General features: G+C 38.0%; 60 protein-coding genes (1 of these 60 cut by a window edge). 29 read left to right on the top strand and 31 right to left on the bottom strand.

Annotated elements, in window-relative coordinates; all coding sequences use genetic code 11:
* On the top strand, positions 1-555 hold the 3' portion of the coding sequence (gene mnmH, locus ACLPIE_RS03300) for a tRNA 2-selenouridine(34) synthase MnmH (RefSeq protein WP_430259625.1). It extends 534 nt beyond the left edge of the window; 555 of the gene's 1,089 nt are visible here — the last part of the coding sequence; its start codon lies beyond the left edge, outside the window; it ends in the stop codon at positions 553-555.
* Between the two features lie 57 nt (positions 556-612).
* Here the strand turns inward: mnmH and ACLPIE_RS03305 are convergent, their stop codons facing one another.
* The 3 genes from ACLPIE_RS03305 to ACLPIE_RS03315 all read right to left on the bottom strand — a co-directional run bounded on the left by ACLPIE_RS03305 (position 613) and on the right by ACLPIE_RS03315 (position 3,012).
* Positions 613-1,074, bottom strand: coding sequence for a YaiI/YqxD family protein (locus ACLPIE_RS03305; RefSeq protein WP_430259627.1), 462 nt, complete (start codon positions 1,072-1,074; stop codon positions 613-615).
* A gap of 161 nt (positions 1,075-1,235) precedes the next feature.
* A complete protein-coding gene (locus tag ACLPIE_RS03310; protein ID WP_430259629.1) occupies positions 1,236-1,730 on the bottom strand; it encodes a GNAT family N-acetyltransferase in 495 nt (164 codons plus the stop codon).
* Positions 1,731-1,794: 64 nt separating this feature from the next.
* The gene (locus tag ACLPIE_RS03315) at positions 1,795-3,012 is read right to left on the bottom strand and encodes an MFS transporter (protein WP_430259631.1); all 1,218 of its coding nucleotides are present in this window, start codon (positions 3,010-3,012) and stop codon (positions 1,795-1,797) included.
* Positions 3,013-3,121: 109 nt separating this feature from the next.
* On the opposite strand from ACLPIE_RS03315, the gene ACLPIE_RS03320 reads away from it, so the two are divergent.
* A complete protein-coding gene (locus ACLPIE_RS03320; RefSeq protein ID WP_430259632.1) occupies positions 3,122-3,703 on the top strand; it encodes a TetR/AcrR family transcriptional regulator in 582 nt (193 codons plus the stop codon).
* 148 nt (positions 3,704-3,851) lie between these two features.
* Here ACLPIE_RS03320 and ACLPIE_RS03325 read toward each other — a convergent pair whose 3' ends face one another.
* From ACLPIE_RS03325 to ACLPIE_RS03340, 4 genes are all read right to left on the bottom strand, one after another.
* Positions 3,852-4,451 carry a DUF4184 family protein gene (locus tag ACLPIE_RS03325; RefSeq protein WP_430259634.1) on the bottom strand — a complete coding sequence of 200 codons (600 nt, stop codon included), beginning with the start codon at positions 4,449-4,451 and terminating at the stop codon, positions 3,852-3,854.
* A 183-nt stretch (positions 4,452-4,634) separates the two neighbouring features.
* The gene (locus tag ACLPIE_RS03330; protein WP_430259636.1) at positions 4,635-5,660 is read right to left on the bottom strand and encodes a threonine aldolase family protein; all 1,026 of its coding nucleotides are present in this window, start codon (positions 5,658-5,660) and stop codon (positions 4,635-4,637) included.
* A gap of 173 nt (positions 5,661-5,833) precedes the next feature.
* Positions 5,834-6,469 carry a DNA oxidative demethylase AlkB gene (gene alkB, locus ACLPIE_RS03335; RefSeq protein WP_430259637.1) on the bottom strand — a complete coding sequence of 212 codons (636 nt, stop codon included), beginning with the start codon at positions 6,467-6,469 and terminating at the stop codon, positions 5,834-5,836.
* A 196-nt stretch (positions 6,470-6,665) separates the two neighbouring features.
* Complete coding sequence (locus ACLPIE_RS03340; protein ID WP_430259639.1) at positions 6,666-7,538, bottom strand: EamA family transporter; 873 nt, start codon at positions 7,536-7,538, stop codon at positions 6,666-6,668.
* Between the two features lie 84 nt (positions 7,539-7,622).
* Between ACLPIE_RS03340 and ACLPIE_RS03345 the strand changes: the two genes are divergently transcribed.
* On the top strand, positions 7,623-8,108 hold the full coding sequence (locus ACLPIE_RS03345) for a MarR family winged helix-turn-helix transcriptional regulator (protein ID WP_430259641.1): 486 nt from the start codon (positions 7,623-7,625) through the stop codon (positions 8,106-8,108).
* A gap of 190 nt (positions 8,109-8,298) precedes the next feature.
* Positions 8,299-8,418 carry a hypothetical protein gene (locus ACLPIE_RS03350; protein ID WP_430259643.1) on the top strand — a complete coding sequence of 40 codons (120 nt, stop codon included), beginning with the start codon at positions 8,299-8,301 and terminating at the stop codon, positions 8,416-8,418.
* On the opposite strand, the gene ACLPIE_RS03355 is transcribed toward ACLPIE_RS03350, so the two are convergent.
* Entirely contained in the window at positions 8,415-8,951 is a 537-nt protein-coding gene (locus tag ACLPIE_RS03355; protein WP_430259645.1) for a metallophosphoesterase, read from the bottom strand. The two genes, ACLPIE_RS03350 and ACLPIE_RS03355, sit on opposite strands and share 4 nt — an antisense overlap.
* Positions 8,952-9,079: 128 nt before the next feature.
* Positions 9,080-10,006 (bottom strand): LysR family transcriptional regulator, encoded by a 927-nt coding sequence (locus ACLPIE_RS03360; RefSeq protein ID WP_430259647.1) that lies wholly within the window; start codon positions 10,004-10,006, stop codon positions 9,080-9,082.
* Between the two features lie 94 nt (positions 10,007-10,100).
* On the opposite strand from ACLPIE_RS03360, the gene ACLPIE_RS03365 reads away from it, so the two are divergent.
* Together ACLPIE_RS03365 and ACLPIE_RS03370 are read left to right on the top strand one after the other, a co-directional pair.
* A complete protein-coding gene (locus ACLPIE_RS03365) occupies positions 10,101-11,309 on the top strand; it encodes an MFS transporter (RefSeq protein ID WP_430259649.1) in 1,209 nt (402 codons plus the stop codon).
* Positions 11,310-11,431: 122 nt separating this feature from the next.
* The gene (locus ACLPIE_RS03370) at positions 11,432-12,331 is read left to right on the top strand and encodes an alpha/beta fold hydrolase (RefSeq protein ID WP_430259651.1); all 900 of its coding nucleotides are present in this window, start codon (positions 11,432-11,434) and stop codon (positions 12,329-12,331) included.
* Between the two features lie 58 nt (positions 12,332-12,389).
* Here ACLPIE_RS03370 and ACLPIE_RS03375 read toward each other — a convergent pair whose 3' ends face one another.
* Positions 12,390-13,274 carry a 4Fe-4S binding protein gene (locus ACLPIE_RS03375; RefSeq protein ID WP_430259875.1) on the bottom strand — a complete coding sequence of 295 codons (885 nt, stop codon included), beginning with the start codon at positions 13,272-13,274 and terminating at the stop codon, positions 12,390-12,392.
* Positions 13,275-13,795: 521 nt separating this feature from the next.
* Here ACLPIE_RS03375 and ACLPIE_RS03380 point away from each other — a divergent pair.
* Together ACLPIE_RS03380 and ydeE are read left to right on the top strand one after the other, a co-directional pair.
* Positions 13,796-14,953, top strand: coding sequence for an iron-containing alcohol dehydrogenase (locus ACLPIE_RS03380; protein ID WP_430259653.1), 1,158 nt, complete (start codon positions 13,796-13,798; stop codon positions 14,951-14,953).
* 310 nt (positions 14,954-15,263) lie between these two features.
* Positions 15,264-16,454 carry an efflux MFS transporter YdeE gene (gene ydeE, locus ACLPIE_RS03385; protein ID WP_430259655.1) on the top strand — a complete coding sequence of 397 codons (1,191 nt, stop codon included), beginning with the start codon at positions 15,264-15,266 and terminating at the stop codon, positions 16,452-16,454.
* Positions 16,455-16,499: 45 nt separating this feature from the next.
* Here ydeE and ACLPIE_RS03390 read toward each other — a convergent pair whose 3' ends face one another.
* The gene (locus ACLPIE_RS03390) at positions 16,500-17,648 is read right to left on the bottom strand and encodes an MFS transporter (protein ID WP_430259657.1); all 1,149 of its coding nucleotides are present in this window, start codon (positions 17,646-17,648) and stop codon (positions 16,500-16,502) included.
* Positions 17,649-18,144: 496 nt separating this feature from the next.
* Between ACLPIE_RS03390 and ACLPIE_RS03395 the strand changes: the two genes are divergently transcribed.
* The gene (locus ACLPIE_RS03395) at positions 18,145-19,395 is read left to right on the top strand and encodes an MFS transporter (RefSeq protein WP_430259659.1); all 1,251 of its coding nucleotides are present in this window, start codon (positions 18,145-18,147) and stop codon (positions 19,393-19,395) included.
* Positions 19,396-19,454: 59 nt separating this feature from the next.
* Here ACLPIE_RS03395 and ada read toward each other — a convergent pair whose 3' ends face one another.
* Together ada and ACLPIE_RS03405 are read right to left on the bottom strand one after the other, a co-directional pair.
* Positions 19,455-20,519, bottom strand: coding sequence for a bifunctional DNA-binding transcriptional regulator/O6-methylguanine-DNA methyltransferase Ada (gene ada / locus ACLPIE_RS03400; RefSeq protein WP_430259661.1), 1,065 nt, complete (start codon positions 20,517-20,519; stop codon positions 19,455-19,457).
* Positions 20,520-20,662: 143 nt separating this feature from the next.
* Positions 20,663-20,833 carry a hypothetical protein gene (locus tag ACLPIE_RS03405; RefSeq protein ID WP_430259663.1) on the bottom strand — a complete coding sequence of 57 codons (171 nt, stop codon included), beginning with the start codon at positions 20,831-20,833 and terminating at the stop codon, positions 20,663-20,665.
* A 136-nt stretch (positions 20,834-20,969) separates the two neighbouring features.
* On the opposite strand from ACLPIE_RS03405, the gene ACLPIE_RS03410 reads away from it, so the two are divergent.
* The 3 genes from ACLPIE_RS03410 (at position 20,970) to ACLPIE_RS03420 (ending at position 24,789) form a co-directional block, all read left to right on the top strand.
* Positions 20,970-21,869, top strand: coding sequence for a LysR substrate-binding domain-containing protein (locus ACLPIE_RS03410; RefSeq protein ID WP_430259664.1), 900 nt, complete (start codon positions 20,970-20,972; stop codon positions 21,867-21,869).
* A gap of 488 nt (positions 21,870-22,357) precedes the next feature.
* Entirely contained in the window at positions 22,358-23,785 is a 1,428-nt protein-coding gene (locus ACLPIE_RS03415) for a Na+/H+ antiporter NhaC family protein (protein WP_430259666.1), read from the top strand.
* 14 nt (positions 23,786-23,799) lie between these two features.
* Positions 23,800-24,789: a D-cysteine desulfhydrase gene (locus ACLPIE_RS03420; protein ID WP_430259668.1), complete on the top strand. Its 990-nt coding sequence runs from the start codon at positions 23,800-23,802 to the stop codon at positions 24,787-24,789.
* Between the two features lie 109 nt (positions 24,790-24,898).
* On the opposite strand, the gene yqfB is transcribed toward ACLPIE_RS03420, so the two are convergent.
* A complete protein-coding gene (yqfB, locus tag ACLPIE_RS03425; RefSeq protein WP_430259670.1) occupies positions 24,899-25,228 on the bottom strand; it encodes a N(4)-acetylcytidine aminohydrolase in 330 nt (109 codons plus the stop codon).
* A gap of 184 nt (positions 25,229-25,412) precedes the next feature.
* Between yqfB and ACLPIE_RS03430 the strand changes: the two genes are divergently transcribed.
* Complete coding sequence (locus ACLPIE_RS03430; RefSeq protein ID WP_430259672.1) at positions 25,413-26,195, top strand: GNAT family N-acetyltransferase; 783 nt, start codon at positions 25,413-25,415, stop codon at positions 26,193-26,195.
* Positions 26,196-26,382: 187 nt separating this feature from the next.
* Here ACLPIE_RS03430 and ACLPIE_RS03435 read toward each other — a convergent pair whose 3' ends face one another.
* Positions 26,383-27,153: a DeoR/GlpR family DNA-binding transcription regulator gene (locus tag ACLPIE_RS03435; RefSeq protein ID WP_430259674.1), complete on the bottom strand. Its 771-nt coding sequence runs from the start codon at positions 27,151-27,153 to the stop codon at positions 26,383-26,385.
* An 89-nt stretch (positions 27,154-27,242) separates the two neighbouring features.
* Between ACLPIE_RS03435 and ACLPIE_RS03440 the strand changes: the two genes are divergently transcribed.
* Positions 27,243-28,040, top strand: a complete 798-nt coding sequence (locus ACLPIE_RS03440; protein WP_430259676.1) for an inositol monophosphatase family protein — start codon at positions 27,243-27,245, stop codon at positions 28,038-28,040.
* Between the two features lie 31 nt (positions 28,041-28,071).
* Positions 28,072-29,232, top strand: coding sequence for an MFS transporter (locus tag ACLPIE_RS03445; RefSeq protein ID WP_430259678.1), 1,161 nt, complete (start codon positions 28,072-28,074; stop codon positions 29,230-29,232).
* 49 nt (positions 29,233-29,281) lie between these two features.
* On the opposite strand, the gene ACLPIE_RS03450 is transcribed toward ACLPIE_RS03445, so the two are convergent.
* Entirely contained in the window at positions 29,282-30,106 is an 825-nt protein-coding gene (locus tag ACLPIE_RS03450; RefSeq protein WP_430259680.1) for a PhzF family phenazine biosynthesis protein, read from the bottom strand.
* Between the two features lie 157 nt (positions 30,107-30,263).
* Here ACLPIE_RS03450 and ACLPIE_RS03455 point away from each other — a divergent pair, with 157 nt between their 5' ends.
* From ACLPIE_RS03455 to ACLPIE_RS03465, 3 genes are all read left to right on the top strand, one after another.
* Positions 30,264-31,364: an NAD(P)/FAD-dependent oxidoreductase gene (locus ACLPIE_RS03455; RefSeq protein ID WP_430259682.1), complete on the top strand. Its 1,101-nt coding sequence runs from the start codon at positions 30,264-30,266 to the stop codon at positions 31,362-31,364.
* A 3-nt stretch (positions 31,365-31,367) separates the two neighbouring features.
* Entirely contained in the window at positions 31,368-32,141 is a 774-nt protein-coding gene (locus ACLPIE_RS03460) for a GNAT family N-acetyltransferase (protein ID WP_430259684.1), read from the top strand.
* Between the two features lie 255 nt (positions 32,142-32,396).
* Positions 32,397-32,948: an AAA family ATPase gene (locus ACLPIE_RS03465; protein WP_430259686.1), complete on the top strand. Its 552-nt coding sequence runs from the start codon at positions 32,397-32,399 to the stop codon at positions 32,946-32,948.
* Positions 32,949-33,014: 66 nt separating this feature from the next.
* Here ACLPIE_RS03465 and ddlA read toward each other — a convergent pair whose 3' ends face one another.
* The 3 genes from ddlA to leuE all read right to left on the bottom strand — a co-directional run bounded on the left by ddlA (position 33,015) and on the right by leuE (position 35,701).
* On the bottom strand, positions 33,015-34,118 hold the full coding sequence (ddlA, locus tag ACLPIE_RS03470; RefSeq protein WP_430259688.1) for a D-alanine--D-alanine ligase: 1,104 nt from the start codon (positions 34,116-34,118) through the stop codon (positions 33,015-33,017).
* A 243-nt stretch (positions 34,119-34,361) separates the two neighbouring features.
* Positions 34,362-34,847: an NUDIX hydrolase gene (locus tag ACLPIE_RS03475; protein ID WP_430259690.1), complete on the bottom strand. Its 486-nt coding sequence runs from the start codon at positions 34,845-34,847 to the stop codon at positions 34,362-34,364.
* A gap of 212 nt (positions 34,848-35,059) precedes the next feature.
* Positions 35,060-35,701 carry a leucine efflux protein LeuE gene (gene leuE, locus ACLPIE_RS03480; protein WP_430259692.1) on the bottom strand — a complete coding sequence of 214 codons (642 nt, stop codon included), beginning with the start codon at positions 35,699-35,701 and terminating at the stop codon, positions 35,060-35,062.
* A gap of 685 nt (positions 35,702-36,386) precedes the next feature.
* Here leuE and ACLPIE_RS03485 point away from each other — a divergent pair.
* The 5 genes from ACLPIE_RS03485 to ACLPIE_RS03505 all read left to right on the top strand — a co-directional run bounded on the left by ACLPIE_RS03485 (position 36,387) and on the right by ACLPIE_RS03505 (position 39,067).
* On the top strand, positions 36,387-37,088 hold the full coding sequence (locus tag ACLPIE_RS03485; RefSeq protein ID WP_430259694.1) for an AzlC family ABC transporter permease: 702 nt from the start codon (positions 36,387-36,389) through the stop codon (positions 37,086-37,088).
* Positions 37,085-37,399: an AzlD domain-containing protein gene (locus tag ACLPIE_RS03490; protein ID WP_430259696.1), complete on the top strand. Its 315-nt coding sequence runs from the start codon at positions 37,085-37,087 to the stop codon at positions 37,397-37,399. Before ACLPIE_RS03485 ends, ACLPIE_RS03490 begins: the two co-directional genes overlap by 4 nt.
* Positions 37,400-37,584: 185 nt before the next feature.
* The gene (locus tag ACLPIE_RS03495) at positions 37,585-38,052 is read left to right on the top strand and encodes a YehS family protein (RefSeq protein ID WP_430259698.1); all 468 of its coding nucleotides are present in this window, start codon (positions 37,585-37,587) and stop codon (positions 38,050-38,052) included.
* An 89-nt stretch (positions 38,053-38,141) separates the two neighbouring features.
* Entirely contained in the window at positions 38,142-38,609 is a 468-nt protein-coding gene (parS, locus tag ACLPIE_RS03500; protein WP_430259700.1) for a type II RES/Xre toxin-antitoxin system antitoxin, read from the top strand.
* Entirely contained in the window at positions 38,606-39,067 is a 462-nt protein-coding gene (locus ACLPIE_RS03505; RefSeq protein ID WP_430259702.1) for an RES family NAD+ phosphorylase, read from the top strand. The genes parS and ACLPIE_RS03505 overlap by 4 nt, the downstream gene beginning before the upstream one ends.
* An 8-nt stretch (positions 39,068-39,075) precedes the next feature.
* On the opposite strand, the gene ACLPIE_RS03510 is transcribed toward ACLPIE_RS03505, so the two are convergent.
* The 5 genes from ACLPIE_RS03510 to ACLPIE_RS03530 all read right to left on the bottom strand — a co-directional run bounded on the left by ACLPIE_RS03510 (position 39,076) and on the right by ACLPIE_RS03530 (position 44,179).
* Positions 39,076-39,966, bottom strand: coding sequence for a LysR family transcriptional regulator (locus tag ACLPIE_RS03510; protein ID WP_430259704.1), 891 nt, complete (start codon positions 39,964-39,966; stop codon positions 39,076-39,078).
* Between the two features lie 42 nt (positions 39,967-40,008).
* The gene (gene accA / locus ACLPIE_RS03515; RefSeq protein WP_430259706.1) at positions 40,009-40,968 is read right to left on the bottom strand and encodes an acetyl-CoA carboxylase carboxyl transferase subunit alpha; all 960 of its coding nucleotides are present in this window, start codon (positions 40,966-40,968) and stop codon (positions 40,009-40,011) included.
* 203 nt (positions 40,969-41,171) lie between these two features.
* Positions 41,172-41,705 carry a GNAT family N-acetyltransferase gene (locus ACLPIE_RS03520; RefSeq protein WP_430259708.1) on the bottom strand — a complete coding sequence of 178 codons (534 nt, stop codon included), beginning with the start codon at positions 41,703-41,705 and terminating at the stop codon, positions 41,172-41,174.
* 16 nt (positions 41,706-41,721) lie between these two features.
* Complete coding sequence (locus ACLPIE_RS03525; RefSeq protein WP_430259876.1) at positions 41,722-43,182, bottom strand: AMP nucleosidase; 1,461 nt, start codon at positions 43,180-43,182, stop codon at positions 41,722-41,724.
* Positions 43,183-43,273: 91 nt separating this feature from the next.
* Positions 43,274-44,179: an AEC family transporter gene (locus ACLPIE_RS03530; protein WP_430259710.1), complete on the bottom strand. Its 906-nt coding sequence runs from the start codon at positions 44,177-44,179 to the stop codon at positions 43,274-43,276.
* 321 nt (positions 44,180-44,500) lie between these two features.
* On the opposite strand from ACLPIE_RS03530, the gene ACLPIE_RS03535 reads away from it, so the two are divergent.
* From ACLPIE_RS03535 to ACLPIE_RS03550, 4 genes are all read left to right on the top strand, one after another.
* A complete protein-coding gene (locus tag ACLPIE_RS03535) occupies positions 44,501-45,268 on the top strand; it encodes a basic amino acid ABC transporter substrate-binding protein (RefSeq protein ID WP_430259712.1) in 768 nt (255 codons plus the stop codon).
* Between the two features lie 66 nt (positions 45,269-45,334).
* On the top strand, positions 45,335-46,099 hold the full coding sequence (locus ACLPIE_RS03540; RefSeq protein ID WP_430259714.1) for an amino acid ABC transporter permease: 765 nt from the start codon (positions 45,335-45,337) through the stop codon (positions 46,097-46,099).
* Positions 46,086-46,808: an amino acid ABC transporter ATP-binding protein gene (locus ACLPIE_RS03545; protein WP_430259716.1), complete on the top strand. Its 723-nt coding sequence runs from the start codon at positions 46,086-46,088 to the stop codon at positions 46,806-46,808. The genes ACLPIE_RS03540 and ACLPIE_RS03545 overlap by 14 nt, the downstream gene beginning before the upstream one ends.
* Positions 46,809-46,909: 101 nt before the next feature.
* Positions 46,910-47,446 (top strand): NADAR family protein, encoded by a 537-nt coding sequence (locus ACLPIE_RS03550; RefSeq protein ID WP_430259718.1) that lies wholly within the window; start codon positions 46,910-46,912, stop codon positions 47,444-47,446.
* Positions 47,447-47,542: 96 nt separating this feature from the next.
* On the opposite strand, the gene ACLPIE_RS03555 is transcribed toward ACLPIE_RS03550, so the two are convergent.
* Positions 47,543-48,001, bottom strand: a complete 459-nt coding sequence (locus ACLPIE_RS03555) for a GNAT family N-acetyltransferase (RefSeq protein ID WP_430259720.1) — start codon at positions 47,999-48,001, stop codon at positions 47,543-47,545.
* A 103-nt stretch (positions 48,002-48,104) separates the two neighbouring features.
* On the opposite strand from ACLPIE_RS03555, the gene pdxR reads away from it, so the two are divergent.
* The gene (gene pdxR, locus ACLPIE_RS03560; RefSeq protein WP_430259722.1) at positions 48,105-49,592 is read left to right on the top strand and encodes a MocR-like pyridoxine biosynthesis transcription factor PdxR; all 1,488 of its coding nucleotides are present in this window, start codon (positions 48,105-48,107) and stop codon (positions 49,590-49,592) included.
* 93 nt (positions 49,593-49,685) lie between these two features.
* A complete protein-coding gene (locus ACLPIE_RS03565; protein WP_430259724.1) occupies positions 49,686-50,267 on the top strand; it encodes a YebB family permuted papain-like enzyme in 582 nt (193 codons plus the stop codon).
* A gap of 3 nt (positions 50,268-50,270) precedes the next feature.
* Here the strand turns inward: ACLPIE_RS03565 and ACLPIE_RS03570 are convergent, their stop codons facing one another.
* The 6 genes from ACLPIE_RS03570 to ACLPIE_RS03595 form a co-directional block, all read right to left on the bottom strand.
* On the bottom strand, positions 50,271-50,936 hold the full coding sequence (locus tag ACLPIE_RS03570; RefSeq protein WP_430259878.1) for a CerR family C-terminal domain-containing protein: 666 nt from the start codon (positions 50,934-50,936) through the stop codon (positions 50,271-50,273).
* Positions 50,937-50,957: 21 nt separating this feature from the next.
* Positions 50,958-52,223, bottom strand: coding sequence for a M24 family metallopeptidase (locus ACLPIE_RS03575; RefSeq protein ID WP_430259726.1), 1,266 nt, complete (start codon positions 52,221-52,223; stop codon positions 50,958-50,960).
* Between the two features lie 283 nt (positions 52,224-52,506).
* On the bottom strand, positions 52,507-52,854 hold the full coding sequence (yajD, locus tag ACLPIE_RS03580) for an HNH nuclease YajD (protein ID WP_430259728.1): 348 nt from the start codon (positions 52,852-52,854) through the stop codon (positions 52,507-52,509).
* Positions 52,855-53,329: 475 nt separating this feature from the next.
* Positions 53,330-55,006, bottom strand: coding sequence for a ShlB/FhaC/HecB family hemolysin secretion/activation protein (locus ACLPIE_RS03585; protein ID WP_430259730.1), 1,677 nt, complete (start codon positions 55,004-55,006; stop codon positions 53,330-53,332).
* Between the two features lie 62 nt (positions 55,007-55,068).
* On the bottom strand, positions 55,069-56,100 hold the full coding sequence (locus ACLPIE_RS03590; protein WP_430259732.1) for a hypothetical protein: 1,032 nt from the start codon (positions 56,098-56,100) through the stop codon (positions 55,069-55,071).
* A 15-nt stretch (positions 56,101-56,115) separates the two neighbouring features.
* Positions 56,116-57,249 carry a filamentous hemagglutinin N-terminal domain-containing protein gene (locus ACLPIE_RS03595; protein ID WP_430259734.1) on the bottom strand — a complete coding sequence of 378 codons (1,134 nt, stop codon included), beginning with the start codon at positions 57,247-57,249 and terminating at the stop codon, positions 56,116-56,118.
* Positions 57,250-57,671: the final 422 nt, after the last annotated feature.

Here is a 57,671-nt window from a genome sequence, read left to right on the forward strand (position 1 = left end):
TTTGGTCGAACATTACAACCACAATTTCCCCAAGCCACGTTTGAAAACCACCTTGCAGTTACATTGTTAAAAAAAGCGGAAAATCACCACCGCTGGGTATTAGAGGATGAAGGGCGAGCCATTGGTACTAATAGCCTGCCGAGTGTATTACGAGCTCAAATGGAAAACGCCGCTATTGTCGTTATTGAAGATCCATTTGATTTACGACTTGAGAGGCTAAAATCCGAGTATTTTGACCGTATGATACAAGAGTTTGTCGGTTATTTTGGCGAAGAAAAAGGTTGGCTAGAATATAAGGAATATTTGCATCATGGGCTTTTTGCGATCCGTAAACGATTAGGTTCACAACGTACTATTGAACTGACTCGTTTACTCGATGTTGCACTTACTGAACAAGAAAAAACTGGGGAAACGCGCGTACACTATTCTTGGCTATGCCCATTATTAAACGAGTATTATGACCCCATGTATCGTTATCAATTAGCCAAAAAACAACAACGCATCCTATTTCAAGGTACTTATCAAGAAATTGAACATTGGCTGGTGAATTATTAACTCTTTTTTCCTCGATGGCCTAACGCTCTTGTGTTAAGGCCATTATGTTGTCGAGGATTAAGACATTAGGTTTTTCTTACGCTGCAATAGCCATTTGTCTAACTCATTGGCAAATTGCTGCCTATCACGTTGGCTTAGACTAGCAGGGCCCCCGGTTTGCACGCCACTTGCCCTCATCGTATCCATAAAATCACGGATGTTTAGGCGCTCACGGATAGTCGCCTCACTATAACGCTCACCTCGTGGGTTTAAGGCATTTGCGCCCTTCTCCATGACTTCTGCAGCTAATGGAATATCCGCAGTGATCACCAAATCATTGGTTTGCGCACGTAATACAATTTCGTTATCAGCAACATCAAACCCCGCAGGAACTTGTAGCGTCTTTATAAACCGTGATGGGGGGACTGTTAAACGCTGATTGGCAACAAAAGTGACTTGCACATTTTCTCTCTCTGCCGCACGGTATAAAACTTCTTTAATCACTTTAGGACATGCATCCGCATCAACCCAGATCACCATTATTGTATCCAAAATAATAAAAATATCATGTTAACTATCATAACAGACAAAGGCAAAAAGCCGTGTAGATAGTTTTATAGACATATTCTTAACGTTTAAAATAAGTAACCCAAGCTGGTTTACAAATACAAGAAAATACCTTTTCCAGATAAACATCCATTTTATGCTAATTCCATCACCATTTCATGCCAGACCATTCCACCGTGATCTGATTCTGATGGTTTAACATACTGATAGCCAAAATGTTTATATAAATCAATATGACGTTCCTTGCACATTAAATGAATAGTTTTCTTATTCATTTTCCGCATTGAGTCAATGAATGCTTTCATCAATAAAGAAGAATAGCCTTTTCCTTGGTATTTAGGGTGTACCACGACAGACATAATCACAACGTTAGGGGCCTCTGCATCATGACCAATTAATTCTTTAAACGCTTCATCGGACATCACAACATCCCAAGCGCACCCTGCGTTAATGAAGCCAATCACTTCACCCGCTATTTCCATACAGAGAAAGCCTTCTGGATACTGAGCGATCCGCGTAGCAATTTTTTCTCTTGTCGCTGCCTCATCCCCTTCATAGGAGCCGATTTCAATGGCATAGCAATGGTCAACATCATGAAGTGTTGCCGTTCGAAAAATAGGAGAATTCATTTTACATCCTTATTATGCTTGTTTTGCTTATTTTAACATTGTCTTTGCCTATTTTACGTGGGTTTTAAGGGTATTCTTCCCATTCTACTGAAGCATTGTGTCGCTTACCTGCTTGCAAATGGCTTAATGTGGTAGAAATCACCACCCAAATCCCGCCCCCAATCGCAACCATATAGCCTGCATGAACCCCATAAGTATCAACCATTTTCCCAGTCAACATGGCGCCAATGGCGACCCCAATATTTAACCCTGCCAACAACCATGTCATTCCTTCCGTTAATCTATTTTCTGGTACTATTTTTTCCACCAATGACATGGCAATAATCATTGTCGGCGCAAAGAACAAGCCTGAAATAAACACCACTAAAGATAACGAATAAACGCCAGCAACCCACCAAATAGGAATAATGGATAAAAACGTCATTAACCCGCTCACAAACAGCAAGCGTGATAATGATGCTTTAAAGGTTAACGTCCCAAAAATAACCCCCATTGCACAGGAACCGACGGCATAAGCCGAAAGTACTAAACTTGCCATCGCTGGCTGCTGCTGTAACTGTGCCAATGTCACGCTCAATATATCAACACTACCGACAATCACCCCGAGCGCAATCATTAAGACGATCAATATTTGCAAGCTCGGCATGGTTATAATCGTTTTATTCGCTGTAACCGTGACTTCATTTTCACTAATGGGAGGTTCTGTACCACGCTGTTGTACAAATAACACAACACCAATCACTAATAAAATAGAAGCAACCAATAAACCTGCTTGTGGAAACAGTGCGACAGTGATCCCTACCGATAAAGGCGGACCAATAATAAAGGTTGCATCATCAAATACCGTCTCTAAAGAGTATGCGGTTTGTAATATCGGTTTCCCTTTATAAAGCGTTGTCCACCTCGCTCTTACCATTGCAGACATACTTGGCATCGCACCAGCCAATAACGCCCCAATGAATAGCCCTATATCGGGTAACGAAAACCAGGTCGTGGTAATGATGATCACGACACCTAATACGCTGATCACCGTCACTACAGGCAATACCCGAAATTGACCATATTTATCCACTAGGCGGGAAACTTGAGGCGATAGCAAGGCATAAGTCAGAACAAAAGTCGCGGAAACCAACCCCGCTAAGGTATAGCTGCCTTTTAATTGCGCTAACATCGTGATTATGCCAATTCCCATCATAGGGAGTGATAAACGAGCCAACAGTCCCGCTATCGCAAAACGTGGACTTCCCTTGGCTTTAAACAGTGCATGATAACGACTCAACATGGCTTTCTCCGATATTAATTTTATTATACATACAATGGGTATGTATAATTATGATATAATCATACACAGTGAATGTAAATAATTATACGAACTGTATGTAAGAGGTTTTATGGCGAGAAGAACACAAGCACAAATGGCAGAAACCCGCGCAGCTCTTTTAGTAACGGCTCGTGATTATTTTTGCCGCTTAGGTTATGCCGAAACATCTATGGATGAGGTCGCTGCCAGTATCAATTTAACTCGCGGGGCGCTTTATCATCATTTTGGTGATAAAAAAGGTCTATTTGCTGCGGTCGTTGAGCAAGTTGACACACAAATGAATGCACGACTGCAGGCCATTACAGAGCATTCCATTGGTCAATGGGAAGGTTTTTGCCAACGTTGCCATGCTTATTTAGAAATGGCATTAGAGCCCGAATATCAGCAAATAATTTTGCGAGATGCAAAAGCCGTTTTAGGGGATTTTTTAGTAAAATCAAACCTACAATGTACAGAGCAAATTGATGTTTTGCTGCGTGAATTAGTTGAAAAAGAAATTATTGGGGATGTTGATACTCAAGCCCTCGCCTTCCTAATTAACGGCGGTTTAGCTGAGGCAGCTTATTGGATTTCACAAGGTGACAGCCAAAAGCGCCTACAAAAAAGTATTGATGCTATTGATAAAATACTCGCTGGGTTATTAGTGAAGTAATAATAAGTTAACCGAGATCCTTTCTTTCACGTCGTTTATATTTTACTAAAGCGAATAATAGTACAGCGCCAAAGAAAAAAGGCACCATCAAGGTCAGCTCTAAGTAAACAAAGCGGTTAAAATTTGTTGCGAACCGATATGCTACAGGCTATGCACAGACAACAGAAATTATAGCTATAACGAGCAAAGCTTTTAATTTTAGTAAATTCTGTTTTTGTATAATAATTAATTGATTACGGTGATACTGCCAATACTTAAACAATAAATAAAGCAATCCCAATAATGAGCCAAGATGTTGTAATAACTTGTAAATTGCAATTTCTTGGGTATCCGTCATATTGAAAACACCCAGCTGCAAAAAATCCAATTGCCTTACCATTGCCCCTGATTCATGCGTAAAGGAATCCCAAACAATGTGTGTTGCAGCACCTATATAAAAAGAAGCCAGAAGGACGGTGATATGACGAAAAGAATAACTAAATTTACTTTTTATCGAAAATGGTACTGCATACTGTAAGAAAAATGCTGTCTTTTGCGTGATAAAAAATATCAACAAGCACAGCGGCAAGCCGGTATATAACCACCCTAACCATTCATGAGCCGTCGATGCAGCATCATACCAAGCCACAGAATAAAATAAATCAGGACTTAGACTGCCTAAAATCAAAGCCGGTAAACTTAGAAAGCGCCCGTATTTGCTTTGCTTGATAGGAAAAACAACCGCAGGATGAGAAAAAGTCCAAGGCATGGTAAATGGCTCACTACGTTAGAAAATTAGCCATCATCATGATAAATAGTAATGCGTCAGTCTATGCGAGAAATCGTAAATAGGGAACCTACGCTGGGAACGTAGATTTTTCCTTTGTAGCCCCTAAATACTCACTGAGAGATACTAACCGATAAATGTTACCGATTAGTAGAATACTCATAATTAACTTAATGAATTAAATACTTGCTGCAGTTTGTCGACATCTTGTTGAGTGGTTGACCATGATGTACAAAAACGCACGCAGGTTGTGTCGGGCGTGGGTTGACAAATAACATTGAGCTGATAATGCGCTAATAATTTTTTAGCAAGGTCATTTGGTAGGATGACAAAAATTTGATTCGACTCAACTGGTGCAAGAAAATCAAAGCCGTTGCCTGCAAAATACTGGGCTATCTGAGTCGCCATCTCATTGATATGGCTACCCAGTTTGAAGTAAAGGTCATTATTAAATAGCGGTTCAAACTGAGCGGCTAGTAACCAGCCTTTCGCTTGCAGCCCCCCTTTTTGCTTAATGCTAAAACGAAAATCGGCTTTTAGTGCAGGGTTTAAAATGACCAAAATTTCACCCGTTAGTGCTCCAATTTTAGTGCCGCCAATGTAAAAAACATCGGTTAATTTGGCCACGTCTTCTATGGTTAAGTCACTGGCTTTAGACATCAAACCTGACGCTAAACGAGCACCATCCATAAACAACAATAACCCATGAGTGTCGCAGACCTCACGCAATGCCACGAGCTCTTGCTTACGATAAACGGTGCCAATTTCTGTTGAATTACTGATATAAACGAGTTTAGGCTGCACCGTGTGTTCATCATTATTCTCTGCCAACACTTTAGTAATGTGTTCCGGCGTTAATTTACCTGATGCCGAACTCACAGTTATAACTTTGTGGCCCGTTGCTTCAATGGCGCCTGTTTCGTGTGTTGCCACATGGCCACTATCTACGGCAATCACCGCTTGGTGTGGGCGTAAAATATGAGAGATAACCGTTAGGTTAGTGATGGTTCCACCATTGAAAAAATGCACAGCAGCATTAGGTTGGCTAATACGCGTTTTAACTTGCTGAGCGACTCGCTCACATACTTCGTCAGTTCCATAACCTTTAAAGCGTTTCCCTACTAAATTATTCAAGGTATCCATGACAACCGGATGGGCAATTTCATTATAATCATTTAAAAAGCTATACATTTACTCACCTATTATTCCTATCCATATCTATTTATAGGCATTATTTATAGGTGTATCTAATTCTTTATTCAATAATATTTTTTGTTCCCTCATTCTTAAATATACAAAAGCTAAATATGCAGTCACTTTTCTGCTGCTAGAACATATCGTTGGAAGACTATAACGAACAGGGATTAGGCTTGAGAGCGTCTGAATGTCAAATTAAATCGATAAGGGCCTAACAACGGATGTTGTCCTGCTTTAATTGTTCTTATGCCATGAAAATTTAAGCGAGAACGGCCTCCCCAAACGATAACGTCACCGTGTTCCAAGCTGATGGCTATTTTAGGTGCTTCCCGAGTATTTCCCCCAAAATCAAATATCGCAGGTAGCCCAAGGGAAAAGGAAACAATAGGATGAGAAAAGTCGGCTTCGTCTTTGTCTTGATGCAAAGAAAGTTTGCTTCCCACTGCATAACGATTAATTAAGCAGGCATCTGGTTCAAAGTCCTCAAATCCTGCTGTTTTTGCCGCAGAAACAGCGAGTTGACGAAAAATAGACGGCATTGCAGGCCAAAGTAAATTAGTGACAGGGTCACGTTTACTGTATCGATAACCTTGTTGGTCGGTTACCCATCCCCACTCCCCGCTGTTGGTCATGGCAACTGACATTTGGTAACCGTTAGGTGTTGCCATGTGCCTTAATGGACTTGCTTTGATGACCTCAGCTAAAGCGGGTAACAGGGTATTACTATGCCTCAGTAAAAAACCTTTTAATAAGTAGGCATCAGGCGCAATTTGAATGGTGTTTTCTTCATCAGAGAATAACATATCGGCCGCTTTGTATGATTAAATGATAATAATCTTAGCATGTTGGAGATTGTTACTCATCATCCGTTGAATTAAAAGCTAGCCTCAGAAAATGTGTGATTCAACTGCATGAGAAGTCATAGATTCAATCACTCAAAATTAGAGCTAGACAAACCTTTGCGTGTAAGTCCATATCAAACAACGGTTAAATGACTCTTTAGTTTTGATGAGCAAATATAACTTTCTTCGTTTCAGCCCGCTGACTTGCCCAAACGCTCAATAAAATCACCAACATGCCAATAAACTGCAACGGGCTTAATTGCTGATTAAGATAGAACCATCCGAGGATCACGGCACTAACCGGACTTAAAAAGCCTAATGAAGCCACAGCGCTTGGCCCTAATATCGCAAGCCCACGGAACCATAACGCATATGTCACCGCCCCGCCAATCAACGTCAAATAACCTAAACCGACAATGTTCAAAGTCGTCAGCTGCGGTAAAGCAGGCTCAAACCACAGAGCAAAAGGTAACAATATCAACCCTCCTGCCGTTAATTGCCATGATGTGAAAGTTAATGCATTTACTGGTGGTTGCCAACGACGACTTAATACCGTTCCTGCCGCCATAGAAAAAGCACCCGCTAAACCCGCGACGATACCCAGTGTATCCAATGCCGCACTCGGGGTTAATAATAGAATGGCAACACCGAATATCCCCGTGACCGAAGCGATAATAGACACAAATGATAAGCGGTTATTGAGTAAGCAGCGGCTTAGAAACAGTACCACCAGCGGCTGAACTGCCCCAACTGTTGCAGCAACACCACCGGGCAGACGGTACGCCGCAATAAACAACAACCACCAAAACACTGAAAAATTTAGTGCACCCAAAATGACCACTCGTAGCCACCAGATCCCTTGTGGTAACTTACGTAAAAACAATATTAATAGTAGCCCCGCAGGTAGCGCCCGTAGCATTGCCAGTGTTAAAGGTACTCCTGCTGGCAACATTTCTGTCGTCACTAAATAAGTGCTTCCCCAAACAATCGGGGCTAAAGCCGTGAGTCCTAAAACGGTATAACGATCCATAATTTGATCCTTGTCATTTATCTTGAGGTCAAGATAGTTTTATTTTACCTTGACGTCAAGATAATTAATGGTCATTATCTGCCTATGGATAGAATAGATAAAATCACTCAACAATGGGCAAAAGAACGCCCTGATCTGGATATTAGCCCGATGGGGCTAATTGGCCGATTAGGCAATGTAGCTCATCATCTTAATCGCGAGATGGAAAAAGTGTTTGCAAAATTTGGTCTTAACCGATCAAGTTTTGATGTGCTGGCTACTTTACGGCGCTCGGGCCCCCCTTACACACTCAGCCCTGGGGAAATGTTAGCCACGCTGATGGTGACATCAGGAACTATGACGAACCGAATTGACCAGTTGGAAAAAGCGGGACTGGTTAGCCGCCATACCAACCCTGAAGATGGACGCGGTTTTTTAGTCTCACTCACGCCTGAAGGTCTGGCGCTAATAAACCAAGTCGTTGAAGTACATACCCAAAACCAAGCTAGGTTAATCGCCTGTTTATCAGAGCAGGAACAACAAGCTCTCAACCAACTATTGCGCACATTCTTAACGTCTTTAGAATCTTAGCCTCAATATCATTAGCTTAATTTGAAAAGGCAATGGCAATTTTAAGTGCTCAAAGCGTACCTAAATCTTCAAAGGTGGAGATCAAGGTTGTGTTTATACAACTATGATGACATTGAACTGTTTGGCCTTTCAGCAGATCTCATAAGTTAAAATTCACTTTAGTAGATTAAAAGCGGATTAACGTAAAAATTTGATTGAGACCTTACGTAACGAACGTTTGTTAGATATGAAAAAATCGATGGAGACCGTGGCCCACTACCTTCGTAATTCTAGAGCCTCAGCTTATTTATACGCTAAAAAAGATAATTAGACATTCGCCCTTTTTAAAACCGTTTTGATACTGATGGGAAAGAAATCATTCACATCGACACCCACATTAATTGCACGGGGTCCTAAAACGTCTAATCGTTTACGTTGTTCAGGATCTTTTCCTGAATTATGGACGTGACCATATAGGTGAATGGCATCACGGAAAAAGCCCTGCCATTCCAATATTGGGTAATGAAATAATACTATTTTTTGCTTTTGATATTCCAATTCATAATAACTTCTCACCCATTCAAATAAGGATGAGTCAAACTCAGGATCATCTAAAAATTTATCGTGGTTCCCACGGATAAGGTATTTTTTACCCGCTAAGCGGCGTAATATCTTATTGGCATCAGCCCCATTTCCCTTGTATAAAAAATCCCCTAAAATGTAAATCTCATCATGATCTGTCACATAAGCATTCCAGTTATGGATTAATGTGTCGTTCATGTGGCTAGTGCTTTTGAAAGGGCGATCACACAAGTTAATAATATTTGAGTGGCAAAAATGCGTATCTGAAATAAAGTAAATCATATAAAACCTAAAAATCTATTAACAATCATTATATTCGAGAAAACCTGTTACTCATTTTCCTATCATATCGCAACGATTTTTAATTTGTGTACAGAATTGACTGAAAAAACAACTCGATTGTCTGTTATTTATTGTTCCCAAATGGCTTTACCTTGCCAAAATTCATCAAATAATGCTAAAAATTCCCTAACCTTGGGAGGCAGGAACTGCTTTGTTGGATACAATGCACAAATAGGTGAAGCCATTTTGGAAAAATTATCGAGTACAGGGACTAAATGCCCACTTTTAATTTCTTTACTCACCAAAAAAGCCCCTAATTGGCATATCCCTTGTCCTTCCATTGCCGCTGTTAGAATCGCTTCTGTATCATTTAAAACTAAGCGCCCTTTAGGGTTGCATGTTTGTAGGCCGAGATGAGTATTAAATTGCCAAAGAACATTATGCCCTCTATGACGAAAAACGAGTAGGTCATGCCGTTGTAATTCATGCAGATTCTCTGGTATCCCCTGCTTTTGCAGATACTGAGGTGTAGCACACGTTATTAATCGGTGCGGGGCTAATACTTTTCGAACTAACCGATTATCATCATTGCCTCCAATTCGAATAGCAACATCAAACCCATCCCTGATTATGTCGCAATAATCATCATTAAAATCAATATCCACCTCAACATCCGCCCAACGGTCTAGATAGATTTTTACAATTGGCATAATAAAACGTTTGCCAAATACAACGGGCACCGTCAATCTCAATAATCCTTTTGGTTGTTGTTGCCCTTGACTTAGAATATTTTCAACATTTTCAATTTCTTTCAATATTTTTACGACAGACTCATACACAACCTGACCTTCATCGCTTAAATGAATACTGCGAGTGGTTCGATGCAGTAAACGCGTCTGTAAACGCCCTTCTAAACGCGCAATGCACTTACCAACAGCTGAACGTGATAATGAAAGTCTTTCGGCTGATTGCGTAAAACTATGAGTTTCTACAACATCTGCAAAAACTTTTAAATCAATCAAGTTATCCATCAATAACTCTGTCGAATTGGCCACGATTGTTCCCTAATGTTGCTACGAATAGGTTATTTATCTCATAAAATGTCCCCTATAAGCTACAGCAACTCGTTTATTTTTTATTAGGAATATCATGTCGTCACATGTTCTCAAGAATTCTACATCGGCACATCGAGTGCAATCATGGGGAGCGGTATTAACGCTAGCTTTTGCCACTTTTTTAGTCGTAACAACTGAAATGTTACCCGTTGGACTGCTAACGCCTATAGCAGAACAATTTTCTATTTCGATTAGTCTTAGTGGATTATTAATGACATTACCAGCTATGATTGCAGCGGTCAGTTCCCCGTTGATTGTGCTATTCACTCACAAAATTGATCGTAAAAAGTTACTCATTTTTGCTGCTATTTTACTGATTGTTTGTAATTCACTCGCCGCATTTACCCCCTACTTTGAACTGTTATTAATCAGCCGAATATTTGTCGGTGTATGTATTGGCATTACCTGGGCAATTGCTGGTGGTATAGCGCCTCGGCTCGTTGCATCTCAGCATATCAGTTTAGCAACCTCATTCATTTTTGGCGGTGTTGCTACAGCTTCTGTGATTGGTATTCCTTTAGGAATATTTATTGGTGATTGGTTAAATTGGCGAAGTGCTTTCATTTTAATTGCTGGATTATCATTGATTTTATTATTATTAATGAAAGTATTTTTACCTTCGTTAACATCTGACAGTAAAAATCTTTCAGTTAAAGCCTTTTCTACGCAAATAAAACGCCCAGTCATCTTAGTTGGCCTAGCCATCACTTTACTTTTAGTTTCTGGACATTTCATGGCTTTTACGTATATTCGACCTCTATTAATATCTCACCTTAATGCGAGTGGCGAACAACTTAGTCTCATACTCTTTTTTTATGGCATTGCGGGGATTTTTGGTAATTTTATATTTGGCCTAAGCGCAGGGAAAAAATTAAATTTTTCACTCATTTTCATTATGCTATTAATTACAGTTTGTTTAATTTTATTTGTGGCTTTACCGCTATCCATGCTAAGTGGAGGAATGATAATTATTGTCTGGGGAGCTGCGTATGGTGGTGTTTCTGTGACGTTAATGACATGGATGATCGCACACAGTAACCGCTACATTGAAATTACAAGTGCCTTATATATCGCTTTTTTCAATGGCGGTATTGCACTAGGCTCTGCTTTAGGCAGTGTTGTTGTCTTATTGAATAGTTTTAATACCAATCTTATTGCTTCTGCGCTGTTATTCATTGCAGCTATGCTGATATTAGCCACGTTCCTCAGTAAAGCCACCTATAATTCGCAACGTTGTCACTAATGAGAAATTTCCCTAAATAAAATTGACTTTTAATTCTTAGCAATCTTTACGCCTTTTTATGACTAGCATTTATCATAAAATTACGGCATAAAGAGCATAATACTCGAAATATTGGAAAAAAAATGACAACAACTTCAGTAGGTTCACTTTTTTATGATTCGTTTGGTACGCCAGAGAACCCAGCTATCGTATTGATCCCCGGCCTAGGTGGACATAATATTAGTTGGACTCGTGATTTTTGCCAGCAGATTAGCGATGCTGGTTTTTATGTCTTGCGTGTTGATAACCGAGATGCGGGTTTATCTCCTCATATGGATAATTTTCTCCCTATCAATCTCAATGCGTTAATTCAAAAAATGCAAAATGGGGAACAATTCGCTATTCCTTATACCTTGATGGATATGGCTAACGATATTATTCAATTACTTGATAGTTTATCTATTGATAAAGCACATATTATCGGCCGTTCAATGGGAGGGATGATTGCTCAACTTGTGGCGGCTAAATACCCGGATCGGGCTTTATCTCTTTGCACAATTATGTCATCAACGGGGAATCCGGCTCTACCACAAAGTGAACCTGATGTGATGCAAATGCTCATGAGCTCAGGTGCTGACCCGAAAGAAAACTTAGAGGCTTATTTAGCAGGACAACTAGCGTTTTACCGTCGTATTAGTTCAACAAGTTATCCGTTTGATGAAAATTATTATCGTGAATATATACAGCAATCGTTAGCACGCAATTATTCCCCAGAAGGAACTAAACGACAAATTGTTGCGGTTGCAGTCACGGGTGACCTGCGACCTTATATACAGCATATAGAAGCGCCAACACTTGTTATTCACGGCTCTATTGACCCATTATTTCCACTCGCCGCTGGACGAGACATCGCCGATAATATAGTCAATGCAAGACTGGAAATTATTGAAGGAATGGGCCACGAGACGCCACCAATAATTAACCCGCAAATAGCTGCTCTCATCGTTGATCATTTAAATAAAGCCACAGAACAGGCTATTTAATTCACAGATAAGGTTCTATCACAGAGCCTTATCATTCTATATTTACTATAGGTAATATCTATAACCAACCTTGTTTCTTATGCTGAGCACAAATTGGGCAGATATGGCTATTTTCTTCCCAAGACGAGAACGGAAGATGGCAAGTATGGCACTGACCATCATAATAGTTGAAAACCATCGGTTCTCTATTTTTTGCAGCGTGTTCTTGCACATGGATTGATTTTGGGAAACAGACAACTTGGCAACTCATACAGCCAGTACAGCGCTTTTCGTCTATTAAAAATTGGTTATTATCAATTTCAATCGCATGTTCCTCACATACTTTAGCACAAGCACCACATAGAATGCAGCTCGCGGTATCAAGCTTGACTCTATACCAGCTATCTTCAGGATAAAATTGTTTTCTTGCATTTAATCCTGTCCTTACTTTGCCTTTATCCAATGGTTTAGGGTCTAATTTCTGACGAAACAGCATCATACGGCGACCACTATCCACCTCAGGTGGTTGAACAATGTGTAATTGCCAAATGGGTTCTTGCAACATTTTAAGTTTTAAATTCAATGAAGCTATTGCAGGCAACCACTTATCAACTAAAGGCTCCGAAATTTGTAGGCCCCGTATCCCATATTGCCGATGCCAGACAATTAACTCATCTGCATTAGCAACAGGTTCATCATGACTCACAACCAAATAATCGTGCTGATAGGCTCGTTCATGAGGAGCTATATTTTCAATAGCATCGACAGGACAAGTAAATAAACAATTACCACACTGAAAACATAATTCATTATCAATTCTGGCATCCATGTGTCCAAATGACACCGCACCAACAGGACAGCTGGTCGCACAATTTTCACAAATACTATTTTTTAAGCGTTTTCTTACGCATTTATCATTGATTTTCGGCTGAGGTGGAAGCTCTAAATTAATAAAACGTCTCATCATCCTATACTCTCCCATCACAGCAAAAAATAATTATAAAAAAGATTGTGCTTAATGATTAAATTATAACATTAATCTGTAAACCATTTTAGTGCACCATTCTGTAGATAAAGATGATTTAGACTAAAAAACATCAAAATACACAAAAAATGCCAATTTCAGCTTTAACTTATAGTACTTGCCCTACACCAATTATGTTCTAGCATATTTGCATTCACTTTTTGATATGAATAGGAAATAGTCAGGGCAAGTATTTTTACTAATTCAAATGATTTTTTATTCTGAGTAACAACTGATGGAAAATTTAAATCATCATATCTGATAGTGGAATTATTTATTTAAGAGTATGCTTCAACACTAACTATAAAATAAAATCATTACTTTAAATAAATATTTGCAATAAAGTACATTTATAGCATCAAATTAACAAAACAAAAAAGGAATTAAAGTTATACTAAATTCGTTTTTATCTATACTCATGCAACTGTTAGATGCAATTCTACTTTCAACTAAGGGCATATATGAACAATTTCGAATTTTATAACCCCACTCGTATCATTTTTGGTGAAGGTAAGATCAGCAAACTTGACCGAGTTATCCCTAAAAACGCTAAGGTTCTTATTTTATTTGGCGGTGAAAGTGCAAGAAAAACAGGAACTTTAAATGAAGTTGAACAAGCCTTAGGTTCACGCCAATTTGACCTATTTGGTGGCATCGAAGCCAATCCTCGTTATGAAACGCTAATTAAAGCTGTTGATAAAATAGAAAAAGAAGGCTTTGATTTTTTACTTGCAGTTGGTGGCGGTTCAGTCATTGATGGTGTGAAGTTTGTTTCTGCTGCAGTAAACTACCCTGGAGATAAGTGGGAAGTAGTAACAAGCCAAGGAGCGACGATTAAATCAGCTTTACCTTTTGGTACAGTCCTCACTTTACCTGCAACCGGCTCTGAAATGAACAAAGGTTCGGTCATAACACGCGAAGAATTACAATCAAAACTCGCCTTTAGTAGCGATTATGTATTCCCTCAATTCTCCATTCTGGACCCAGTAAAAACATACACATTACCCGTTAAACAAATTAGTAATGGTGTTGTCGATGCTTTCGTGCATATTATTGAACAATATTTAACTTATCCTGTTAATGCTTATGTGCAAGATGTTTTTGCCGAAGGTTTATTGAAAACATTGATCGAAATAGGACCTAAAGCATTAGAAACGCCTCATGATTACGATATTCGTGCTAATTTAATGTGGACTGCAACATTAGCATTGAATGGTTTAATCGGTGCAGGTGTTCCACAAGACTGGTCAACGCATATGTTAGGCCATGAAATAACGGTCTTATACGGTTTAGATCATGCACAAACATTAGCTATCGTGCTCCCTTCAATGTTGAATGAAAAATTAGCCCAGAAGCAGGACAAGTTAGCGCAATATGCAGAAAAAGTCTGGGGGATCACAACAGGAACCGCGCAAGAAAAAGCCATCAAGGCAATTGAATTAACGAGGAACTTCTTTGAACAAATGCATGTTGGTACACGCTTCAGTGATTATCAACTTACCCAAGAAGTTATCGAGCCTTTAGTCAAAAGCTTGGAAGCTCATAACATGATAAAACTAGGCGAACACCAAGATATTACCCTAGATGTTAGCCGCCGTGTATATACTGCGGCACTGTAATTAATCGTATAGTAATTAATCGTATAAAGGAGCAATCAGAGTTGCTCCTTATTTCCACCTGTTTGAACTCGATTTTATTTTTAATTAAAACCAAGAATGAATAAGCCTAGCATATAACATTTAATTGAATAGATAGATTATCGTATTACCGGATTTTCAATTGCAAATGGTACATTAGCGCCCGCAAAATGTCGTTTTAAATTCCCAACGTCATTCCCCGTTTCTCCCTGCTCTAATTTTATGTATTTTATAACTGACAGATTATCTGAAACAAATTTATAACAACAATAAATGCCTTAGGTCGTGAGCCATGTTTTCTAAATTTAACATATCAAACAGTGCATTACTTGCATCGTCGCTGCTCTTAACTATAGGCCGCGGGGCAACCTTGCCCTTCATGGCAATTTACCTAACCCGTGAATATCATATGGCAATTGACATTGTGGGTATCGCAATGTCACTAGCAATGATTGTTGGCGTACTATTTAGTATGGGTTTTGGCATGCTAGGTGACCGAGTTGATAAAAAACGTTGTATGTTATTTGCAATTATTGCTTTCATTTGTGGATTCATTGCTATACCAACGGTAAATAATGCTATTTTAGTCATTACCTTTTTTTCACTCATTAACTGCTCATATTCTGTATTTTCTACGGTACTAAAAGCCTACTTTGCAGACACATTGACTATTGCTTTAAAAGCAAAAATATTTTCACTCAATTATACCTTTATCAATATTGGTTGGACTATTGGACCACCAATTGGTACTTGGTTGTTAATGTACAGTATTAATTTACCATTTTATTTGGCTGCTATTTGTGCAGCCTTACCTATCTTTTTTATCCAGCGGTTCGTACAAAGTATAAAACCTACTGCTCAAGAAGAAGAAAAAGTAAGAAAATGGAACCCTGCGGCGATGTTGCGTGACAAAGTACTTGCTTGGTTTATATTATCAACATTTTTAGGTTCTCTCGTTTTTGGTACTTTTACCACTTGGATTTCACAATATGTGATTACGGTGACAAACAGCGACTTTGCTCAAGTTGTTATTGGCGTTATTTTACCTGTTAATGCCGTGGTTGTAGTGACTTTGCAATATACTGTTGGCAAACGTATTACGCCCGATAATTTAAGAAAATTAATGTCTCTAGGCAGTCTATTTTTCGTCTTAGGGTTAGTCACCTTTACGTATGCCCATGAAAATTTATATTTATGGGCTTTAGGGGCGTTTATTTTTACTTTAGGGGAATTGATTTATGCACCAGGGGAATACATGCTTATTGATAGCATAGCGCCCGAAGGCATGAAAGCGAGTTACTTTTCTGCTCAATCTCTTGGGTTACTAGGCGGTGCGTTTAACCCAATGCTGACGGGGGTGGTTCTTACGGAACTTCCCCCTTACTTTATTTTTATTATTCTTATATTTATTACTTTCTTAGCTTGGATGTCGATGCTAAATGGTATGCGATTAAGACAAAATCAGCTATTAAATACGCATTAGTGGCTTACTCTACCGTAAATAAAAAATGATTCATGGTAGAATAAACTAATGTTTATTAAATTTAATCGAAATTACGATTAAGGTAATAGCACTGCAAAGCATGGCTATTACTATAAGCTGCAATCCCCCAAAAAGGTTTTTTGCAATTAGGTATGATAAAACGGGTAATAAACTTAGCAATACTAGATTATTAACACTTTCAGAAACAGACAATACCAACCCTTTATCGCTTGTACTTTGCCTTGCTAATAGGGAGGTACTTATTGGTGATGCCAAACCCAATGTTAGACCAAGTAATAAAAGGCATACACCATGCCCTATCAGCCCTAACTTTCCACTAATAAATAATATAAGCACGGTAAACGTAACGAGTAAAATAAGAATTAACTTTATTGCATCCTGCATTTTGAAAGCTGTAACTCTTGCTACAAATACATTACCCAATAATATTCCGATACCAAATAGCCCCATAAAACTACCTACTTCAGCAGTTGCTAGTGTTGTTCTATGCCTTAAAATTTCGCCAGCTAGTAAAAACAGACTCACAGAGACGCCATTCCACATTCCTTTGGCCAGGATCAGAGAGAAAATATTCACTTGCTTTAAGCAATTGAATGAACGTTGAGGAATATGACTACTTCTTGAACTTGGCAAAATAAACCAAGCCACACTAAAAACAAGCAAACCAACAATAGCCGTTAGTAGGAAAGGAGCATACCATGAAAAATATTGGACTAATCCGCCTGCTAATATAGGCCCTGTTATGATACCTAATGTCATCCCCATCATAACAATCCCCATTGCCGATGCTTGATTGTCTGACTTGATAACATCGGCTACCAGTGAAAAAATGATAGGTACTAATGCGGCTGATGCAAGCCCTCCCAAAATACGTAAAATTAATGCGACCGAAAAATTTGGTGACAAAACAATCGCAAAACTATCTAACGATAATAATAAAATAGAGGTTAATAGAATTTTCCGTTTATCTATTCTATCTGAAATATAACCAACTATGGGTGCAGCCAATGTGTATGCCACTGCATAAACCGATATTAACCAAGAAACCTGTTCAGGAACAACGCCAAAAACAACGGCAAGGGGCGACATTATCGCAGATAACATAAATTCTGTTGAACCCACAAGGTAAACCGCAATTGCAGATATGAATAATAAATAACGTGTAGATGACATAATATATTACCATGAATGAAAATTATAATATAAACCGCCGCATTAAATTCGGTAGCTAGATAGAATAAAACCTGAAGTTAAATTGAGTGAAATACTAGAAACTGGAGTATTGAATAAATAAATTGATAGATATCAGATAGAAGAAAAAATAAGGAAGGAAAGATAGAGAGAAGTTACAGGGCAGAACAGCATGAGGTTCACATTATTAAACAACAAAAAAAACATGAACGCAACAGAGATTTTGTATATACCCCATTATGTAGATAGCCGTATATTTTTATGAAATACGTAAATCCCACTATATAAAGTCATTATTACTACATTTAATCACCCATTAGCCTCATTTACATCAAAAAACGAACCTCTTAGCTAATTTATAATAGAAAACCAATGATGAGGTAAATGCTTCCATGTTTGATTTTTAAACTATTTGAAATGAACAACGTGTTTAATCATTACATTCAAGCATGTTTAGACTAACTAAAGGCGTATAAGCATGAATATAATAACAACTCGACTAAAAATCGTTTCGTTTTTGCAATTCTTTGTGTGGGGATCTTGGCTGGTTACGTTTGCATCTTATCTTTTCAACACCCTTCATTTTAAAGGCGGTGAAATTGGTTTAATATTCAGTACACTAGGGATATCAGCTCTATGTTCACCTATAATTATGGGGTTTATTGCTGATAAAATTAATAACCGTAAATTGGTTTATATCACATCTCATATCTTGTCTGCTATATTCTTAATTGCTATGGCTCATAGCCATTCAATTACATTACTTTTCATCACGACATTAGTTCACCTAATGTTCTATATGCCTACAATTTCTATTTGTAATAGCATTGTTTTTGAAATGTTAGGAGCTCAAAAGCTAGATTCTGACGTTTATTTTCCTAAAATAAGAGTGTATGGTACTGTCGGTTTTATTGTTGCAATGTGGGCAATTAGCTTATTAAAACTTGAAATGAGTTTTTATCAATTATATATCAGTGCTGCTGCGTCCATTGTTTTGAGTATTTACTCTATTTTTTGTATTTCTACTAACAACATTAGTGAAAATAAACCCGAAAAAAACAGCCCTAACTTTAACTGCCAAAATATTATCCTATTATTTAAGAAAGGACGTGTTGCTGTATTTTTATTCTTTTCCATGCTGCTCGGCTCTGTTTTACAAATAACAAATACCTTTGGTGTTCCTTTCTTACAGGATGTGGCAAAAGCGCCTGAAGCTCAAGGCTCCATTTTTTCTGAATACCCCACTATCTTTTTATCAATATCGCAATTTTCAGAAATTATTTTTATTTTGCTCTTACCTGTTTTACTGAAAAAGTTTAAGATCGAAACTATCTTATTTTTGAGTATGGTGGCTTGGATTTTACGCTTAGGCTTATTTGCTTATGGTGATTTCACTGCAATAGGAACCATTGCCTTATTTTTATCTATGGTCGTTTATGGATGTGCTTTCGACTTCTTTAATATCGCAGGGTCATTATTCTTAGAAAAAGAAATAGCCCCTGAGTTTCGCTCTACCGCACAAGGGGTTTTCACAACACTGGTTAATGGTTTTGGGACGTTTCTAGGTGCCGTTCTTTGCGGTTGGATTATTGAACTTAACACTGTAGATAGCGTGGTAGATTGGAAAACATTCTGGTTAATTTTCACAGGTTATACCGCTGGTTTTACTATTCTATACCTTATCTACATGATATTAGCAAATAAACGCAAAACCGTTCCGAACAATTAATCATTCGCTTGCCCCTATTTTCATATTTAGCACACTAGGGGCAGCATATTAATAAATTATTATTTCCCTTTAGATTCTTTAAGTAATAAAGCGTGCTTACGATCAATTCCCCAACGATAGCCAGAGAGATCACCATTATTTTTAACAACCCGATGGCAAGGTATAGCCACTGCAAGCATATTTGCAGCACAAGCGCTTGCCACTGCTCTTACTGCTTGAGGTTGACCTATTTTTTCGGCTACTTCACTGTAACTTAATGTTTTTCCAGTTGGAATATCACGCAACGCTTGCCATACTCGTTGTTGGAATGCGGTACCTCGAATATCTAAGGGTAGGTCTAATCCAATTTCTGGCGCTTCAATAAACCCAACAACTTTAGCAATCAATTGCTCAAAATCATCATTTGCACCAATAAATTCTGCCTTGGGAAATTTATCCTGTAAATCATATAGTAATTGCTCGGGATCGTCCCCTAATAAAATTGCACATACACCAATGGGACTTTGTGCAACGAGTACGGTTCCCAGTGAACAGGCGGCAAGAGCAAAGTAAATCTTTCTACCATCTCCTCCTGTTTTCCACTCGCTTGGTGTCATACCTAACCGCTGTGATGATAATTCGTAAAAACGGCTATTAGATTGGTAACCAGCCTCATAGATTGCATCTGTAATTTTCTCCTGCTTCTTCAATTGTTCTTGCAATTTTTTGTGGCGAAAAGCGATGGCATACGCTTTTGGTGTTAATCCTGTATGTAATTTAAATAAACGATGAAAGTGGTAGCGGCTGATACCAATATGTTCCGCTAATTTAGATAAGGTCAAAGTTTGACTATTCTGTTCGATATAACGGCAAGCTTCTTCAATTTTCTCTTTGTAAAAATGCGTTAATTGAGATGTTTCTTTGCGAAAGCGTTTACTATGGCGATAACCTTTAGCAATCGCTTGTTGTTCATTATCGAAGAACTCAATGTTGTTTCTATTTGGTAAACGCCCAGCCGCAGAGGGGTGATTATAAATTAACGATGTTTTCACTCCATACACAAAATAACCATCAGCCGCTTTATTGCGTTCAACGACAGCTTGCCAACGTTGCTCTGGCGTACTCCATAAATTTCTCGTCACCATAATACAAGCCCTTTATCAATTAATTTAGCTGATCATGACTGATAATGAATAGCAAAAAACTCCATTCTTTGCTTTTTAATTCAGTCATTATATATCTTGTATTGATTAAGAATGAAACGCCCTTACAGGGTAACACCGATCGGTTAAGCAAAATGATCGGTTGAACGATCCTGCAAGCAAGTGACAATAGTACTGACTTGTTTTCCTGCCGATACTATGCTTACCACTACAATGGCACCTAGCCCAAAAATACGCCGTGATTTAAACTTGTGATGAACCGAAAGAAGTGACAGCGTCACTAAATTAGGCGACATTGCAGAAAGTCAATTCCCCCACTGTAAATATTGACATTAAAAAAACTAAAACAACTTTCGAACGACGATTCGCTAATAATTGAAATTCGCTAAAAAAGGCGCTAAGGTCAAAATAACTTTTGCCGGAAATGCAATAATGAAAATTACTTTTGATGAACTTCAAGCTTTTATCAGTGTGGTTGATTGCGGCTCTATTACTGCTGCCGCAGAGCAATTAAACATAACCATCTCAACGGTAAGCCGTTTATTACTCAGACTTGAAGAAAAAGTAGAAACCACCCTGCTTTATCGAACAACCCGTACGATAAAGCTAAGTGATGAAGGTTCCGCATTTTTACAAAAAGCACGAGAGATAGTTGATCTCGCTCAACAAGCAGAAGAAATGTTATCTGTTAGACAAACTATCCCATCAGGAAAATTGCGTATTGATGCTCCAACCCCCTTTTTGACGCATGTCATTGCCCCTTTGATACCATCATTTCATGAACGCTATCCGCAAATTGAACTCGAAATTAATAACTATGAAGGGATAACTAACTTATTAGAAAAACGCATAGATGTTGCTTTTCGCATTGGTGTTCTCAAGGATTCATCCCTTAATGCGACTCTATTGGGCTTTAGTCAAAAACGTTTAGTTGCCAGCCCTATATATTTAGAAAAATATGGTGTTCCACAACGAGTTGAAGAATTGAAAAAACATTGCCTGTTAGGTTTTACTCATCCAGAATCCTTAAATACATGGCCAGTTAAATCGTCTGATGGTAACTTATTGAAAATTAAACCCGATATTGCAGGTGCAAGTGGGGAAGTTTTATTTCACCTCGCTGTTCAAGGTACAGGAATTCTATGCTCTGCCGATTTTGTGACTCGGGATGCATTGGCCAATGGGCAATTAACTCAAGTTTTAGAAAATGAAACCGTTATGATCCGCCAGCCCATTAATGCCGTGTATTACCGTAACCAAGCCGTTTCACCACGGCTACGGTGTTTTATTGATTTCATCAAAAAGTACTCAACTAAAATAGAACCACAATAACCCCTATTTATGCTATATAGATACCTAAAATAACGTCGATGTAAGCGCTTATAAACGGTATTAAATGCAAGCAAATTTGCATTACATCCATGACAAGAATATAACGCTGCTGATTTATACTTTATGTAAAAGATAGTAGAATTAGCTCAATTACAGGTTGGCCTGCTTACAAAATGAAGTATTAGATTGGTATTCTGTTCTGGCGGACTGTCACCACGTTTTCTCGACCAAAAATAAATGATTTGTGCTGTAATACCTCTAAGGTAATGCATAATTCAAGGTTACTTAAGGAAAATTGGTTGCAGATATAGTTAATTTTATACTTTTTATCAAGGCGATTATTTTACATGTTTTTTTCCTTTATTTATTGCCATAACTCATTTCCGACTGCATAAAATTATTCTACCAACTTGTGATTAATGCTATGATTTTTCGATAATTATAACGTCATTACATTCTTATATTTCTCTAAGATCGCAGGTAAACACATGCAGGACTATGGTATTTGGACAATTATTACCCCCATCGTGACCATTATTTTGGCGATTTTAACTCGCCAAGTAATGCTTTCGTTAATGTTGGGAATATTAGTCGGTTTTACAGTTATTCATGATCACAACATCCTTTTAGGCATTAAAGGAACTGTGGATGGGATTATTAACACCTTCTCAGATGCAGGTAACACACGTACGATTGTCTTTATGGTCATGATCGGTGGGATAATGCGTTTAGTCGTTGTGACAGGCGGCGTTCGTGCTCTTGTGCAATTATTGACTAATAAAACTAGATTAATTAAGAACCGCACCGCAACTCAGCTACTCGCCATTGTTATTACTTCGTTAATTTTTATTGAAAGTTCGATTAACCAGTTAGTTGCTGGTGCATCAACAAAAAATTTGGCCAGACAATATGGTGTTGCACCAGAAAAGATGTCTTATATTATCCAAACTGCCTGTGTTTCTGTTTGCTCTTCCGCCATTATTAATGGTTGGGGAGCCGTCATTATGGGCTTAATCGGCGTACAAATATCCCAAGGCCTCATTACTGGGGAGCCTTTTGACCTTTTAATTACCTCAATAGGTTATAATTTAATGGCTTGGTTATCTCTCGCCACTATATTATTTTATGTCTTTACTAATATATCATGGGGCCCCATGAAGAAGGCTGAAGATAAATACCAGCAAAACTTTCTTGCCGGAAATATCTCTCATATCCAAGACCAAGATAGTGAAGATAAAATTATCGACCATCCTAATGCGCACTCGTCATTAAATTTTTTCATTCCAATTCTATCTACCGTTTTAATGGTACCTATTGCTCTTTATATCACCGGAGACGGCGATTTTAGTAAAGGAAGTGGTTCCACATCTGTATATTGGGGCGTTATGTTTGGAACAGCGGTATCCTTTTGTTGGTTTATTGGACGCCGTTTGTTAAATATTGATGATTTCTTCAAAGAGCTATTTGTTGGCTATGCCAATATGCTAAAAATTAGCTCCATTATGATCTTGGCTTTTTTAATGGGTAATGTCTCAGCTGAACTAAATACGGGCGCTTATATTGCCGAAGTAACCCAAGGCGTTATGGCTCCTGGCTTTTCAATTGGCTTCATTTTTATTATTAGTGCCATTATGTCATTAGCAACAGGAACATCTTGGGGAACTTTCGCCATAATGATCCCTATTGGTGTTCAACTTGGCTTGTCTGTAGGAATGCCTGTCGAATATATGATTGGTGCGGCAATATCTGGCTCTATATTCGGTGATATGACATCACCTATTTCAGCCGATGCTATCGTGGCTTCCATGGCAACAGATTGCGAACATATTGAGCATATACGTACTCAGATGCCTTATGCATTAGCCACGGCTAGTATCGTACTCGCTATTTATCTTTACCTCGGTTTTACTCACTAATTTTGGGGATTTAAATGTCACTTCAACAAAAATTAACGCAATTTGCAAAGCTAGACTTAATTAAAGCATTCACCCCTCTTAGCCGATTAGATAACTTGTCCAAAAAATATGGACGGGAAATTTATATTAAACGTGATGATATGACTCCTTTAGCTATGGGGGGAAATAAATTGCGTAAACTCGAGTATTTAATTGCCGATGCACAAGCAAAAAATGCAAAAACAATTGTTACCGCAGGTGCAATTCAATCTAATCATGTTAGGCAAACTGCGGCAATTGCAGCAATGTACGGATTGGAGTGCGTCGCCTTATTAGAAAATCCGATCCAAAGTGATAACCCTAATTTTCTTAATAATGGCAATAAATTACTAACTGATTTGTTTGCTGCTCGCTGTGTAATGTGTGATGAATTAATAGACCCGCAAGCACAAATGGAAGAACTGATTAAAGAGTTAAAACTCGAAGATGCCTATATTGTACCTGTTGGGGGTTCTAATGCATTAGGTGCTCTCGGTTATATCCAGTGTGCGATTGAAATTGCCCATCAAAAGCCATCACATATTGAGTTTGATAAGATTATTGTTGCATCAGGTAGTGCAGGAACGCATGCCGGACTTGCCATTGGTATACACGAGCTATTACCACAAAGCCAAGTTATTGGTGTCACCGTATCCAGAAAACAGCAGGATCAAGCACCAAAGGTTGAAAAGTTACAGAATGAGCTCACTCATTTGTTAGATCTCTCTGAAGCACCGAAAATTCAACTATGGGATGATTTTTTTGCGCCAATGTATGGTATGCCTAATCACTTAGGCCTAAAAGCAATTCAACTTTTAGCTCAGAAAGAGGGTATTTTGTTAGACCCTGTTTACACAGGTAAGGCAATGGCAGGGTTAATTCATTACCTAGAGACTTCATCTGAAAAAACACCTGTATTATTTGTCCATACAGGTGGAGCACAAGCTTTATTTGCCTATTCAGATATTAGCCAAACAATTAAATAATTACTTCATTAACTCTATGAATATAAGGGCTTAGATGCCCTTATATTCTTCGTTGATGTCAGCAATGTTAATGAAATTACTGGAAAATGACTAAACGTTTTTATTGTTATTAATGATTCTGTTTTACAAGGCGATAAGTAATCACATATAAAGATTGTTCACTTGGATATATTTCCCTAATCAATTTTTTTAGCACATCTAACGACATCGCTTCTTGTTTTGCATGATATTCAGAGATGTCATCGTAGCTGATAGGCTTCACGGATAAAATTTCGATCTCAGTGTAATATTTGTTGGTTTCTAATGCGTAAACTTTGACGATACTACCAGGCACATAATGGCTTTCACTTTCATCGCGGATAGTTATCACTTTCTCCCCTGAAATAACCAAAGGAAGTAAACGTTCAAAAAATGTAATCGTTGTCGGTGATTTGTTCATACTTTTCCCTGAATTTGCTTTATCTCTATTGAATAATATGCCTATTGTCTAATAATTTAATTAAAAAACAATGCGATGGTTCCTTTCGTGCTTTCAAGTTATTCCCTGCTATAGATTTATAGCCTGTATTATATACAATAGTCACAAATTACAGCCAATAACATATAAAAACAGCGAATATATAATGAATAATAATGAAATTTTATTTTACCAACAAGAACGCCATTTTTGGTCTGCCATTTGCCTAGATACAGTTTATATCGACAGTCACACTGTTGCTTATTTCTCTGAATTACCATTGCCCATTTTTAATTTTATCTATTTACACCAAGGCGCTAGTATTACGAGTTTTGAGAAGGCAGAACGCTTATTTAAGCAACAAGCTAAACCTTATGTCCTCGTTGTTCATGAGCGAGTACTTCACCAATTTGAGTCCGAAATAACCCGACGTGGTCTCATTGTTGATGGTGAGTCTACGGCAATGGTGTTACCCCAAAAAGCACTTTCTCAATATAGTACCGCGCCACAACTTGAAACTAACTACCAAATTAAACTCTGTAATGAACAATTGTCTGATTGGGCGCAGCCATTAGTCACCGCTTTTCCTGTTGATGCAGATGAAGAGGAAGAAAACTCATCTGTCATTGATGAGTATATTCGTTTTCATCAAAGAGCGCTCGATAAGCAAACGTGCATGATGCACTTTGTCTTATATGCTGAACAACAGCCAGTTTCAATATTAACATTAACGTTAGATAACAAAACTGCACGTCTCGATGACATTGGTACCGATATTCAATTTCAAGGAAAAGGCTTTGCCACCCTATTGATTAAACATGCTCTTTATATTTGCAATCAACATGGTGTTGAACAATGTGTGTTAGAAGCATCCAGTGATGGCTTATCTATTTACCAAAAACTTGGCTTTGAGGCTATTTTTAACTACCACAGTTTTATTGCTGAATAATGGCGTAATCGTACTACGAGTTCCCTTCTATCCTACTTTTACACCACTTCTAATCGGAATACAGTTACGTAGACTAAATACAATATTTCATTCCAAACTCTGGTTTCTATATGCTTTATGTGAATTATATCCAGACATCCTCAAAATAAGGTATCAAAATACCTTATTTTCGGTTGAAAATGATTAGCTATGTTAAAACTATCTTCAATGAGCTATTTTCAAATAAGTTTGCTTTGCCTTTGTTCAGCTCTCCATCCATCACTAAAACGGAAATTTGCTCACAACTGGCAATGGTATACCTTGCGACACCGGGTAGCTTATCTACTGTTACCCCCATAATCACTTGATTACTGCGTTCTATCAAAGCCTTTTTAAACTCAGCCTCTTCATAATCAAAAATAGTTACCCCCATTTGTGGGTCTAATGCACAACCACCAATAAAGCATTGGTCAAAATGGATGCGATTAACCTGTTGAACCGCTGATGTATCAATGCTCGCACCGATTTCACGGTTTAATTTCCCCCCTACTAAAATCACTTCACATAAGGGTTTTTTCATTAATTCAAGCGCAATAACGGGCGAATTAGTGACAACCGTAAGTGAAAGCTGTACTGGCAGGTTTTTTGCAATTTCCAGATTGGTTGAACCAGAGTCAATAAAAATACATCCTTCTGATTTAATTAATAAACTACAGGCTCGCGCAATTTTAATTTTTTCAGCTTGATTCTGCTCCATCCTTTGCTCGAATGTGCCTGTTTCTACTAACATACTCACCGCACCACCATGCACCCTTCGGCAAACCCCTTCTTGAGTTAATTCATTTAAGTCCCTACGGATAGTATGTTCAGACACTTGCATTTCTTTGGCTAGAATAGTACACACCACACGCCCATTGTCCCGTAATAATTGACGAATTTTATTTTGTCTTTGCTCTGGAAAAGCGGCATAATCGAGCATGAATTACCTCTTTGTTGTTTTTAAAGCATCATAATCGAGCAAGTCAAGATGTCAAATACTATCTTATTCACCGATATGAGGATTGAACAATGAGCCACTCTCAACTACCTGATAGTTTTTTTCTACATGAACTGGCAAATATCGCGGGAAAAGTTTCATTGCAACATTACCGTACCAATGAACTTAGTGTCGTAGAGAATAAACCCAAAGCCAATTATCGCTTCGACCCTGTAACCCAAGCGGATAGGCTTGCCGAAAAATGCATGCGAGAACATATAGCCAAAGTGTATCCAAATCATTCAATCATGGGTGAAGAATATGGTATTACTGGTGATGGCTCTATCCAATGGGTGTTAGACCCAATAGATGGTACTCGTCCGTTTCTGTGTGGGTTACCGCTATGGGCTAATTTAATTGGTGTCACAGAGAATGGAAAATCTGTTATGGGAATGATGAGCCAACCTTATATCGGTGAGCGATTTTGGGCAGATCAACATGGTAGTTGGACAAGCAGTGCCCATGGGCAATATCGATTAACAACGCGGAAAAATATTCAACTAGCTCAAGCCATTTTACATACCACGTCCCCTGAACCAATTTCTTCTCGTCCTGATATTCATTTTATGGCATTAAATGAACAGGTTTTGATGACGCGCTACGGAGGGGAATGTTATGCAATGGCAATGCTCGCCGCAGGAAGGATTGATATTTGTGTTGAATTCGCACTGGAACCTTATGATATTATTCCATTAATCCCTATTATTGAGCAAGCAGGTGGCAAGGTCACCACACTTGATGGAAAACGAGCTGAAGGTGGTGGTGCTGTCGTCGCCTCTGGCTGCCCTATTCTTCATGAACACGTTCTGGCTATCCTAAATAACGGTTAGTCTAATTCATCCCTTTGAAAAGTATTATAAAATGCAATCTACTCAACAAGTAAACATCAATACTCACCCCATACCCGCTAAAAAAGAACAGGTATCCACGCGTATTATCTTTTTCATTGCAGGCTTTGTCACCGCAGCGTGGGCGGCGATAGTCCCTTATGTTAAGGTAAACACGGCCGCTAATGATGCAACGCTTGGTATGTTGTTACTCTGCTTTGGCGGCGGAGCCTTAATCGCCATGCCCGTCACTGGTGCATTAGCGGCAAAATATGGCTGCCGCCGCCTAATGGTAATCTCAACCATTGCATTTTGTTTACTATTTCCTATTTTATCTGTCTTATCACAAATCAATTTACTGGTTATCGGCTTGCTACTTTTTGGTATTTTCATTGGCTTAACCGATTGCGCCATGAATGTTCAAGCCGTGATTGTTGAAAAATCTTCAGATAGACCCATTATGTCTGGTTTTCATGGCTTTTACAGTGTTGGGGGAATAGCCGGAGCTGGCACTATGAGCTTAATTTTGCTTTTAGGTGTTTCTGCAACACTGGCATCCATTTTCATTTCTATCATCGCATTGGTTTTATTGATGGTTTGTTATAACGGTTTAATCCCCTATGCCAATGCGCCTACAGGGCCACTGATTGCCATCCCCAAAGGTATTGTCTTAGTCATTGGTGTCGTTTGCTTTGCCATATTTCTTGCTGAAGGTGCAGTACTCGACTGGGGGGCTGTATTTTTAATTGAGCACCATGGCTTAAAAGAAACGTTAGGTGGACTGGGATTTGCCGCTTTTGCAACGATGATGACAGTAGGCCGGCTTCTTGGTGATAAAATTGTCATGCGAGTTGGTTCTGCCAGAGTGGTTTTTTTAGGTGCTTTGCTAGCTTGTTTAGGATTTATTATCGCGGTGTTATCTCCTTACTTAGTGTTAGCAATCATTGGCTTTGCATTAGTTGGTGCAGGCTCGTCGAACATTGTCCCTGTGATGTTTTCCGCGGTTGGAAAACAAAAAACCATGCCAGAAGCCCTTGCAGTTCCAGCAATTTCCACATTAGGTTATTTAGGTATCCTTGCAGGGCCTGCGGTAATCGGTTTTGTTGCTTTTCAGTTATCTTTAGCTACTGCATTGCTGATTATTTCCGCATTATTAGCCGTCATTGCATTTGTGACTCGCTTCATTCGCGTATAACAAATTTTGACCATAAGGTGACTTACTCTGTCACCTTATGGTTTCTTAGTTAAAGCTCTACCGTACCGCTAATACAATTGACTACGTCACCGCCAATCCAAATGCCTTCTTCATCGGCTGTCACATACACTAGGCCATCGCGCAAAGTGCACTGACCTTGGCCAGCTATATACTGTCTAGGCAATTTACCTTGCGGGATCAACCATTGAGCAGCTCCTGCATTAAAACTGCCAGTGACGGGGTCTTCATCTGCAATTGAACAGCAAAACACCCTGACTTCGAGTTGTTTTTCGTAACCTTCTGGATAAATAGCACATAAACCAATGTTATAGCCATTTAGTTGTGAGTAATTTGGCTTAATACCTAATAACTTATCCACAGATTTAAGTTCAATACCTAACCAACCGGGGCCATTATCTAACCAACTACTATCAACAACATCATCACTCGTAACACCTAATGCCTTAAAAACGTTTAATTTTTCACTTTCTTCTATTTTACCGCTACGGATCAGAGGTGGCGCTTTAAATGCGAGTCGGTTATTCACTTTTTTTATGGTGACTAAACCTACACCACATTCTTGAATGGTTTTTTCTAATGACTGACCATACGTTTGCTGCCAAACAAAACAGCTCCCTAATGTTGGATGACCAGCGAAAGGGAGTTCCCCTTCTGTCGTGAAGATCCTTACTCGGTAGTTTGCATCAGGTATTGTTGGCTTCAATAAAAAAACGGTCTCACTTAAATTCGTCCATTTGGCAAACTTTGTCATTTGCTCTTCCGTTAAATTATCTGCGCCAATCACTACCGCTAGTGGGTTTCCATCGAGTTTTGTCGAAGAGAAAACGTTTACTTGCTCAAAGATATACTTCATTTCATACCCTGTTTTACTTTATATATCGTGTCTTTATTAGAATAATAGTGTCTGATTAATAACTTAACTGTATATTACCAAATAATAAATTAATCGTTATCATCCTATTTTTATACCATTTTTCATTAAGTTACACCAATTTAAAGGTAAACCATTCATGCAAGCTAAAAATAAAAAAACCATTATTATCGTAGGTGCTGGTTTTGTTGGTGTCACCCTTGCTTGGTACTTATCGCGCAGCAACCAAAATGACATAATTTTACTTGATAAGCACCATGCTGGACTCGGTGTGACACAGCACGCTTTTGCTTGGTTGAATGTTTCTTATGGCCGCCCCGATAGCTACAGTTTGTTTCGCCAACAAGCACTATTTCATTGGCGTGAGCTTGACCAATTAACCCGTGGCGCACTGAATATTAATTGGTCAGGTGCGATCAGTTGGCAAGATACCGACGAAGCGACCCAAGAGTTTATCGATAACCATCAAGATCACAATTTTAATATGCAAGGGCTTACATGTTCTGAATTACAAATCATGGAACCCAACCTACGTACCCTACCTAATATTGCGGCTTTTTGCCCAGACGAAGGGAGTGTTGACCCTATTCATGCAACGCAAACACTATTAAACCTTGCCATTGAGCAAGGGGTTAATTATCTACCTGAGCATGAGGTACTATCTTTCATTCGTAATGGGAAACACATCTTAGGCGTCAAAACTAACCACGGTCACTTTAGCGCTGATCAAACCATTATAACCGCAGGTGTGAATGTTACTGACCTTTTGGCTTCACTTGACATTGAGATCCCAGTATCCGCTTCCCCTTGCATTATTGTGCATCTAAATAAATTAGAAACTAAGCCAATGGTTGAGCACATTCTTTCAACGCCTGATATGGAACTTCGTCCTGCTTCAGACAATCATATACTTTGCGCAGAAGACTATATTAATGAACAACCTGAACATAGTGCTATTCACATCGCACAAAATGCCCTAACAACAATAAAAAACTCCTTTATAGATAATAATACGCTCAGTCTTGAAAAAACTTTCATAGGAATGAGACCTATGCCTAAAGATCAGATGCCAATTGTTGGAAATGTTGCTGATTTTGAAGGTTTATATATTATCAGTATGCACGCAGCTATTACATTGGCTCCTTTACTTTGCCATTTAGCACAAGATGAAATATTGCATGGCACAAAGCAAGCTGCGTTAGACCCATATCGATTAACTCGTTTTGCATCAGGTAACTGACAAATGAATATTCCGCTTTACTACTTAAGACATTATCAATCGATCGAAAAAACGTTTTGGACTTCGATTTGTGAACACAGCATTCAAATCGCACAACATACCATTTGCTATTTAACACCACTGAACTCGCCTGCATTTAACTTTATTTATTTACAGCCTGATTCCACCAGCCATGCTTTTATGCAAGCACATAATCTTTTCGTATCACAAAAGAAAAACCACACGTTGGTGGTTCCTGAAGAAATGCTGCCACAAGTGGTGCAAGAGGCAGAGGCCTTAAACTACAAACGTGACAGCGTCACAACCGCGATGGCATTAACCCTTGCAAAGCAAAAGAAAGTCACACTACCTGATAATCAAGTAGACATTGTGTTAGCTAACCATGACTTATCCTTATGGGCGACTCCGTTAGTTGCAGCGTTTTATTTATCGGAAGAACATGATCAAGTTATCAAAGAGTATGTTCGTTACCATGAAGACGCCTTGCAGCAAGGCGCACCACAGTTCCACTTTGTGTTATTAGTTGATGGTGCACCTGCCACGTCAATGACGGTCACCATTGAAGGAGGACTGGCTCGTTTCGATGATATCGGAACAGAGCCTAAACACCAAGGCAACGGGTACGCCTCACAATTAATTGATTACGCGTTGGCTTTTTGTCGACAGCAAGGTGTAGAGCATTGCTTTTTAGATGCATCTGAGGCTGGGTTTGACCTGTATAAAAAATTTGGCTTTGACCCCCTATTTCGTTATATCAATTATGTCTGGTGCAATTAGTATTTCTTGTATAATGAGCCATCGTTGGAGCCACTGATAGCCAAATGGTTCCAACAACAATGGCCTAATGAGGAAACAAAAATCGGCTACTTTTTATTTCCACACATTAGTTGTTAGAAGATAATACGCAATATTCACAATTATTTTTGCACAATGCATTGCTAATAACTTATTGCATCATTGTGGCTGGTAACACTACCCTCCACTAAACAGCCGAGAGCTGCCTACTTACCACAAATATACGTAATCCTTTATATGAAAATTAATATTATCGGTACCAGTGGCAGTGGTAAAAGTACCCTCTGTCGTCAACTGTCTTTATTGTTAAATGTGCCAGCTATTGAGCTCGATAACCTGTTTTGGTTAGCTAATTGGCAGCCCTCAACGGACGAAGAACTCACATTTAAACTCAGTCAAGCGCTTGAGCAAGCACCTTCTGGGTGGGTTCTTGATGGAAATTACACACGTACACAAGCCATTAAGTGGAAAAATGTCAACATGGTGGTCTGGCTCGACTATTCACTATCGCGCACACTTTATCAGTCGGTTACCAGAACGCTTTCACGTATCCGCTCCCAAGAAGAATTGTGGCCAAATACAGGGAATAGAGAGAATTGGAAAAAGGCATTTTTTAGCCGTGATTCCATTATATTATGGACGCTAAAAACTTATCATCAAAACAAGCAAAGAAACCTTAAGCACATGGCAAATTTGGACTTGCGCCATATTCATTTTATCCGACTAACTTCGCCAAAAGAAACGGCACTTTTTTTGGCGCAAATGAGGCGACAAATTCAGCCCGTATGAGATAATTCTTTATTTGTTATGCTATCGATAGCTATTGCAGCTACCGATAGCGTTCAATATCAGAAGCTAAAGTTCATCACAGGCCGTTTTTAACTGTGCTGTTTGCTGATATTTTTCAATACCCAGCTCAATTAAGCGGCTGATTAATTGCTGGTAGGTCATCCCACCTTGTTGCCACAGCTTTGGATACATACTGATGTTCGTAAAGCCCGGTAATGTATTTATTTCATTAATGATCACATCATTGGTTTCAGTCAAGAACACATCAACACGAGACATACCACTACAATTCAATGCTCGATATGCATCTAAAGCAACATAACGAATTTTATCACTGATCGCTTCATCTAATTGTGCCGGCGCAACAACAGAAGCCCCATTTTCATCAATATACTTAGTGTGATACGCATAGAAACTATCATGTAGAACAATCTCACCACATGGGCTAGCTAAGGGCTCATCATTACCTAATACCGCACATTCAATTTCACGCCCTTTGACTGCACTTTCGATTAATACTTTTGTATCAAATAAGAATGCAAAATCAATGGCTTCATCAAATTCAGACTGATTACTGACTTTACTGATCCCAACAGAAGAACCTTGATTTGCTGGCTTAATAAATAGCGGTAACCCTAATTCAGCAACAATCTCTTGATAGTTAACGGCTTTGCGTTGATTGCTTAATACAGTCACAAATGGCGCGATTTTTAAGCCTGCATCCCTAAGCAATCTTTTTGTCACGTCTTTATCCATACACGCTGAAGAACCTAATACCCCTGGACCGACAAACGGCAAATTTGCCATGCGTAAAAGACCTTGTAACGAGCCATCCTCCCCCAAGTTGCCATGAACAATGGGGAAAATGATATCGATTTGAGGAAGAGGTTTTGCATCTTCTAGGGAGATAAATTGTTCACTGGCTTTACCAGGGACAATTGCAACACTGCGTTTTGGCGTATTTAATGCAATACGAGATGGGTCATCACCATGCAATAAAAAATCACTTTCATTATATTCGTGCCATAGCCCCTCTTTATTAATCCCTAAAAGGCATACATCAAATTTATTGCGGTCTAACCCATTGATAATATTCTTAGCGGATTGCAGAGAAACTTCATGCTCTGTTGATTTACCACCAAAGATCACACCTACCCGTATTTTGCTCATTACCTACTCCAACATAAGACATCAAACCTAGCAGAGAAATATAGCACGCGAAGAAATAGTTATGTCATAAATTCTTTGCATTACAGTAAGGTTCGATGAATTAATGACCAAAACATCTTTTTTTGTTAGCGATTCATATTAGTTTATCATTGCACTAGTACTGATATTAACTTGGCTAACTAACTAATTATCAACTCATAATGGGGCATTTCATTGATTATGCTGGGGGATCTTTACTGTTTTTCAGTGTGAACTAGTTTCTTGTTGCCTTTCATAATACTCATTGACCATAACTGCTAACTCAATAACATCATTAGGTATATTGAGTTGGCTAAGTTGTTCAAATGGCACCCACTGGAACTCCTTAAAAGGAACGTCCATAGGTATGAGTAATTCACAAAGATAAATCATATCTATATGCCAATGGTCTCCCTTTTGTTTATCTGCGATAAATTCTTTAAGAATAGCCATTGGCACGGGTAACGATTGTGTATGAGCAGAATCCATTATTTGAGATTTAAAGGGATAACCACAACTTAAGACTTTGCATATTAAACCAGTTTCTTCTAATACTTCTCGAATAACGGCCTCCTGAGGCTCTTCATTTGGGTCTATATGCCCACCAGGAGGCAACCAAAAACCAAGTTTGCGGTGCTTATGTAACAAAAACTCACCTTTTTCATTTCGGATCATCGCAGTCGCAGTGAAATGCTTGATATCGTTGTTCATAAAAATATAGCTCTTTCATTCATAATGTTTAACAGCGCAATGGTTTCTGATCATATGGCTTAGCTCAGCAATTATGACCTGAACGTTGTCATCAACACCGACTAGGATTGACTTATTTTTATCCGATAGCAACGACAACGCCATAAAATGGCACAATAGTACTAAAAAAATAGCTGACACATAGGCCAGCTATTATGATAACACCTTAATTTTTATGCTGTTAATGCTAGTTTTGCACCAAACATTAAGAAAACAGCGCCAATACAACTATTGGAAAATTTAGAGAGTTTTTTGTTATGCTTGACCATATTAGTCACAGCTACGGCACCAAAAATTAACATAGACAAGTAAATCATACTACTCGCTTCTAAAATTACGCCAAGAATAAAAAATGGTACCCCCGCACTTGGGTAAACAGGGTCAATAAACTGGATAAAAAATGAGACATAAAAAATAATCATTTTGGGATTGAGTAAGCTTAAAAAGACCGCTTTTCTGTATGTACCTTTGGTCTTTATAATTATTGTATCAACATCACTCGCAGCCTCTTTTTTGTGTAAGACACTATAGAGCGTTTTTATTCCTAAATAAAATAAATAAGCTGCACCTGCATACTTAATTACACTAAAAAATATAGGCGATGTTTTAACTAAAGAGGCAACACCTAAAAATGATAAAAAAATCAGTATGGCGTCACCAGTAAAAACGCCTAGCGCAGCTTTATAACCATTTTTAACACCATATTTTGCACTACTAGTTAAAACAAATAAAGAATTAGGGCCTGGTACCAAGGTAATAAAAATCACCCCGATGAGATAAGTCCATAAGTTTGTAATACCGAAGTTTTCAAGCATAGTAAACCCGCTAACTCAATAAAAGTTATAACAAAAAATTCACATTAACTATCTATGGTTACTATGGTACAAGGCTTTTATTTATAATAAAAGATATCACTATAAAAAAGCCTTAACTATAGCCTTATAGACCATAAAAATAACAAAGTACAGATGAATATAGATAACATAACTAATAAAAATGAAACATAACGCCACTTTGCAATGTTCATTTAGTTGCATGCTGAAAACATGTTTTTCAGTATATATTTATCCTTATTTTATAAAAAATATCAGAATTAAAAACCAAAATAGAGTGTTAATTGCTACTAGTGATTTGTTTGGTATTTCGCGATATAACATAAAAACCGATATGAGATAAAAATACGTTGTCGATAAATGCGAAGTCTTTTAGAAGTCTCCTTCTTAAAATACTTATTGCTAAAATTTAACGGGTAATAACAACCAAATAATCAATACGATTTTCGCCACTGTTATTTTATTCGTTAGACTGCGCTTTGAAGTCCATACGTCAACTCAATAGTTTTTTTTGAATATTTAGGGATATTATGGAAAGTGCTACTAATTTTCATTTACAAGATTTCAGTAATCTTGAAATGTTCAGCAGGTCATCTCTGTGGTTCTAACTCTTTAAGATAAATCATATTTTTATAATTAATAACTTATTCAATAGGTATATATCAACATGTATTCTCAACAACACCAATCATGGCAAAAAGCGATGGTCAATGGTGCCGTTCATACTGCACCACTTAACCTTGCCGTTATTCCTTGGGGAATTTTAGCTGGCTCTATGGCTATCGAAACTGGACTCGACTTTTGGCAAAGTGTCGCCATGTCCGCCATGGTATTCGCAGGAGCTGGGCAGCTTGTAACTTTAGGGCTACTAAACTCAGGGGCGGGCTATATCACGATCGTCATTTCAGTTTTCTTCATTACGTCACAACACTTATTGTATGGGTTAACTATGCGCCCACACGTGAAAGACTTTACGACACCACAGCGGCTAAGTATTGGTTTTTTATTAACTGATGAACTCTTTGCCATTAGTGCCGCAAAACGCCAACCGCTAAGTTTTCCCTATTTGTTCGGTGCTGGATTTAGTTTCTACCTTGTTTGGTTGATAACGAGCCTTTGCGGTATTGCTATGGCTAATATTGTAGGCGACTTAAGCCGCTTACACCTTGATTTTTCAGTTGTTGCAACATTACTCGCCATTGTCGTTCCGTTAACAAAAAAAATAAGCACACTTTGCGGTGTGATTTTTTCATTAGTCGCCGCAATCACCCTGTCTATGTATTCCATTAGCAGCGCTATCGTCATTGCAGGAGTCGGTGGGATGTTTGTCTCAGTAGGCGTTTCTCGCTTATTAAAGGAGGAAAAATGATCTGGTTTTTGATTATTTCACTCACGGCTATCGTTTTTACTTTACGGTATATTTTCTTGATACCACAATTACCCATCCGATTACCTCTTGTTGTTCGACAAGCTCTCAGTTATTCAGCTCCCTGCTTATTAACGGCCATCTGTGCGCCTGTCATATTATTAGAAAATCATGAACTTAGAAGTTTCCCTGATAACCCATATTTATGGGGAGCACTTTTTTGCGTCGTTATCGCATCCATTCTCAAAAATATGTTATTGACCGTTGGCCTTACTCTAATTTTCTTTTATTCCTTGATTTATTTCATGGGTTAAATGCCCCATACCAGATAAAACAACCCGACGACTTCTTGTTTTATCTGGTATTTCCCTCATAATGTCGCACTTCACCTTCATAGGTTTCATTTCAGTATTATCTTGTCAACTTCGTCACGATAATCATTGGTGCTGGCTATGCCACCGCTCTAATTAATTTTGTAGATAATGGATAACACACAATTATGCTAAATAATTATGTTTTACGTAGTGTTCGCTATATGTTGGATTTGAGCGACGCTCAAATGGTTAAAATCGTAAAACTGGCTGATTTAACAGTGACAAAAGAAGAGATGACTTGTTGGTTAAAAAAAGATAGTGAACCTGAATATGTAGAATGTAACGATAATGTTATGGGTCATTTCTTGAATGGTTTAATCTATCATCGCCGTGGTAAAGATGAAAACCACCCTGCGCCTGAAGTTGAAAACCGACTCAATAATAATATTATCCTTAAAAAATTACGTGTTGCATTTGAGCTCAAAGATACGGATATGATTGATATTTACCAACTGGCTGACTTTCGTGTTTCAAAGCCCGAACTCAATGCTATATTCCGTAAACCTGGGCACAAAAATTACCGTGAATGCGGCGACCAACTACTGCGCTATTTCCTAAAGGGCCTGACCACGCGTATTCGTGGTGATAAATAACTCTTAATTTTGAGTGTTTGTTAGCCTTTCATTTTACACCTGGCCGACAATTGTCTATAATGAAAAGGACAATTGTCAGGAGGTGTCAAATGAGAAACTATATCCCCATCCCCGCAGTCCCTGTCCAACCTACTACGCCACCATTTAAGCCTTTATGGCGTTTTGCAGGGCTCCCCGCAGAACGTGGTATCGAACTTACTCATTTTTTGCGTCAAGGGCTCTCTGTCACTGTTTTAGATAACATTCAAGAATGGTCAGGGCTAAGTAAATCAGAATTACTCAGAATTTCAGGTATTAATGAACGTAATGTCGCAAGACGCAAAAATGCAGGGCAACCCCTTAATGCCGACGAAAGCGAAAAAATTGCACGATTAGTCCGTGTTTTTGATGCGGCAGTGCGCTTATTTAATGGCAATAAATCAATGGCAAGTGACTGGTTGAATCACCCAGTTAAAGGCCTTGGGCATATCCGTCCAATTGATTTAATTGCTACTGAAAGTGGTGCTTTAGAAGTTATTGACTTAATCGGGCGAATTGAACATGGTGTTTTCTCATGATGTTATATCGGCTGATTAAATCTGATTTTGCTCATGATGCATGGTCAGGGCAAGGCGCTAGATTATATGGTGGACGTTGGAACCATAAAGGGACACCTGCCATATATACATCCACTAGTATTTCATTGGCGGCATTAGAAATTCTCGTACATGTAAATCAAGATACTTTGCTCAATAATTTCACCCTACTTTCTATCGATATCAATGATAGGTATGTGATGAAATTATCCGTTGAGCATCTACCCCGTGATTGGCAGCGCGATCCCGCTCCAACCTCAACCATGGATATCGGAACAGCGTGGTTAAATAATCAAGATAGTTTGGCGTTAATCATTCCCTCATGCATTATTCCTTACGAATACAATGCCATCATTAACCCATTACACCCGCAATTTCAAAAAACACTAAATACCGTTAAACCTCTCGACTTTCATTTTGACCCACGATTTAATCGGTGATCTCTCATCTAAATATTCTGTCGTAAAAAACTTAAAAATACGTCTAATTTCGGTGATAATGTACTACGACTAGCATAAACGGCACGAAGCTCAATCGGTGCAGGCTCTACATCATCAAATTCAATTAACTCAAGCTTTCCTTGTTGTATTTGCTCATAGCAAGCCTCTAGAGATAAAATCGCATACCCAACACCATTTATGGCAGCAGCATGAGCAAGCATTCCGCTATTGACTCGATACGTACTATTTATCACCACTTTTTGTTGCTTACCCTTTGAGTCGATAAATATCCAAGGTTGCCCCTGTAGTGCGCTCAAACTGGAAATACAGGGTAAATTAGATAAGTCATTTATTTTGATGGGTTTCCCTACTTTTTCAATAAGTTCTGGTGATGCAACAACCGCACTTTTCCATGATTTGATTAATCGCGAGTGATAACTGCTATCGTTGAGGTGACCACGGTGAAAAGTAAGTAACAAATCGATATCATTAGCAATGATATCTTGAGGCATTAATTGAGTATCACAATGAATGCTCAGCTGCGGGTGAAGTAAGGCAAATTTAGCCAATAAGTCTGCTAGTAATAAGCTACCTGATTCACTTGGAATTGTCAGGCGTAAAGTCCCTGTAAGTGCTTGAGGAAAGCACAGTTGTTGGACGAGTTGCTCCAGCTCTGTAACCCATTTTTGGCTTTGCTCAAATAAAATATTCCCCGCCTCAGTTAAACGCATTTGTCGCGTTGTTCGTTCAATTAATTGGCTGTTGAGTTGCTGCTCTAACTGTTTGATATAACGGCTAACATTAGATGTGGGTATGGAAAGTTGTTTAGCTGCCTTCACAAAATTCCCTTGTGTCGCCACAGCAATAAAAATTTTTAATAAATTCAGGTCAACTGGCATATGTCCTCAACGCTCATCATCTGTTGACCTGCACTAATATCATTAGCAGTAACCAAAATCCATTATTTTTTGATAGCGTTCAGTCAATAACGACTCTATATCTAATTGAGTTAATTCAGTTAAATCTTTTAATATTTGTTGTTTTAATTGCTGAGCGGCTAACTGATAATCACGATGTGCACCACCTAACGGTTCAGGAATAATCGTATCGATAATGCCTAACTCTTTTAACCTAGATGCCGTCATTCCCATTACTTCTGCCGCTATTTGAGCTTTTTGAGAATCCTTCCACAAAATAGATGCACAACCTTCTGGTGATATTGCAGCGTAAGTGCTGTATTCCAGCATATTTATTCTGTCACCAACACCAATGCCTAAAGCCCCGCCAGAACAACCTTCTCCAGTAATAACACAAATAATTGGCGTTTTTAATCGGGACATTTCCATGATGTTGCGTGCAATGGCCTCGGCTTGTCCCCGTTCTTCCGCACCTACGCCAGGGTATGCCCCCGCAGAATCAATAAAAATGATAACCGGTAAACCAAAACGCTCAGCCATTTTCATTAAACGCAGTGCTTTGCGATATCCTTCAGGCGATGGCATACCAAAATTACGCATCACCTTTTCTTTGGTCGTTCGTCCTTTTTGCTGCCCAAGAACCATCACCGGCCGACCATCTAATCGAGCCAGTCCCCCCACCAGCGCTTTATCATCAGCAAATGCACGATCACCTGCTAACTCTTGAAACTCTGTAAAAATTAAAGGAATATAATCAAGGGGATAAGGCCTTAATGGATGCCTTGCTAACTGAACAATTTCCCATGCCCCCAGAGAGAAAAAAATAGTTTTCGTTAAGGAGAGGCTCTTTCTTTCGAGTAATTTAATTTCTTCTTCGAGTTTTATTTCAGAAGGGTGTCCGCTTTGTTTAAAAGACACCAATGCGGCGATTTTTTCATTCAGCTCAACAATCGGTTTTTCAAATGCAAGAAAATGGGTAATCATAAGTTTCCTAAAATCGTGACTGCAATTCTAGGAGTGTAATAAGTTTAGCAATCCCATTCTATGCCTGAAAATGAAATTCATTATTACCAAGAATGGGATAATCGTGCGCTATTTTTTCTATATCTGATGTGATTTCAGCGAGATACACGAAATGAGTAATTCTTTGAACCGCAAAAATTATTATCAAATATAATATGCAATCCTTATATCACGTCTAGATTTTGGCGCAACAACACCATAATGCTGCCATTCATAAAAATCTCACGATCAATAATGTATCCCACTTTTTCTGCCACACGTATAGATGCCGTATTTCGAGGTTCAATAAAACAAATCGTTTGCCTATACTTATTTTGCCCTTTTAACCACACTAAGGCCGCCTGCATCGCTTCTGTTGCATAACCTTTACCTTGAAATTCTGGAGATATCACCCAACCCGCTTCAGGAATGCCTGTCACTTTAGGTTCAACCATACGGTGAAAATCGGCAAAGCCTAAGTCACCGACATATTTCCTAGTATCCTTTTCACGAACAGCCCAATAACCAAAGCCCAATAATGGCCATAATCCCCCATACGCGAGCATTCTCATCCAAGACTCGCGCTCCGTAGATGGAATACCTCCTATATAGCGTACCATTGACTCCGCAGCCCATAACTGAGTTAATGCGGGAAAATCCTCAACCTTATGCTTTGATAAAATAAGCCTTTGAGTCTCAATTTCCGGGATCAAGTTCATAAACTGCATCTCCTTGCTATCTAAATGGAGGTTCATCGAAAGTTCTTAACTTCCTAGAATGGAGTTTATCGCCTTCTTGCCTGAGTAGATCAATCGCTCGAATGCCTATCTGTAGGTGTTCAGAGATAGCGCCTTCATAGAAACTATTCGCCTGACCGGGTAATTTAATTTCACCATGCAAAGGCTTGTCTGACACACATAAAAGCGTGCCGTAAGGAACACGGAAACGATAACCTTGAGCAGCAATAGTGGCACTTTCCATATCAACCGCGACGGCACGGCTTAAACTAAAACGTCTTGCGGTAGTAAAAAAGCGTAATTCCCAATTTCTATCATCGGTCGTAACCACAGTGCCTGTACGTAAACGTTGTTTAACTAACTCGCCAGGCATGTTGCTCACTTGTTTTGTTGCGTCATATAAAGCACGCTGTACCTCCGCAATACTTGGAATAGGAATATCAGGGGGTAATACATCGTCTAATATATGGTCATCGCGTAAATAAGCATGCGCAAGGACATAGTCCCCTATTTTTTGGCTTTCACGTAGTCCCCCACAATGCCCAATCATCAGCCATGTATGCGGCCTTAATACCGCTAAATGGTCACAAATATTTTTGGCATTTGACGGCCCTACACCAATGTTAACAAGTGTAATTCCCGCACCATCTTTTGCAATCAGATGATATGCAGGCATTTGAAATCTTTTCCACGTCAAATCAGAAATGGCAATCAATGGGTCGGCATTTTCTTCCGTAAGATAATTATGTCCAACACAAGACAATGCAATATAGCGACTTTCAGGATCGCGTATTTGCTCACATGCCCAACTGACAAACTCATCAACATAACGGTTATAATTGGTAAATAAAATATAAGGCTGAACATGTTCAGGCGGTGTTCCTGTATAATGCTTCAAACGCGCTAAAGAAAAATCGACTCGCAACGCATCAAAATGGGATAATGGCATTGTATCAGTGAGTTGATATAAGCCGTCAGTAATATCATCACTAATATGTGATAAGTCTGTAATTGGAAAATGAGCAGCTAAACTGCTGCTTATACTGCGGTCAAGTACAAGATCTGAGCCATCAATAACAAATGGATAAGGAATTTCTATTTGGGATGGGCGAACTGCAAAAGATACATCATAGTCCTGCTGTAAAATGGAAAGTTGATCCACTAAATAAGCACGAAACAATTCAGGTTGGGTCACCGTGATGGTGTAATCCCCTTTTTTCACAAAGCGTGCATAAACACGTGTTTTTTCACATTGATCAACTTTACCTTGCCATGTTACACATAACTCAGGATAAGCAAATAACCCTTTTTTCCTATCAACGATATCTGGTATACGTCCTTCCTTGACATAAATAGCAATTGCATCTCTTAATGAACCAATTGCATTGGTATATAACAACGAAAGTTTATCTAATACACCTTCAATAGATAAGTTTTCATACTGCTGACACTTTTCCAAAGACACACGCGGCTCCTTATCAAATTCAACTGGCATAATCTTTCGATAACATAGTGTATGCAGGGTAAGGTTGCAAAATATATCGTGTTTACTACATCACTAGCGCTAAAACCAATGGCAAAGTAAAAACGGCAAGTACCGTTTGTAACGTGATAATACCTGCCATTAGTTGACTATCGCCATTTAATTGTCGAGTTAAAATATACGCCGTTGGGGCGGTTGGAATAGCAAAAAAGATGACTAATAATATTGTTTCTAATGCCGGCAATAAGAATAGATGTGCAACCGATGCAGCGAGTAATGGCATCACAAGCAAACGGATAAGCGCTGATACTATCAAGGGTTGAAACTCTTTTCTTAAAGTCGCCGTTTGTAAAGCGGCACCAATGCATATTAAACCCAATGGTAAACTGGCTGCGGATAATAACTTCAATAGTTGTTCTGAACCAAACGGTAATCCAATAGGTGATAGATTCAACACTATGCCAACCAAACAAGAAATAATTAATGGGTTTTTAATGATCGGTAATAGTATTTGTTTCAAGGAAATTTTTTTATCTGATGTTAACGAAAACACCGCAATGACATTACAGCTAGGCACTAAAATCGCCATAATGACCGCAGCAATAGCAATCCCTTCTTTGCCAAATAAGTCAGCAATGATTGCCAAACCTAAGTAGGTATTAAAGCGGGTAATCCCTTGAATATATGCCCCAAACCGAGGAGTCGTTATTTTGAATAAATATTTACTTAACAATATGAGGATTGAACTTCCCCCTAATACACAGAATATTGCACCAGCAAGAAATGATAATTTAGGATTATCTAATGGTGCATGAGCCAAACTATTAATCAATAGTGCGGGGAACAAAATAAAATAGTTAAGCTTTTCCGCACTGGGCCAGAAATCGGTGGAAAATAAAGATGTACGGCGTAACACAAAGCCCATTGCAATCAAGGCAAATAGAGGCCAAAGTACCAATAAAATTTTTTCCATTTTAATTTAATTTATTCAATCAATTAGCTAAACTAACCAACAATCTAACGTTAAATTAATGTAACCGTTAGGTAAAAAAAGCGCTATTCATTGTTTGAAAAAATACAATATTATTTATGAACAAAAACTAGAAATCCCTCACACTTATCATATTCTCATTCTCACAATTTTTGATTGAACTCTCTCATTTAATAGTATTTTTTCCTCTACTTTTTTATAAACTCAAATTTTTTACTATAAAGCAACAAATACTATTTGCCTGAAACCTTGATTTTATGTATTTTTATTCATTATAAATGCATAAATAAAGAGGCTGTAGATATGTTTAAGAAATTAATTTTTGCGGGTTGCTTGACACTCGCTGCTTTCGCAGGGAACGTTTACGCAAAAGAAAGTTACACCGTTGGGGCTGGCGGAACTTACCGCCCATTCGAGTTTGAAAATAGCCAAAAACAACTTGAAGGCTTCGATATTGATATTATTAAAGCGGTCGCAGATGCTGAGGGTTTTGACGTTAAATTAGTCAATACGCCTTGGGAGGGTATTTTTGCCACATTATCCTCTGGTGATAGAGATATTTTAATCTCTGGTATCACCATCACAGATAAACGTAAAAATATGGTCGATTTTTCTAACCCGTACTTCCCTGCTGAACAAGCCATTGTTATTAGTGAAACATCAAATGTCACCGATTTAAACAGCTTAAAAAGTCTGAATGTCGGTGTCGTTAACTCCAGTACCGGTGATATTGTTGTCTCTGAAATTATTGGTAAGAACAGTACATCTATCAAACGTTTTGACAATACGCCATTATTATTACAAGAACTGTATGAAGATGGTATTGATGCCGCAGTCGGTGACGTTGGCGTTATCAAGTATTACATCAAAACTCATCCAGAGAAAAAATTTAAACTGATTTACGATAACCATTTTGAAAAACAATATTTCGGTATCGCTGTGGCAAAAGGAAATAGCGAGTTACAACAAAAAATCAATAATGGTTTGGATAAAATTATTGAAAATGGAACCTACAATAAAATCTACCAAAAATGGTTTGATGAAAATGTACCTCAATTACCAAAACAATAATTCTTTGCATTTTAAAGCCATCTTTGGATGGCTTTTTCTCGTTTTAAATCAGGGTGAATAATTAAGATGTCTGCTTTTCGTTGGGAAATAATTGAAGAATACGCCCCGCTGTTTGCTGAAGGCGCGCTGATGACCATAAAGGCAACCATCATATGCGTTATTTTAGGCTCTTTATGGGGGTTAACGTTAGGCTTAGGCAGAACAGCCAAAGCTGAACAAGGCATATGGAAACCCATTTTACATTACTTTGTCCAATGGCCTGTTCGTTTTTATGTCAGTGCTTTTCGCGGAACTCCACTATTCGTACAAATAATGGTTGTCCACTTTGCATTAGTTCCACTTTTTATCAACCCTCGAGATGGGTTATTCGTGACTTCAGGGCTTATGTCAGTCGATACGGCGCGTATGTTACGCTCTGATTATGGTGCGTTTTTATCATGCGTCATCGCTATTACTTTGAATTCAGGCGCTTATGTTTCGGAAATATTCCGTGCAGGTATTCAATCCATTGATAAAGGACAAATGGAAGCGTCCCGAGCCTTAGGTATGAGCTGGGCTAAAACCATGCGAAAAGTAATTTTACCGCAAGCTTTCCGCCGCATTCTTCCGCCTCTTGGTAACAATGCTATTGCGATTGTGAAAGACTCCTCTTTAGCGTCTGCTATTGGTTTAGCCGATCTCGCTTATGCAGCAAGAACCGTGTCTGGCGCTTATGCAACCTATTGGGAACCGTACTTAACAATATCGGTAATTTATTGGATGCTGACATTTATACTTGCTCAGCTAGTGCAATATATGGAAAGAAGGTTGGGCAGAAGTGATTTACGTTAATGATCTACAAAAAAAATTTGGTGAAACTCATGTATTAAGGGGCATTTCTTGTGAAGTACAACCACAAGAAGTTATCTGTATTATTGGCCCTTCGGGATCAGGGAAAAGCACTTTTTTACGTTGTTTAAATGCACTGGAACGTCCTGATGGCGGTGAAATCAAAGTAAATGGTTTTGATGTCCACGATCCTAAAACTGATTTAAACAAAATGCGTGAAAATGTTGGCATGGTTTTTCAACGCTTTAACTTATTTCCCCATATGACAGTGCTGGAAAATTTAATGATGGCACCGACTTTGGTTAAAGGGCTCAAAAAAGATCAGGCACTTAAGCAAGCTGAACAATTACTGATTAAAGTGGGCTTATTAGACAAAATTGATGCATGGCCTGCCAGTTTATCTGGTGGTCAACAGCAACGAGTCGCTATCGCGCGCGCCTTAGCCATGCAACCGTCCATTTTATTATTTGATGAGCCAACTTCAGCTCTCGACCCTGAATTAGTTGGAGAGGTGCTTGCTGTCATGAAAACCCTAGCAACCGAGGGGATGACCATGGTAATTGTGACCCATGAAATGGGCTTTGCTCGTGAGGTTGCTGATCGAGTATTGTTTATCGACCAAGGGATCATTCAAGAACAAGGCACACCAGAACAAATTTTCACTGCCCCGAAAAACCCTCGCACCGCTGAGTTCTTAAGCAAAGTTTTATAACTCTATCGCCTGCTTATCACCATTAAGCAGGCTTTTTCCGATAGCTATCCTAATTAATTGCCTATAAGCTAAGAATATTATGATCAAATAAAATCTAACTTATGGATATTAAAAGCCTTTGTAAACAATACCGTTCAGGAAAAAAATTTAAATATGTTTTTTTCTGGGGCCATCAAACCAAACAAAACCACATTACCAAAAGCTGCTTTAGCCAATGGTACCCTTCTCCATTTATTGTTGATGGACACCGTTTTGCCAGCGCCGAACATTTTATGATGGCTGAAAAAGCCCATTTATTTGGTGATATCGAAACCCGAGAAAAAATTATTCATGCCCCTAATCCAGGAGCGGCAAAAGCATTTGGTCGAGAAGTTCGTGGCTTTAATCAGGAAATTTGGGACGCTAATCGCTTTGCTATCGTTGTTGCAGCCAATATGGCAAAGTTTTCGCAAAATGAAGTACTAAAGCAGTTTTTACTTTCAACCAATGAACGCGTATTAGTGGAGGCCAGCCCTGTCGATAAAATTTGGGGGATAGGTTTGGCAGAAGATGCTGAAAATATTGAAAATCCATTAACATGGAAAGGATTAAACTTGCTAGGCTTCGCATTAATGGAAGTCCGAACACAGCTAGCCTAAATATACAGTTTATCCGATAAGCCACAAAAACCCGTTGTTGCCAACAACGGGCCAGCAAATTATTCACTGAAATGTAGGATATGCTACTGCGATTAATTACAACGGCATTCTATATTCGATAACTCCCGGTTTTTCGGCTACCCAGTTATACAGTTTTTGACCTCGTAAGTTAGTTTCTTGCGTGTGCCAATAAAGACGGCCACACTGTTTTTCTTTAGCTTGCTGATGCACAAACTCAATCAATTGTTTTCCTACATGACGCCCTCTCATTTCCGGCGTGACGTATAAGTCTTCTAAATAACAAAAATCATTTTCAGCCCATGTTGAACGATGATATAAATAGTTTACAAAACCAACCACCTTGCCATCTTCAATGGCCACCGCACAATACATGGGTTCATTCGTGTCAAAAAAACGTTCCCATGCTTTTAAAGTGATTTCTTCACTCAAATTAACTTGATAAAATTTTTGGTACTCTAGCCAATAAACTAGCCATTGCGGATAATGTTCTGGTGCAACAAATTCAACGGTAACTGGCAATGTGGTTTTATTCATAATAACCCTTCCATTTGTAGACATATTACATAATGGGGGTATAGTACAAGCCATTCTGGTGCTATATAAGATACACTTTTGTTATTTAATTAAGGTCCACTTTATGCGATGTAAACAACAAGCTCCCTTTCCTCTACTTTTACTTGAGGATGGCTACATAAAAGAGAATGTTTACCACACAATTCGCAATGCGATTTTAGATGGACGTATAAGTACAGGGATTAAACTACCTTCAACGCGAGCACTGGCTGAAATGATGTCTATTTCAAGAAACTCAGTAATTGCAGGGTTTGAGAGATTAATTGATGAAGGTTATCTTTATACCAAAAAAGGCTCAGGAACTTATGTTTGTGCCAATATTCCTGATGAACTGATTCGTACCATTAGTCATAGCCAAACTATCAGCCAACCTCAATACAGCACACTAAATCTGAACCCTTTGGTTGCCACACTTTCGGCGCTATGGGACAAATCTCGCCCCAATACTAATAAACGGCAAATGTTCAATATTGGCATTGGTTGTGTTGACCAATTTCCCCATGAACTTTGGGGGCGTTTATTAGGCCGAGTATGGCGTAGGTCAAAACAAGCCATTCCTAATTTTAATCATCCTGATGGCTATTTACCTTTAAAGAAGTTGCTGGTTGACTATGTTCGTTCTACACGAGGGGTTCACTGTAATGAAAAGCAAATTATTATCGTAAATGGTACTCAACAGGCGATTAACTTAGTTGCTAAAGTGTTGTTAAAGCAAGGTGATAACGTTTGGTTAGATGATCCCAGTTATGATAGTGCCCGAGCAATACTCACTGCGGCGGGTGCAGAAATTTCGCCAATTCCATCAGACCAAGAAGGTATGGATATCACTTATGGCGCAACCCACTATGGAACAGCAAAGTTAATTTATGCAACGCCTTCCCATCAATTCCCTCTTGGCACCACGCTGAGTTTGCCTCGTCGTTTAGCACTGCTAGATTGGGCACAGCAAAATAATGCATGGATTTTTGAAGATGATTACAACAGTGAATTTCGTTTTTTATCTAAACCCATTCAAGCGCTACAAGGGCTAGACAATCACCAACGTGTTATTTATGCAGGCACATTTTCTAAAATGATGTACCCCGGTTTTCGGTTAGGCTTTTTAATTGTGCCAGAAATTCTCAGTGAAGCCTTTACCATGATGAAGTACTACAGTGACAGTCATTGTGGTTATTTGGAGCAAGCCGCTTTAGCTCAATTTATTCAAGAAGGACACTATGCACGCCATGTACGAAAAATTCGTAAAATATGCCATGATCGACAAAATACCTTCTTTAATGCCATTAACCATTCTCTTTCACACATATTTAATGTGCAAATGACAGATTCAGGTATTCATACGGTTTGCTGGATCAAAGCAGGCTATGATATTAATTTGATACTCGAACAGTGCCGTTCTCTAGGCTTTGGTGCCCAACCTTTATCACGTTACTGTATACAAAACCAAAACCATAATGCGATCTTATTTGGTTATGCAGCCCATTGCGAAAACGACATTGTTGATAACATAAAATTACTGAGCGAAAAGCTCTGCAATATATACCCAAGTTAAACAAAGACTATTTTCAGCTTTTATCTGATAGCGAGATTTTCCCCAACCTTTATAACTGTATCTTAAAGGACTATTTCGATTGGGGTGCTATTAATGACTAAAATAAATTATCCATATGAATTCGAAGTTGGGGATATTGTTTTTACCAGTATTGGTACAGAGCTATTTCGCCAAATAGCCTCGGCATCACTATGTTGGAGTAACCATGTTGGTATGATTATCGGCCATGATGGTAATGACTACTTAATTGCCGAAAGCCGTGTTCCACTTTCAACAACGACAACACTATCTCGCTTTATTGAGCGCTCATCAGATAAACGCTACAGCGTACGCCGCCTGTCACAATCACTAAGCCAAGAACAAAAGGATGCATTGGTTGCGGAGGTTCCTCCTCGCTTAAATAAGTTCTACCATACTGGCTTTAAGTATGATTCTTCTCGTCAATTTTGTTCAAAGTTTGTATTTGATATTTACCAATCCGCTTTATCTATACGCATTGGAAAAATTGAAACTTTTGAAGAATTATTAACTAAAAATCCGAATGCTAAACTCAATTTTTGGAAATTGTGGTTTGTTGGCCAAATCCCATGGGAACGGACAACGGTCACTCCGGCGAGTTTGTGGTCACATCCAGAATTATCATTGATTTACCGCAGCCATCAGGATATTCATTAAGCATTATCTAGCGTTAATTAACGCATTGTTTGCCATAGAGCAAATTTCCTGTAAGATTTGCTCTAACAATGCGTTATCTATTTTTTCTCGCTTTAAGCGCTTTAATAATGGTTTTCGCGCAACAACAAACCCTAAAACTTGCCCAATTAATACATGAGCACGAATAATCGCACTCTGCTCAGCAAGTGAATTAGCTAATTGGATCACCTGTGATAAACGAATATGAAACGGTTCGATAAAATCACGGTAAATCACATCGTAATTTTCTGTCGGTTCTAATTGCTCACGTAAGATCAGTACCGAGTAATACTCATGCTCAGGTAATAACAATGCGTTACCTAACCCTCGAATTAACAACGTGACTAACTGACTTATTTTCTCAATATCAACAGGGCTCTGCTGCACCGCATTTGAAAGTAATGAATCAAATGCCTGAACTTGGCTAGCTTGGGATAAGTCAGTGGCAATTTTTTGAATAACAGCGGTATAAACCCCTAACTTCCCTCCCATATGATAAGGAATAGCGGACTGGTTAACCCCTGCATTTTCAGCAAGTTGTCGAGTTCTTACACCATTAATCCCATAAAGGGCAAATTGTTTTATCCCTTCATTGATTAACTTTTCTTTGGTTGATTCCGAAGAAAGCGTATTTTTATTGGTTTCAGTCATCATCCGCTGTTATTCCATTCATTAACTATCCGAACGCATAAGATAAGTTGAATTATGATTCAACTCAATACCTTGTTCTTTCCCAACAACAACCGTTCCACCAAGGTTGCACAAGTGGTAACCAAATGCACAATTTGGCTCAAATGCAAACGTCATTCCCGCTTTTAGTACTAATTCACGCCCTGGATTGGGTAAGCGCTCTAATTGGCGGTACTTTTGTGCAATCGGTAGCGATTCAATACCAGGGGCTGTTCCAAAGCCAATTGGCCCATAAGGGTTGATGCTATGGATCAGTGGATGTACGTGCCATCCTTTTGATTTTAAAAGTGGTTGCTCCATTTTGTCCACCACTTCTCCGAAGGTCACACCCTCTTTTAGGTTTTCCACTCCAATTTCATAACATTCACGGGCGACCGCAGCCGCCTTTTCTAAGTTTGGATGAATTTTGCCTACTGCAACAGCTGCTTGGTGCTGGGTTTCATACATTCCATACAATGCAAATATTTCAGTCAATACAATATCACCTTGCTGGATTTTCCGAGGTAATTGTGAACGATATTGCCAAGCAGGCTGCCCCCAACCAATGTATTCAGGCCCCGAACCCATTAATATTTCAGCGGTAAAACCGCCCATTGATAAACATTTTGCCGTCACTGCCGCGGCAATATCGGCTTCTGAATGGCCTACAACCGCTGTTGCTCGCATCGCTTCACTCATCGCTTCGCCGATCATCGCCGCATATTTCACATGTGCTAATTCTTCTTCACTTTTAACAGATGCTAACTGGAAAAATTGTTTATAAACAGGAATAAAATTCAGGTGTGGTAAACGCGTTTTGATACCTGCTAGTGTGTTGTAAGGCATTGCTCCATCAAAATAAAATGGTGGATAAGGTTCTAACCCAACAATACCCACATTAGCATTTTCTGACACGCTTAAATCAACCAATATTTGAGCAATATTGCGCCCTGTTTTCCCCACAATGATTTGCTCGGGTGTAATCCATTGCACATCGCCACGCATTTGCGCTTGCATATGGTCAGCAACCATCATTGGTGCAAAAGTGACAACTAACGGCGCTTTGTCTTGATGAAAAATGACAACAGAGCCTAAGCGGTCATTAGTAAAATAATGATCGATACAAAATGGTGCAGGCGCAGCTGACTCCCTATCTCCATAAACAATTAAGACTTCGAGATCATTCAATTGCATGATCTTTCTCGCTATTCCCCATCGTCTATCTCTTTCAGCAAACGAAAATGGGCGTGGAATTGTTGTCGTATTCATAATAAGTCTCTCTTTTAGTATTTAATTCATTTGAATGAATTAAATACTGACTGCGATTTGATTATTTGTCAAACAATGGCATGAACACTTTGTGCGGATCATCAGTAAACCCGCGAATGGCTAAGCTAAAAACTGATAAAAATCAGCCTATAAGAATTTCAAATGATATGAGAAATAAAATTGTAGGTAAAAAATGGCCTCAGAAACAATAATAAGAGCAAGTGACAATACCTTGCTATATTGCTTCTGAGGCCATTTCTATGGGTTAAGCGGCATAAAAATATTATTTTTTCTTGTTCATCATGGCTTTTAAATCAGCGAAAGGGTTATAAGTTGCCTCACCTATATCTTTCTGGGCATCTTCCCCTGCAACAACATTGGTACCATACTGGTCAGCTTCCGTATACTTAGAGTGTTCATGATCATGACAAAATAAGCATAACAGTTCCCAATTACTGCCATCTTCGGGGTTATTGGTATGGTCGTGATCAATATGGTGCACGGTAAGTTCACGCAAATTAGAATATACAAACTCCCGGGTACAGCGACCACATACCCACGGGTAAATTTTCAGTGCTTTCTCACGGTAGCCACTTTCCAACCGCGCATAATTTTTAGGGATCAAAGCCATTGCTCATGTTACCTATTTAAAAAATATATTGTTTTTAATATACCCTATATTCGAACTAAAAAAAATCAACTGGGAACAGAGATCCCAGAAAATAACTTAAGCCAATAACACCTTTAAATTGATTTTCTACCTTCAATATTCATCGTAACAGCGTGTTCTATAATCACAATGGCGAGTATGTTGGTATCATCTACTAGGGATTTCAGTCATTATAGAATAATCCCCACCCACAAATTGTCGACTTCATCTATATTCAATCCAAAGTCAGTAACTGAACTTACAGGGATCATATTTTAAAATTAGTTGATTACATTCTATTTCCTAACCATTAAGTGCACTTATATAACTAAGGTTTTATAACTAAGGTTTGAAAAATCTTAATCGACCTTTAGCTATTTCGAAGCTACGCGCGGATATACTTGGCTATTATAATCTTTATTATTGACGCATTATACAATGTGTTAGACCCATAAACTCACCATATCCATTGAATATTAAAACCAACATTTGCTGTATCGGTTTCAAACCCTTTCGGTTGATATAAGGGGGTAGAGAGAAAAAGGTCATAACTAAAAATATTAATATTTCCTCGAATACCGACAGCAGTACCCACTAACTGGCCATTTGAATATAAACCAATGGGGTACGTATCACCTATAATACGTCCATAATCTAGAGCAAGATAAGGATATACAGAGCTATTAGCTTGATAAAAATTTAATTCATTTCTTAGAAAAAAACCTTTATCACCAATTAATGAATATTCTTCATCAAAGCCCCTTACCGACCATCTATCACCTAATGAAAACTGATCTTGGATGGTTAATCTATCTGGAGTATATTGAAAAAATAATTGTGGGTTATATGTAATAACCATATTATCAAATGTAAAAGGGAGCATTGCATTCACATTAAAAGTAAGTACTCTCCCCATTTCACTGACATCGCCATATTTCATATCCGAAGTTGGTTTTGCACCAAACCATGAAACATTACGTTTATAGTTAACTGACGCATCAATAATTGATGTTCCTATATTTTGTCGATGATTTAATCCAAAGATAATACTCGTTAAATCACGATCTTGAGATGATATCGATATATCCTCAAGGTGATACCTTGATTTCCGTTTCACGAGCTGAACACTCGCAGTATCTTTATAGGTCTGGCTACGTAAAAAAACATTATCAACAGTAAAGTTAAGATAATTATTTTTCCCGTAATAATCGTAGCTCATTATCGTATCATTAATCTTCTGCTTATACTCATTTCTACTCGCATAAGCAGAAAACAACCAATACCTATAAGGGACAGAATAATAAATAGCTTGGTTATTCGAGTAATATCGAGCTTGTTTTTTTAAATTTTCACCTGCGGATAACGATAATGTATCATTCAGTGAAGTCAAGTTGTTCGCATAAACAGATAAATTTATCTGTTCTTTCCCAGTTTGCTTGCTTCCTGTATTATTAATAGAACCTGAAAAATTAAAGTATGATGGTTGATTTTGTTTTATGATAATATCTGTAGATGAAAAATCATCTCCTGGTGCTAATTCTATACTTGCTGCAGAATTTGGTAATCTTTCTAAGTTTTCCAACCCTTGCTCTAAATCTCTTAAGTTAAAAATTTGATGCTTATTTGTTGGTATGAGTGATGATAATAATAAGTGCTGATTACTTTCATCTGCTAATTTAATTTCACCTACTATACCTAAAGTAATATCTATCCTTAGTTCGCCATCCTTTATATTTTGCTTTGGAATGCTGACTCTTGAAGTAACATAGCCAGACTTAATTATGTTATCTTGTAACTCCTTAGCTAAAAATTCAATTCCCTTTACACCAATGCAAGTACCTATAGCCTGCTCAGCATACTTCTCAAATTTTTTTTTATGATTAAATTTTTTGTCGAAAAATAAAGTCACCCTGTTTAGGGGATAACATTCTTTTTCAATCGGTAATGATAATTTGTTATTTACCTTTTCAGATGTATTGTCAAGCCTGTCACTTGTTGCTAATGGTGTGTTTTTAAATCTATTTTTTTCTTGGCTAATTTGATTGGTTATTTGTTGATCGATTGGTGTAATTAAATCACACCATGCTAAAACAGGCATAAAAAATAAAGTTAAAAACAGTATTCTAAAAAACATATTCATCACTTTTAATATAGTTGAGGAGACCTAATGGTCTCCTATTTATTATTTATATAATACTATTTAACATATCGATCTGTTATAATAACAACTGTTCCCCCTGTTATTTCACCTTTTTTTAATGATTGGATTTTTAGTGACTCAACTGTATTTTTGTTATTTGCATTTATTCTTCCTGCCGCATTATTAATAGAGATTGATGATTTAATGTTTGCATTATTATCTGCATTAATCGAACCATAAATGTTACTCAATGTTATTGTATTAATGTTAATATCTTTAGATGATGTAATGATACCTGCATCATTCTGTACTTTTCCATTTAAGTATAGATTAATATCCCCACCAGTAGGTACGCGAGTGGTTTTACTTGATACAATTTTACCTGAATTATTATAAAGATAGCTACCACTCAATTTAATTGAACCATTAACACTTTCTATTCCGCCAGATTGGTTTACTAGACCAAAGCGTGTACTCACCTTTTTGAATGATTCACTATTATTATTATAGATATTAGTAGCATTAATGTTGGCTAAGTTACTGGTATTAACATATCCAGAATTATTATTAAATACATCAGAAATTGAATTTAATGTTTCACCTTGGATAAATCCGTAAGAGTTAATTATATTTTTTGAATTGATATCTGCAGTCCCATTTTTAAATAAAATAGAACCACTATTTGTAATCCTGTCTGCATTAATCGTAAGATTATTATTACTCTCAATAGATGAGATAGAATCATTGTTTATTAATGAAGTAGCAATGTTCATATCTTCACCTGACTTAATCAGACCAGTGAAATTACTTATTGATGTAGTATCAATGTTCAGCTTTTCACCTGACTTAATTATAGCAGAATAATTATTTAAGTTTGTTGCTTTAATATTGATATTTTTTTTTGCGGAAATATCTGTATTGTAATTCTTTATGTGTCCGCTGGATATGTTAATATCATTTCCAGCTAAAATACCTTTCGGTATTTGAGTATTAATATTATTTCTTGAAAGAGCTGAATTATTTAATCTGTTAATATCAATGTTTACATTACCATCTATAGACTGAATAGTTCCATTGTCATTACTCAAATAATTTGAATTTAATTAAACATTATTTTTTGCACTAATATTACCATTTAGGTTATATAAATCTGCTTTTGTATTTAGAGTAATATTACCTCCATCTGAAATAATATTAGAATAGTTAGTTACTGTAGAATTGGTATCTATTAAAATATCCCCACTAGATTTTATATTTCCATTTTGATTTAATACTGGACCAGTGGTGGTTAAAGAAAGACCATCAATGTTAGCAGATATATTTCCGTTATTACTTACTCCAACGCCTCTATCTGTAGTGATCAAAGTGATTTTATCAGAATACATTCCACCTAATGATGAAACATCAATTCCATATTTTGCTGAGCTTCCAGCAGGTCTAATTGGCGTAGTGTATTGATTATCTCTATCAACGAAGTTACTACCCGCAATAACCGTCAGTTGTTTAGCTGCTTCAATTTTACCTCGGACAGATACAGAGCGAGAAATGATATCTGTAGGTGAGTCTGATTTCATGCTACCATTAATAACAATTGTACCTCTGTCTACATTATATCCAGATATTTCACCGTTAAAAGAATTGACTATTCTACCTGTAGTTAATGTTGCACGCTCAGTGTTAATAAAACCGCAGCTATTACATGTGATCCCAGATGGGTTGGCGATAATAACTTGCGCTTTATCTCCAGCGACTTCAATCATACCATTAATAGCACTTGCTCTATTAGAGTTAACTTCATTTAAAATAACTTTAGCTGAACCAGAACTTAAGTTGCTATTTCCTGCCACATTACCGCTTAAAGTGGTATTGGAATTGGTAGCACTATTATTTAAAATAACCCCATTTTTATCTACATCAAATACATTATAAACGTTATGTGATACTCCTTTTTCGCTTGCTTTATTAATATTGACAATTGTTGAGCCATTTGGATTTTTTTGAACCCCTGCTCCATTTGTATTAATAATATTTGCATTTGCTATTGATGAGTAACCTAAAATAATAGAAACACATAAAAAAATCTTATTTAATTTATACATAAGAACCCTTAATAATATAATGGTAAAATGAGTGGCTATTATTAAACAAAAAAACCAGTCCGTTAAGTTAAATAAAATTATAGCTATATAGTTAAGGTGTTCATCGTTAATTAATGCCTTAGATTTTTTAGTCTGCATAATACCAGAGCGTTAGAATAAAAAATCAAAAAAAAACATTTAACAGCACAAGTGATTAATACATATAAAATAAAAAAACCAAAATGATAAATTTATATTACTTTAGTTAACATATAAGAATTAATGTTTTATTTTTACCCATAAAGTGAATAAAAAAAGAGTTTTATGTTAAAAATAAGCATCTTAGCGGCATATAATATACACTTGATCGATATTTAAACAATCAATGACTAACGTAAATGATATTGACCGCCAACTAAAAAACAGGAAAATTAAATTATAAAAAGGTATTTATTAGCATAATCCAATTGAAATGATAAATATAGCCAGTTATAAATATCGCCTTGTAAGCAAAAATCATGAAAGCTATTGCTATTAAGACTGCTCCCAAAGTTTCCAACTCAATTATGAACATCTAACTT

The sequence above is a fragment of the Providencia sp. Me31A genome, assembly GCF_050487165.1.
GTDB lineage: Bacteria > Pseudomonadota > Gammaproteobacteria > Enterobacterales > Enterobacteriaceae > Providencia.

Coding starts and splice junctions, on each gene's coding strand:
- ACLPIE_RS03320 (WP_430259632.1), top strand. CDS start 3,122: ATGGCGAGAAGAACACAAGCACAAATGGCAGAAACCCGCGCAGCTCTT.
- ACLPIE_RS03585 (WP_430259730.1), bottom strand. CDS start 55,006: ATGTTTTTTAGAATACTGTTTTTAACTTTATTTTTTATGCCTGTTTTA.
- ACLPIE_RS03565 (WP_430259724.1), top strand. CDS start 49,686: ATGACTAAAATAAATTATCCATATGAATTCGAAGTTGGGGATATTGTT.
- ACLPIE_RS03440 (WP_430259676.1), top strand. CDS start 27,243: ATGAGCCACTCTCAACTACCTGATAGTTTTTTTCTACATGAACTGGCA.
- ACLPIE_RS03550 (WP_430259718.1), top strand. CDS start 46,910: ATGGATATTAAAAGCCTTTGTAAACAATACCGTTCAGGAAAAAAATTT.
- ACLPIE_RS03410 (WP_430259664.1), top strand. CDS start 20,970: ATGAAAATTACTTTTGATGAACTTCAAGCTTTTATCAGTGTGGTTGAT.
- ACLPIE_RS03490 (WP_430259696.1), top strand. CDS start 37,085: ATGATCTGGTTTTTGATTATTTCACTCACGGCTATCGTTTTTACTTTA.
- parS (WP_430259700.1), top strand. CDS start 38,142: ATGAGAAACTATATCCCCATCCCCGCAGTCCCTGTCCAACCTACTACG.
- ada (WP_430259661.1), bottom strand. CDS start 20,519: ATGGTGACGAGAAATTTATGGAGTACGCCAGAGCAACGTTGGCAAGCT.
- ACLPIE_RS03455 (WP_430259682.1), top strand. CDS start 30,264: ATGCAAGCTAAAAATAAAAAAACCATTATTATCGTAGGTGCTGGTTTT.
- alkB (WP_430259637.1), bottom strand. CDS start 6,469: ATGTTATTCTCTGATGAAGAAAACACCATTCAAATTGCGCCTGATGCC.
- ACLPIE_RS03365 (WP_430259649.1), top strand. CDS start 10,101: ATGTCGTCACATGTTCTCAAGAATTCTACATCGGCACATCGAGTGCAA.
- ACLPIE_RS03535 (WP_430259712.1), top strand. CDS start 44,501: ATGTTTAAGAAATTAATTTTTGCGGGTTGCTTGACACTCGCTGCTTTC.
- ACLPIE_RS03415 (WP_430259666.1), top strand. CDS start 22,358: ATGCAGGACTATGGTATTTGGACAATTATTACCCCCATCGTGACCATT.
- ACLPIE_RS03435 (WP_430259674.1), bottom strand. CDS start 27,153: ATGCTCGATTATGCCGCTTTTCCAGAGCAAAGACAAAATAAAATTCGT.
- ACLPIE_RS03520 (WP_430259708.1), bottom strand. CDS start 41,705: ATGAACTTGATCCCGGAAATTGAGACTCAAAGGCTTATTTTATCAAAG.
- ACLPIE_RS03450 (WP_430259680.1), bottom strand. CDS start 30,106: ATGAAGTATATCTTTGAGCAAGTAAACGTTTTCTCTTCGACAAAACTC.
- ACLPIE_RS03305 (WP_430259627.1), bottom strand. CDS start 1,074: ATGGTGATCTGGGTTGATGCGGATGCATGTCCTAAAGTGATTAAAGAA.
- ACLPIE_RS03430 (WP_430259672.1), top strand. CDS start 25,413: ATGAATAATAATGAAATTTTATTTTACCAACAAGAACGCCATTTTTGG.
- yqfB (WP_430259670.1), bottom strand. CDS start 25,228: ATGAACAAATCACCGACAACGATTACATTTTTTGAACGTTTACTTCCT.
- ACLPIE_RS03555 (WP_430259720.1), bottom strand. CDS start 48,001: ATGAATAAAACCACATTGCCAGTTACCGTTGAATTTGTTGCACCAGAA.
- ACLPIE_RS03465 (WP_430259686.1), top strand. CDS start 32,397: ATGAAAATTAATATTATCGGTACCAGTGGCAGTGGTAAAAGTACCCTC.
- ACLPIE_RS03380 (WP_430259653.1), top strand. CDS start 13,796: ATGAACAATTTCGAATTTTATAACCCCACTCGTATCATTTTTGGTGAA.
- pdxR (WP_430259722.1), top strand. CDS start 48,105: ATGCGATGTAAACAACAAGCTCCCTTTCCTCTACTTTTACTTGAGGAT.
- ACLPIE_RS03540 (WP_430259714.1), top strand. CDS start 45,335: ATGTCTGCTTTTCGTTGGGAAATAATTGAAGAATACGCCCCGCTGTTT.
- leuE (WP_430259692.1), bottom strand. CDS start 35,701: ATGCTTGAAAACTTCGGTATTACAAACTTATGGACTTATCTCATCGGG.
- ACLPIE_RS03420 (WP_430259668.1), top strand. CDS start 23,800: ATGTCACTTCAACAAAAATTAACGCAATTTGCAAAGCTAGACTTAATT.
- ACLPIE_RS03510 (WP_430259704.1), bottom strand. CDS start 39,966: ATGCCAGTTGACCTGAATTTATTAAAAATTTTTATTGCTGTGGCGACA.
- ACLPIE_RS03340 (WP_430259639.1), bottom strand. CDS start 7,538: ATGGATCGTTATACCGTTTTAGGACTCACGGCTTTAGCCCCGATTGTT.
- ACLPIE_RS03445 (WP_430259678.1), top strand. CDS start 28,072: ATGCAATCTACTCAACAAGTAAACATCAATACTCACCCCATACCCGCT.
- ACLPIE_RS03530 (WP_430259710.1), bottom strand. CDS start 44,179: ATGGAAAAAATTTTATTGGTACTTTGGCCTCTATTTGCCTTGATTGCA.
- ydeE (WP_430259655.1), top strand. CDS start 15,264: ATGTTTTCTAAATTTAACATATCAAACAGTGCATTACTTGCATCGTCG.
- accA (WP_430259706.1), bottom strand. CDS start 40,968: ATGATTACCCATTTTCTTGCATTTGAAAAACCGATTGTTGAGCTGAAT.
- ACLPIE_RS03315 (WP_430259631.1), bottom strand. CDS start 3,012: ATGTTGAGTCGTTATCATGCACTGTTTAAAGCCAAGGGAAGTCCACGT.
- ACLPIE_RS03475 (WP_430259690.1), bottom strand. CDS start 34,847: ATGAACAACGATATCAAGCATTTCACTGCGACTGCGATGATCCGAAAT.
- ACLPIE_RS03390 (WP_430259657.1), bottom strand. CDS start 17,648: ATGTCATCTACACGTTATTTATTATTCATATCTGCAATTGCGGTTTAC.
- ACLPIE_RS03325 (WP_430259634.1), bottom strand. CDS start 4,451: ATGCCTTGGACTTTTTCTCATCCTGCGGTTGTTTTTCCTATCAAGCAA.
- ACLPIE_RS03460 (WP_430259684.1), top strand. CDS start 31,368: ATGAATATTCCGCTTTACTACTTAAGACATTATCAATCGATCGAAAAA.
- ACLPIE_RS03375 (WP_430259875.1), bottom strand. CDS start 13,274: ATGAGACGTTTTATTAATTTAGAGCTTCCACCTCAGCCGAAAATCAAT.
- ACLPIE_RS03575 (WP_430259726.1), bottom strand. CDS start 52,223: ATGAATACGACAACAATTCCACGCCCATTTTCGTTTGCTGAAAGAGAT.
- ACLPIE_RS03355 (WP_430259645.1), bottom strand. CDS start 8,951: ATGATTTACTTTATTTCAGATACGCATTTTTGCCACTCAAATATTATT.
- yajD (WP_430259728.1), bottom strand. CDS start 52,854: ATGGCTTTGATCCCTAAAAATTATGCGCGGTTGGAAAGTGGCTACCGT.
- ddlA (WP_430259688.1), bottom strand. CDS start 34,118: ATGAGCAAAATACGGGTAGGTGTGATCTTTGGTGGTAAATCAACAGAG.
- ACLPIE_RS03405 (WP_430259663.1), bottom strand. CDS start 20,833: ATGTCGCCTAATTTAGTGACGCTGTCACTTCTTTCGGTTCATCACAAG.
- ACLPIE_RS03330 (WP_430259636.1), bottom strand. CDS start 5,660: ATGTATAGCTTTTTAAATGATTATAATGAAATTGCCCATCCGGTTGTC.
- ACLPIE_RS03370 (WP_430259651.1), top strand. CDS start 11,432: ATGACAACAACTTCAGTAGGTTCACTTTTTTATGATTCGTTTGGTACG.
- ACLPIE_RS03595 (WP_430259734.1), bottom strand. CDS start 57,249: ATGCAGACTAAAAAATCTAAGGCATTAATTAACGATGAACACCTTAAC.
- ACLPIE_RS03485 (WP_430259694.1), top strand. CDS start 36,387: ATGTATTCTCAACAACACCAATCATGGCAAAAAGCGATGGTCAATGGT.
- ACLPIE_RS03570 (WP_430259878.1), bottom strand. CDS start 50,936: ATGACTGAAACCAATAAAAATACGCTTTCTTCGGAATCAACCAAAGAA.
- ACLPIE_RS03505 (WP_430259702.1), top strand. CDS start 38,606: ATGATGTTATATCGGCTGATTAAATCTGATTTTGCTCATGATGCATGG.
- ACLPIE_RS03345 (WP_430259641.1), top strand. CDS start 7,623: ATGGATAGAATAGATAAAATCACTCAACAATGGGCAAAAGAACGCCCT.
- ACLPIE_RS03495 (WP_430259698.1), top strand. CDS start 37,585: ATGCTAAATAATTATGTTTTACGTAGTGTTCGCTATATGTTGGATTTG.
- ACLPIE_RS03395 (WP_430259659.1), top strand. CDS start 18,145: ATGAATATAATAACAACTCGACTAAAAATCGTTTCGTTTTTGCAATTC.
- ACLPIE_RS03310 (WP_430259629.1), bottom strand. CDS start 1,730: ATGAATTCTCCTATTTTTCGAACGGCAACACTTCATGATGTTGACCAT.